Below are 57,671 nucleotides of genomic sequence, written 5' to 3' on the forward strand. Positions count from 1 at the left end.
GCCCCGGTGCCCCCCTCGCCGCCATCAACAGTGATGAAATCGGGCGCGTCATCGCTGCCGCGCGCCACGATCCGTTGAAACAGTTCGTCAAACGGGTCAATGGACCCGATGACGGTCTTGAACCCTACTGGCTTGCCCGTCACCTCGCGAATGTGCTCGATCACATCCAACAGATCATCCCAATCGTCGATTTCCAAATGCCGGTTGGGCGAGATCGACGCTACACCTTCTGTAATGCCTCGGATCGCTGCAATCTCGGCCGAGACTTTGGCGGCTGGCAGAATGCCCCCTTTCCCCGGTTTGGCCCCCTGCGCCAACTTCAACTCAAACATCTTTACTTCGGGATGCGCCGCTATTTCGCGCAGCTTTTCGTCAGACAAGTCACCTTCGGTGTTACGCACCCCATATTTCGCGGTGCCGATCTGGAACACGATGTCGCCGCCACCGCGCAGATGGTACTTTGACAAACCACCCTCGCCAGTGTTCATCCAAATGCCTGCCTTGGCTGCACCCAACGACAGCGCCTCGACCGCGGGACGTGACAATGCACCAAAGCTCATTCCGGACAGGTTGAAGATCGACTTCGCTTCAAACGGCTGTCGTGCGGTCGGTCCAATGACCAGCGGCACGGACTGGGCGTATTGATCGCTGACCGGCGGAAAAGCTGCATTCACAAATATCGGCGTTCCGGTGATCCCCAAATTTCGGGTCGACCCGAACGCGACCGTGTTTCCATGACCCGAGGCCGCCCGTTCCACCCAATCCCGCTGGGCGCGATTGAACGGCAATTCCTCGCGATCCATCGCAAAGAAGTACTGTCGGAAAAACTCGCCCAAATTGGTGAACAACGTCCGGAAGCGCCCGATCACCGGGTAATTGCGCCGGATCGCATCGTGGGTTTGAAATCGATCGATAAAAAACAGCACGACGACCACTGCCAAAGCCGCGCCGACCATAAAGATCAGCACCTGCGCCAATATCTCGACCGCCCAAAACATGGATTGCATGGAAATCCCCTTTTGATTCGAGACGAGTGTAACGACATGATCAGGGACGGAAAGGGCAAGACCATCGGCTTGCACAAACGATTCTCCGAAAATCGGAATTGGAATCAGTCACGTGATTTGATTGGCGATCAGCGCCAATTCGCGCAGGTCCAAAAAATGGCATTATCTCGGCTGGGAATCGCTCAAAACGCCCGGCGAGATAGGTGCCGTTTTGCCGTTTTTCTGCACCAATTCCGAGCTCTGCGGAAGTTCGCCTGTCGGTTGATGTTTTTCTGCAGATTAGCGCCTAAACAGAGTGGTTTTTCACAATCTGCGAGCCTCCATCCCGGTTTCGTGGTCCATATGGCTCTGCATCCAGCGTTGGATGCGAATAACAAATCTTTGGAGTATTTCTTATGAAAACCACATCTCTTGCTGCTGCCCTTCTGATTGCCGGCTCGACTGCACTGATGGCTCAAGATGCCGTTTTGGATGCGAACGAGGACGGACAAGTCACGATGGAAGAGCTGGTCGCAGTGTACCCCGATGTGACTGCTGAAGCATTCTCAGCCGCTGACGCAGATGCAAGCGGCACACTGGACGCGGACGAGATCGCTGCGGCACAAGAAGCTGGATCGATCCCAACCGAGATGTGAGGACTCCCCTCCCCACTCACGGCAAAAAGCCCCGTCGGTTCACACCGGCGGGGCTGTTTTTTTCAACGCGTGTTGGGGTTAGTGAACCACTGCGTCCTGAGGTGGGTGCTGGTTAGAGCTAGAAACCCTATCCCCAATGATCAGCCCCTCAGCGCCGGCACTGACCGTGATCGTGTCGCCCTCCATCACGTCGCCAGCCAGCAGCATTTCTGCCAACTGATCTTGCAGGGCGCGCTGGACCACACGCTTCAAGGGACGAGCCCCGAACACCGGGTCATAACCTTCGTCGGCCAACCACTTACGAGCACCATCATCAAGCTCAAGGCCGATATTGCGCCGTGCAAGGCGCTTGGCTAGACGTTCCAGCTGGATATCAACGATACCGCTCATGTCCCCACGGCTCAGGCGATCAAAGATGATCGTTTCGTCCAGACGGTTCAGGAATTCGGGGCGGAAATGAGCCCGCACCGCGTCCATCACGTCGCGCTTTGCTTCGGACGCATCTGCGCCGTCCGGCAATTGGCTCAGCGCCTGCGCACCAAGGTTAGACGTCAGAATGATCAGCGTCTGCTTGAAGTCGACCTTGCGGCCCTGCCCATCGGTCAGAACCCCATCGTCCAGCACTTGCAACAGCACGTTGAATACGTCCGGATGCGCCTTCTCGACCTCATCAAACAGCACGACCTGATAGGGCCGCCGCCGCACGGCTTCGGTCAACACCCCGCCTTCATCATATCCGACATAGCCCGGAGGCGCCCCGATCAGACGGGCGACCGCGTGCTTCTCCATAAATTCGGACATATCCACGCGAACCATCGCGTTGTCATCGTCAAAAAGGTATTCGGCTACGGCCTTGGTCAGCTCGGTTTTACCTACACCCGTTGGGCCAAGGAACAGGAACGACCCAAGCGGGCGGTTCTCGTCGTTCAGCCCAGCGCGCGCACGGCGCACGGCGTTGGCGACCGCGGTCACAGCGGACGATTGACCAATCACACGCTTATGCAATTCGTCTTCCATGCGCAGAAGCTTGTCACGCTCACCTTCCAGAATTTTCGAGGTCGGAATACCTGTCCAGCGCTCGACAACACTGGCGATCTGTTCCGGGCGCACGGCCTCTTCAACCATCATTTCGGCTTCAGTGCCTTCTGCATCCTCAAGCTTTTTCTGAAGCTCGGGGATGACGCCGTATGACAGCTCGCCTGCTTTCGCAAGATTGCCCTCACGCTTGGCGACATCAAGTTCTGCGCGCGCACGGTCCAACTGTTCCTTGAGGCCACGCGCCCCTTCCAGTTGATCACGTTCAGCCTGCCACTTGGCAGTCATGGAACCCGACTTCTCCTGAAGATCGGACAACTCGGCCTCAAGTTTTTCAAGGCGATCTTTCGACGCCTTGTCATCCTCAAGGCGCAGGGCCTCGGCCTCGATCTGCATTTGCAGGATCTGACGGTCCAGAGCGTCAAGCTCTTCGGGTTTTGAATCTACTTCCATCCGCAAGCGGCTGGCGGCTTCATCGACAAGGTCAATCGCTTTATCTGGCAGGAACCGGTCGGTGATATAGCGGTGGCTCAGCGTCGCCGCCGACACCAAGGCACTGTCGGAAATACGCACACCATGGTGTAGCTCGTACTTTTCCTTGATACCCCGCAGGATCGAGATGGTGTCTTCGACCGTCGGTTCTTCGACCATCACTGGCTGGAACCGGCGGGCCAAAGCCGCATCTTTCTCGACATACTTTCGGTATTCATCAAGCGTGGTGGCTCCCACACAGTGCAATTCACCGCGCGCCAAAGCGGGCTTGATCAGATTGGCCGCGTCCATCGCGCCATCGGCTTTACCTGCACCAACAAGCGTGTGCATTTCGTCGATGAACAGAATGATTTCGCCTGCTGCACCTGTGACTTCATTCAGCACGGCTTTCAACCGTTCCTCGAACTCACCACGGTATTTCGCACCCGCGATCAAGGCCCCCATATCCAAAGCCAACAGCTTCTTGTTGCGCAGGCTTTCCGGCACATCACCATTGATGATGCGCAGGGCAAGACCTTCTGCAATCGCGGTCTTACCCACGCCGGGTTCACCGATCAAAACCGGGTTGTTCTTGGTGCGGCGGCTGAGAACCTGCATCGTGCGGCGAATTTCTTCGTCTCGACCGATGATCGGGTCAATCTTGCCCTCTGAGGCAGCTTCAGTCAGATCGCGCGCATATTTGGACAGGGCTTCATAGCTGTCTTCCGCGCTGGCACTGTCTGCCGTGCGCCCCTGACGCACATCATTGATCGCCGCGTTCAGTTTCTTAGCATCCACAGCCCCCGCATCCAACGCGTCCCGCGCCTTGGATTTGATGACGGCCAAAGCAGTCAAAAGCCGCTCAACGGGCACAAAACTGTCACCAGCCTTTTTGGCCAGTTTCTGGGCTTCGTCCAGAACACTTGCCGTCGCGTTGTCCATATAAACTTGGGCGGCGTCGCCCGTCACTTTCGACAGCTTGCTGATCGCTGTATCGACGGCTTCGCGCACACGATCAGGCGACCCACCTGCCTTGCGGATCAGGTTAGCGCTCATCCCTTCCTCATCATCCATGAGGGCTTTCAAGATGTGCTCTGGCACCAGACGCTGGTGATTTTCGCGCATCGCGATGGTCTGAGCAGCCTGAATAAAGCCACGCGACCGTTCAGTGAACTTGTTCAAGTCCATGTCACTCTCCTTTAAAAGCGCCCATTTTTGGGTTGCCCACACTTGCGGCACATCCCATTCGGGCCTCGCAATAAAGATGGGAGCCTGTCGAAAAAATGCAAGACGGCAGGATGACACATCGACCCGAAATCAGGTTGTTTTGGCCGCGCAACGCCAGGTTTGAAACGGTGATCAATTGCGTTTGTATCGGTCTGCGGTTAGGACGAGCCAATCGCGCAAAAAAGGAGCCCCACATGTCTGATGACCGCCTGATCTTTGCCCTTGATGTCCCAAATGCACTGGAAGGTCTGCACCTCGCCGAGAGGCTGGGTGATGCGGTCAGCTTCTACAAAATCGGGCTGGGGATGCTGACAGGCGGCGGGCTGGCGCTGGCCAACGAACTGAAAAGTGAGCTTGGCAAGAAAATCTTCCTCGACATGAAGCTGTTTGACATCGGCAATACCATCGAGGCTGCTGTGCGCGGCCTGTCGCAATTCGATCTGGATTTCCTGACAGTTCATGGCGACCCACATGTCGTGCGCGCAGCACAGGAAGGTAAGGGCGGCAGCGACATGAAAATCCTTGCGGTGACCATCCTGACCTCTCTGGATCGTGACGATTTGGATGCAAGCTTGATCAAGCCCGGCAATATACAGGATTTGGTGTTGGAACGTGCAGCACGCGCATTGGATGCAGGTGCGGATGGTGTCATCGCCTCGCCTCAGGAAGCCAAGCTGATCCGCGCCCTGCCCGAGGCTGAAGGCAAGCTGATCGTCACCCCTGGCGTTCGCCCTGCTGGCGCTGATCTTGGCGATCAGAAGCGGATCGCCACCCCGGCAAAAGCAATTGCCGATGGCGTGGATCATATTGTGGTCGGTCGACCAATCCGCAACGCCCAAGACCCAAAAGCAGCGGCCGAGGCGATTGTCGCAGAGCTGAACTCGCCACAGGCGCGTCAGGCCAACTAAGACCAATTAGCTTTCCTTGCGCTTCGTGTTCACGACACGCTCTTAACAACGTGAGCCAATGAAAGCCGGTGCCGACTTGCGCGGCGCAAACAATACTTCGAACATGTGGGCCAGTGTGTTTTGTTGAAAACACACGTCGCGTCGACGCTGGTCAGATCACTGCCGAGGTCCCTAATGCCCGAAACAAACACTCACCCCGACATGTCCACCGTGTTGCGTCTTCGACGTGCGATCGGCGCGATCGGCCTGACGCTGCCGTTTGTGCTTCTTGCCAATGTATACCTTTTTGACGTTCCGATGCAGCGCTCGATCTCGGCATTCTTTTTTACCGAACTGCGCGAAGTGTTCGTCTCGGCATCAGCAGGTGTAGGATTGTTTCTGGTCGCATATGAGGGGTACTCGCGCAGGCAAAACGAAGTGCTGACGGATCGCATGGTTTCCAGCATCGCGGGTGTCGCTGTGTTCACCACCGCCTTCATTCCCACACTCTGCTTTCAAGAAGACTGTTATCAGCCCTTGGCCCTGTTTGATCAGTTGATACCGCCTGCGATGGATCAAATTCAGCAAAACATCCATTTCTTCGCTGCCGGGGTGTTCCTAATTTTCATGGCGATCACATCCATCAGGCTGTTCACCCGCTGTTCAATTGCTGAACTGGGCTTGCATAAACAACGCCGAAATCAGTGCTACCGGATCTTTGGTTGGACAATCATCGCGATGGTGCTTCTGATCGGGGCGGTCAAGATTTTCCTGCCTGAACACGGAAAGGTCTGGGATGCCACATGGTATTTCACATTCTGGGCGGAAAGCGTTGCCCTTTGGGCGCTTGGGTTAAGCTGGCTGCTTAAGGGCGGCACCATGGCGGATCAAATCCCGTTCCTGTTCGAATTCAGAACGACGCAGCCCTAAACGACCGAAGGATCAATGTTCGTTGATATCCACATCTATGCGCTTGGACTGCCCTTTGCGCACGCCGATCACCTGACGCAGGATCAACCATGTCACGAGAGAAATGGCGGCAAACAGAACCAGTACCCATGGCAGGCTTAGTGCAATGCCCAGAAACAAAAGTAACCCCACGACGGCTGCACCCACCGCGAAGCCAAGGAAGATGAAGCCGGGCGCTAGCATCTCGAATATGCCAAGGGCGATGGCCCCTGCGACCCAAACCCACCACGTTGACCACAACATCAGGGTTTCCCTTTCAACAGCTTGAAGGCGTCGCCAAACGCGTCCAGCGCATGTGCGGGCAGGATGATGGTTTGCTTGCCGTCGCCTTTGCCCACGGCAGCCAGAGCCTCAACTTGTTTCAGAGCCACCTGATACTGGGCGGCTTCAAGACCATTTTCGGCGATCGCCTTGGCCACCACTTGGGTCGCATAAGCTTCTGCATCTGCAGCAATGCGGCGCGCCTTGGCGGTTTGCTCTGCTGCATAAAGTTCGGCATCTGCGGCCAGTTCGACCGCGCGCCGCGTGCCTTCGGCTTCTGTCACTTGAGCACGGCGGGCGCGTTCGGCATTCAACTGCTGCAACATCGCCTCGCGGGTGGCATTATCCAGGTTCACATCAAGGATTTCTGCACGCGTTACCTCGATCCCCCAATCATCAACAGCATCAGCGACCTGTTGTTTGATTTTCGAGATCAGCTGTTGGCGGTTCGATTGAACTTCATCCAATTCCATCTCACCAATCCCAGAGCGGACGATACCGGCGACAGTCGTCGAAATCGCGGCATCCACGTCGCGGATCCGGTAGACTGTCTTTTCAGGCTCTAGAATTCGATAAAACACGCTTGTGTCGACCTGCACCAACACGTTGTCGGAGGTAATTGCGTCTTGGCTGGCTGTGGGCAACTGGCGTTCCAAGATTGACACTTTGTGGCGCACGCGGTCCAGAAAAGGCACGATAAAGTTGATCCCTGGCCCCAACACCGCTTGCAAGCGGCCAAAGCGCTCGACGACGAATTTCTGACTTTGCGGCACGATCTTGACGCCAAGAAAGACGACAACGATCAGGAATGCCGCAAGCAAAAGCAGCACGCTGTTTCCGCCAAGAAGCTCGGTTGGGATCTCATTCATGGAAGGCACCTTTCGCTGACCTGGACATTTTTAGAAGATGGTATCATTTTCCCGCTTGTTCAACACCATGTTGCGCAAGACCTGCAAGGGCTGCTTGCAAACGGGGCTTGAAATGCGGGATCGCTTGCGGGTCTGACAACCACGCTTCTGGATCCATCAACACCCAACGCTGCCCCTCGTTACCCAATGTAATGTCATTAACTCTGTGGATCGGCAGCGTCGCAGCAAACCACCACGACGTGGTACCCGGCACTGTCGGACTGTCCAGTTCTCGTTTCCAAAGCAGATCATCGACATGAAGCTTCAGCGAGAGCTCCTCATGGGTCTCGCGCAATACACAGGCTTGTGGCGTTTCCCCGTTTTCACGGCCACCGCCCGGGAAGTCCCACATATTCGGAAATGGAATGCCCGGAAAATTATCTCTGAGCAACGTCACCACTTGACCGCCGATCAACAAAACCAGTTTCGCACCGCTGAAATCGCTCATACTGTCCTCCTGATGCGCAGCCTAGTGTTTGTGACGCGTCATTGCATGGGATAAAATGCGCTATGCCTGCCTTATGCCGAGAATGCCTGACCCAATTTGACGAAGGCCGCCGCTGCCCCGCCTGCCGCAGCCCACGGGTCACGTCGCATCCCGAACTGTTCAAGCTGACCATCGCCCATATGGATTGCGATGCGTTCTATGCGTCTGTGGAAAAGCGCGACAATCCCGAATTGGCGGACAAGCCGGTTATCATCGGCGGCGGCAAGCGAGGCGTCGTTTCGACCGCATGCTATGTTGCACGTATCCGGGGAGTAAAATCCGCCATGCCGATGTTTCAGGCACTGAAGTTGTGCCCCGATGCGGTGGTGATCCCGCCGCGCGGCAGTCACTATGCCGCCGTGTCCAAACAAATACGCGCCATGATGGATGACCTGTCCCCGTCGATCGAGCCGTTGTCACTGGACGAAGCATTTCTGGACATGACCGGCACCGAAAAGTTGCACGGCGCGCCACCCGCCGTGATGCTGGCGGGATTGGTCAAGCGCATGCGAGACGAGTTGGGGCTGACGGGCTCTATTGGGTTAAGTCACAACAAGTTTCTGGCCAAAGTGGCCTCTGATCTGGACAAACCGCGCGGGTTCTCCGTGATCGGCAAGGCGGAAACCGCCAACTTCCTTAACGACAAACCCGTAGGCTTGATCTGGGGTGTGGGCGGCGTCACACGGGCGGCGTTGGAAAAGGCGGGCATTCGCACCTTTGCAGACCTGTTGCGTTGGGAAAAACCAGACCTTATCGCCCGCTTCGGCGGTATGGGCGAACGGCTGTGGCACTTGGCGCGGGGGGAAGACAAGCGGCGGGTGTCTGCCCACGCACCAATCAAATCAATCTCGAACGAAACCACTTTCTTCGAGGATACATCCGAAATCGATCTGCTGGATGGTCACATTTGGCGCTTGTCTGAAAAAGTATCTGACCGCGCCAAGGCCCGCGATCTGGCTGGCCAAGTGGTGACGCTGAAGCTGAAACGTGCCGACTTCCGCGCACTCAGCCGACAAAGCAACTTGGGCGACGTAACACAATCAGCGGATCGCATTTATCACACGGTCCGCGCGTTATTTGACACAGTTGCTGACAAGGGGCCATTTCGATTGATCGGTGTGGGATTAAGCCACCTTGGCTCTGCGGAGGCTGCCGATTTAAGCGACGACCTTCTGGACCCGCAAGCCGCACAACGACGCGCCGCAGAGCGTGCAACGGACACGATCCGTGCCCGTTTCGGTGACAACATCATCCTCAAGGGCCGCTCAATTCGCTAGCGTCACTCTGCCGCCAGTGCTTGCTCGGATCGACCTATCTCTGCAATCTCAGCAATGACAGAAGCCAACCGCGCTTGGACCTGTTCGAAATCCCCATTGGGCTGCACCATCTGCTCGTCCAGATAAAGAGCCCGGTCAATTTCAATCTGAACCACATGCTGCCTGCGCGATGGTCGGCCATAGTGTTGCGTCATGTAAGCACCCGCAAAAGGTGTGTTGCGCGCAGTCTGAAACCCCGCAAGGATGAAAGCTGCTTCGATACGATCGACAATTTCGGGGGATGCCGACGCGCCGAAGCGGTCGCCCAGCACGATTTCGGGGCAGCGCATTGTCCCCTTGCATAGGCTCTTCACCGCCTCATGCGGCATCGAGTGGCAGTCGATCAATATCGCCTCGCCAAAGACCGCGCGGCTACGATCCAACATTGATTGAAGCATCGTGTGATAAGGGTGCCAGTGCTCTGTCAGGCGAGCTTGAGCATCACGCAAAGACAGCTTGCCACGATAGATCGCACGACCACCGGCCACCACGCGTGGAATGACGCCCAGCCCCGAGGACACACGAGGGTTATGATCCACCCGCCTCAATCCCTTGATCAGTGCAGGGTCCAGTTCCTCTGGCCCCCGGTTCAGATCAACAAAAGCGCGCGGCGTGTTCGATACCAAAAGTGGTGCTCCATGGTCGGGGGCAACGGTAAATAGCTGGTCCACAAAGGCATCTTCTGACGACCGCACAGATTGTTCGTCAAGCACACTGTCGTTGAGGAACGTTGACGGATAATCCCGCCCGCTATGCGGCGAGGCAAAGACGACACTTGTCGTATGTGACGTCGGCATCGTCAGCGTATATGAAGGTGTCGACATCGAAGGTCCTTTGTGCCTTTGCTACAATGTATATAAAGGCAAAATTTCTCTCGTCAAAAGGCCTTGCGCGCGGCCACGACTCCTTTTATAGAACCGCGAACCGGCGCGGGTTTTCCCGCGTCGCGTTTTTTGGGCAGGTCAATATGACGGGTTCAAGAGATTTTCAGGGCGATTAGCTCAGCGGTAGAGCACTTCGTTGACATCGAAGGGGTCACTGGTTCGATCCCAGTATCGCCCACCATGAACCGCCCTATGGCCAAAAGGTCAGACGGCAAAATGTAGCTTAGGCGCAACCGCAGCGCCGCGTTGAAGGAGAAGGACCATGAAAGTTCGCAACTCGCTCCGCTCGCTGAAAAACCGCCACCGCGATTGCCGCGTGGTGCGCCGTAAAGGCCGCGTTTACGTGATTAACAAAACGCAACGCCGGTTCAAAGCCCGTCAGGGCTGAACACTTCAGCAGCGTTATCGAAAGAGCCGCCCAGAGGGCGGCTTTTTTGTTTGGGTTAGGCGGCGGGCACTTTTCATGCCAACCGCCTTGGTACCGCCGATTGAAAATTGCGGTCACCTGACCTTCGTTGAAGAACCGTTGTTAAAAGTTCACCAATAGCCGTGCCAATGTAGGTTGATCCACAATGCCTGTCGGCTTGAAACCGCGACCCTTCTGATACTGCCGTATCGCTTTTCGGGTTTGGGCATCAAATTTTCCGTCAACTTTTCCTGTGTTGAGCCCTTGCTTACTTAAGCGCTGTTCGACGATCAACCTGAGTGGACCGTTCTTCAACAGTGCTTTCTCAGCTGCCATAAGCGCTTTCCACTCAGCCTCACGTTTCTGTTGCTGCTTAAGCTCTTCGATCTTGTTTGCAGCAACATCGACAAAGCGACCGTTAGGATATTTTCGCAGGTAGGCCTGATATGACTCGACTGAGCCCAGGGAATTTGCTCTGTTCCAATCGGCCCGCTCAGCCTTGCTTAGTCTGGTGTCACCACCGCGTTGCCATTTGGCAAGAGCGGCATCCGCCTCATCAGCGTGCAAGCCATCTGGATAGCGTTTCAAATAGGCCGCCAATCCCTTGATGCTGCCGTCTTTCCCGGTCTGATTCCAGTATTCATGGTCAAGCCGGGCAAGCTCTTCTGCCCGTTTGCGGGCACGCTCTTCCAACTCTGCCGCGCGATTGGAAGCCTGCCGTTGCAAAGCCGCGATCAAGCGCTTGTTCAAGAAGCCCGTTCCTCTCAGGCCCTGATCTTCTTGCCAGTCGGCGATCGCAGCACGCGTACCGCGTCCGAATATGCCATCGATGCCACCGGGGCTGTATTCCAAGATGGTCAGATCACGTTGTATATCCCGGCGTTCGCCGCGTTTCAGACCCAACGCCTGCTCGATACGCTCAGCCTCTGACGCCACCCCTTCTGTGAAAGGTGTATTGTCAGAGAAATCCCCAAAGGCTTCGATACGAGGATGTCTGTCTCGCAGAACGCTGCTCATTTTCGCGCCAGGTGTTAAAGCTGTCTTGTCAATGAACCGGGCAAGCCCAGGCGCTGGACCAACCAGAACACCAACACCGTCTGGGGTGTCAAATTCTCCGATGCCCGCCGTCAGTCCAGCCCCTAAGGGGGTGTCATTTCCTTGCGGGGCTAACAGGATCAAAGCGCGCTCCGGGTGGTCGGCCGCGCTGTTCAGTATCGCGCTCAGCGGCACTCCAGCTCCGCCGATCGATAGGTCAGTCAAGTCTTCTGCGTAGCGGGTGATCAACCATGTTTCTTCACCGTTGTTGGCAAACCGACCAGAGATGAAGATCAACAACCGCTCTGCCTCGTCCGCCTCTACGCGAAACTCCGACACCGCTTCCCAAGCACTTTCTGCGCGCTCAGACTGGCTATCGAAAAAGGTGAACCCTTCTTTGACCAGGCGGCGTTCAAGCAGGGCAGCATCTTCAACACCCTGAACATCGTCAAGATACCGATAATCACTTTGCGTCAGCAGCAAAGCGGCGTCTTTCGCCGTTGCAAACCCCGCAAAGCAACAAAGCGCCGCAGCAGCCACAGCCGTTTGAACCCGAATAGTCATTACTCACCTCCACCGTGGAATTGTACGCCAAAGCGCAATATCTCGACCATTGTGCGAGAAAATGAGCAGCATTCAACGGGAAAAACCCGCCGGAAACGTCACCGGCGGGCTATTGCGAGTGCGATAGATGTTTGAAACGGTCCGTGCTTCGGGTCAGTCGTAGACGCGTCTGTCGTCAATGACGATCCCGTCATTGGGCAAACTGCCTGGGGCGACGACTTCGATCTTACCCTTCAATTTCAGGGTTTCCGCAACCGATTTGGCATAAATATCTGCGTTGCCGCTTTCTGCTTCGACTTGCACAGTCATCGCATCCATTTCGCCTTCGCGTGTGGCAATGACGCGGGCCTTGGCCACCTCTGAATGTTTGGCAACAAAGTCCGCAACTTGCTCTGGACGCACGAACATCCCTTTTATTTTGGCTGTCTGATCAGCACGACCCATCCAACCTTCGATGCGCATGTTTGTACGACCACAGGGGCTGGTCCCCGGCAAAACCGCCGACAAATCGCCGGTGGCAAATCTGATCAGAGGATAATCGGGATTCAGCGTTGTGACGACGACTTCGCCCACTTCACCTTCGCCGACCGGGTCACCGGTGCCGGGACGCACAATCTCGACGATCACACCTTCGTCAACGATCATGCCGTCCATCGCGCTGCTTTCATAAGCTATATTGCCCAGATCGGCAGTGGCATAACTTTGCAGGCACATGATGCCACGGTCGGCGTATTCCTGACGCAGGCTAGGGAACAGCGCGCCGCCGCCAACCGCGGCCTTGGAGATTCTAAGCGTGATGCCATCAGCATCAGCTCGATCCAGAATAATCTTAAGGTAATCGGGTGTGCCCGCATACGCCGTGGTACCAATGTCTGCGGCAGCGCGGACCTGAAGCTCTGTTTGCCCAACACCGGCTGGCACGACCGACGCGCCAACGGCCTGAGCACCGTTTTCGAAGATCATGCCCGCTGGCGTCAGATGGTAGCCGAAGCAATTCTGCACGATATCGTCTTTGCCAATTCCGCACGCATGCAGGAAACGCCCCATCCGCCACCAGTCATGGCTGATCCCGCCGGGTTCATAGATTGGGCCGGGCGACTGGAAGATATGGGCAGGCTTTTTAACTGCAAAACCCCCAAAGGGCGGGTTTTCTTTTTGCCATTTGCTAAGATCCGATTTCCGCAGAACCGGATAGGCTGCCAGATCTGAAAGCGACGAGATATCGGGGCCGTCCAACTTACAGGCGCTCTTTGCGGATCGAGCACGGGCGATTTGCGCATTCAGATCTTTGAGCAAAGCGCTTGTGCGTTCATCGTCAGAGCGGGTTTCCAGCGCGTCAAAATACATGGACATGAGCGACCTCTTGTCATCGCCGGGTAACCGCCGGCCCTAATTGATAAAACTCGGTGTGCAGCTTGGCGTTAGGCCAGCCAACGCTTGCGGCGGCGGTAAGACCGCACATCGCGGAAGCTTTTGCGCCCCTCGTCCGACATACCAAGATAGAATTCTTTCACGTCCGGGTTTTCACGAAGTTCGGCGGCAGGGCCATCCATCACAACGCGGCCGTTTTCCAGAATGTAACCATAGTGCGCATAACGCAGCGCAACGTTGGTGTTTTGTTCGGCCAACAGGAAGGTCACACCCTCCTGCTCGTTGACCTTCTTCACGATCTCAAAGATCTGCTCCACCAACTGGGGCGCCAGACCCATTGAAGGTTCATCCAGCAAAATCATTTCGGGACGAGACATCAGCGCGCGGCCCATCGCAACCATCTGTTGCTCGCCGCCTGAAGTATATCCAGCCTGACTTTTACGACGCTCTTTCAAGCGTGGGAAATAATCATAGACCATCTCAAGGTCCGCCGCGATCGCGGCCTTGCCATCGGTGCGCGTATAAGCACCGGTCAGCAGGTTTTCTTCGACGGTCAGGTGTTCAAAACAGTGACGGCCTTCCATCACCTGAATGACGCCACGTTTGACCAGCGCGGACGGGCTAAGCTCGGCCACGTTTTCATTTTTATGCAGGATCGAACCCTTGGTAACCTCACCGCGTTCAGATTGAAGCAGGTTCGAAATGGCTTTCAGCGTGGTCGTTTTGCCTGCGCCATTGCCACCCAAAATAGCAGTGATCCCGCCTTTGGGCACATTCAGGCTCACGCCCTTCAACACAAGGATCACGTGATTATAAATCACCTCGATATTGTTGACCTCCAGAAGGTTTTCACCTGCCTTCTTCGCGGCCTTGTCTGTGGTCTGTGCGGCGTCCAGCATATCGGTCGTCCTGTTCGAGTTCGTTTCCTGGGGATCGCCCGGGCCAATTGGCCCGGACGAAAAGTCTTGCACGCGGATTAGTTACAGCGTGGTTCGATGTTGTTTTCGGCGGCATAAGCTGCCGAGTCTTCGTCGATTAGGGGTTGGATAACTTCCATATCCGACGAACCGAAGTCCGAGATCAGCGACCATGTGCCAGCGGCTGCATCCCATTGTTGGATCGCGCCCGTACCTGGGCCGCCGTGGTTATCACAGCTGATGGCGAAGGACGGACCAAAGCCCGGCATGCCCAGTTCAGCCATCCGCTCTTCGGTGACTTCCAGGGCTTCCATACCGTCACGCATCATTGAAGACGTGATGTCCGGCGTGCCGTGGATTTCCTGTGCTTTCTTGGCGGACTCGGCCAGCAACATCGCAGCATAGACGCCACGGTTGTAAAGCGCCTTACCGATGTTGTCGGCGTTGCCTGCTGCTTTTCCAGCGTCCACAACGAATTTCTGGATGTCGCCAAAGACCGGGTAATCCGAACCAACACCGTGGAACGTCACAGCCTTGTAACCAGTGGCTGCGTCACCTGCGGGGGAAACGTCGTGGTCACCACCCGACCACCAGACGCCGATGAAGTTTTCCATCGGGAAGCGGATGTTGGCGGCTTCCTGAATGGCAACCTGGTTCATCACGCCCCAGCCCCACATCAGAACATTGTCAGGACGCTCGCGGCGGATCTGCAGCCATTGCGCTTTTTGCTCCTGACCGGGGTGGTCAACCGGGATGGTTACCAGCTCGAAGCCATGCTTTGCTGCCAGACCTTCCAGTGTGCGGATAGGCTCTTTGCCGTATGCAGAGTTGTGATAAATCAGCGCGATTTTCTTGCCGGAAAGATCCCCACCATTGACTTCAAGCAGGTGGTTCACAGCCAGCGAGGCCGCGTTCCAGTAGTTGGCGGGGAAGTTGAACACGTGGCTGAACACTTTGCCATTCGCAGCCGATGTACGGCCGTAACCCGGTGTGTAAAGCGGGATGTCGTCAGCTGTCACTTTCGGGATCAGCTGATAGGTAATGCCGGTCGACAGAGGGTTATAGGCCAGCGCGCCTTGGCCTTTGGTGGCCTCGTAGCACTCAACGCCTTTTTCAGTGTTATAGGCTGTTTCACATTCCGGGGCGGACGTCATCACGCCACCGATACCGCCGTCACGTTCGTTCAGCAGGGTGAAATAGTCCGCAAAACCATCCGCGTAAGGTATACCACCTGCGGCGTATGGGCCGGTCCGATAGCTGAGTGACGGGAACACAAGGTCCGCAAGAACCGGGGTCGCCACCATAAGGGCCGTAACACTGGCCGCTGCGAGTTTCGAAAATTTCATTTGCTTCCTCCCTAGATTAGCAAATTTATGTGCCCGTTATGGGTCACGTTGCTTTGCCCCCTGAACCAGCTCCTCGTTGATCCAGAGGGTTAGATAGTATGCGCGAGCCCTAGTGCGGGAAGGGCCACAAGCGCAGTTTTTCTTTCGTCAGGCGCCACAGTTGCGCCAAGCCGTGCGGTTCGACAATCAGGAAGATGACGATCAGGCCACCCACGATCATGAACTCTAGATGCGCGGCCAGATCGGTCGGCCATCCAAGGCCGCCCACCAGCACGTTCTTCAGGAACACAGGCATCAACACCATGAAGGCTGCGCCTGCAAAGCTGCCGAAGATCGACCCTAGGCCCCCAATGATGATCATGAAGAGGATCAGGAACGACTTGGCAATACCGAAGCTTTCGCCAGCTTCCGCAGCACCAAGGTAGACTGAGAAGAACAGAGCCCCTGCCACGCCAACAAAGAACGACGACACCGCAAAGGCTGACATTTTCGCCATCAGCGGGTTTACCCCAATAATCTCGGCGGCGATGTCCATATCTCGGATACCCATCCATTTACGACCCATCATGCCACGCGTCAGGTTGCGGGCAACCCATGCCAATGCCACGACGAACACGAGACAGATCATGTATTTCGCCCAAGCTTCGGTATTCGGGCCCGTCACGATGATGCCAAAAACCGAACGTTCTGGTGCGTTGATCTGCCCAGAAGCCGAATAGTTGTAAAACCACGGCACTTTATTGAACAGCCACACCAGAAAGAACTGCGCAGCCAGCGTCGCAACTGCCAGATAAAACCCTTTGATCCGCAGTGACGGAAGGCCGAACAGAACACCTACGACCGCGGTGACACCGCCGGCCAGAAGCACGTGAATAACAATGCTAACCTCAGGAAAGGCGACCATCAGCTTGTAGCAGGCATAGGCCCCTACAGCCATGAACCCCCCAGTACCCAGCGACACCTGCCCGGCGTACCCGGTCAGGATATTCAGGCCCAACGCCGCAATCGCATAGATCAGGAACGGTGCGAATACCGCGTTCACCCAGTAGTCATTGATGAAGAACGGGACCACACAAAAGGCCACGAACATAAGGATATAGTAACCCATCCGATCCAATCTGATCGGGAAGGTCTGGTTGTCGTCGCGGTAGGACGTTTTGAAGTCACCTGCTTCGCGGTAAAACATGGATCAGACCCTCTCGATGATTTTTTCACCAAACAGACCTTGAGGTCTGAAGATGAGGAAGATGAGTGCCAACACGTAGGCGAACCAGTTCTGGGTCGCGCCGCCAATCATGGGGCCGATGGCAAATTCGAACAGCTGCTCGCCCACACCGATGATCAGACCACCAATGATGGCGCCCGGGATCGAGGTGAAGCCACCCAGCATCAGAACTGGCAGAGCTTTCAGAGCAATCAGCGACAGGCTGAACTGAACACCAGACTTGGCGCCCCACATGATACCCGCGACCAAAGCCACGAAGCCCGCGATCGACCAGACCAGAACCCAGATGAAGCGCAGCGAAATGCCAACAGACAAAGCTGCCGAATGGTCATCCGCCACAGCTCGCAAAGCGCGGCCTTGTTTGGAGTACTGCGAGAAGATTGTCAGTGCCGCCACCAGAATTGCTGCAACAACTGCTGCGACAATGTCCAGATTGTCGATGAAGAAACCATAACCAAACCAGTTAAAAGTGACTTCATCAATGGTGGTGTTCATCCCCTGCGGCAAGCCCACATCAAGCTTCTTGATGTCTGACCCCCACATGATGTCGCCGAAGCCTTCCATGAAATAGGCAAGACCGATGGTCGCCATAAACAGGATGATATCGGGCTGTCCGATCAAGTGTTGAAGGATGTATTTCTCAACAATCCAGGCGAACAGGATCATCACCCCAGCAGCAAGTATGATCGCGATAATCGACGGTACATGCCACGGGAAGTGGTGAATGTCGGTCCCGAATAACGCATTGATCAGATGACTAAACGGAACCTGACCCTGTTGAATACCGACCAGTGTCAAGGCGGCAAACAGCGCCATAACACCTTGGGCATAATTAAAAATGCCAGACGCCTTGAAGATCAAGACAAAGCCCAGCGCGACAAGCGCATAAAGCACCCCGGCCATCAGGCCGTTCAGGGTGACTTCCATCGCAAAGAGAAGTTGTTCAGGCATAAGTCCCCCCTTAATCGTGTGCCACGCCAAGATAGGCGTCGATCACATCCTGGTTGTTGCGCACCTCGTCCGGTGTGCCATCCCCAATTTTTTTGCCGTAATCCATCACGACCACGCGGTCGGAGAGGTCCATGACCACCCCCATATCGTGCTCGATCAGGGCGATTGTGGTGCCAAATTCGTCGTTCATATCAAGGATGAAGCGGGACATGTCCTCTTTCTCCTCGACGTTCATGCCAGCCATGGGCTCATCGAGCAGAAGAAGCGACGGTTGCGCGGCCAGAGCACGCGCCAATTCAACCCGCTTTTTCAGACCGTATGGCAAGCGACCAACAGGCGTTTTGCGGATGTGCTGAATTTCAAGGAAGTCGATGACTTTCTCGCAGATCTCGCGGTTCGCAATCTCTTCCCGCTCGGCTTTGCCCTTCCAGATCGCCTGCTGAAGGATGTTTGCCTTCATGTGGTTCAGGCGACCGGTCATGATGTTGTCCAGCACCGTCATCCCATCAAACAGTGCGATGTTTTGAAAGGTTCGCGCCAGACCCTGACGCGCCACTTGATAGGGTCGCATCGGCGGGCGTTTTTCGCCTCGGAACCAAACTTCACCTTCCTGCGGCTTATAAAAGCCGGAAATGACGTTCAGCATCGAAGACTTGCCAGCCCCGTTTGGGCCAATGATTGCGCGGATCTCACCTTCGCGGATATCAAAACTGATGTCCTTGATCGCAACCACGCCGCCAAAGCGCAGGGTGATGCTTTTCAGGTCCATAACCACTGGACCGATGGTGCGGCCGTCTGCAGTCACGTAGCTGTCAGCGTTCATGTCGGTTGTGGTCGTCATTCTGCCGCCATCCCCTGCTTGTTGCCAACCACAGCCGCATCGCGGATTTCGAGGGTGGCGTTGATCGATCCTTTGCGACCATCCTCATAGGTGACCTCGGTTTCGATATATTGGTTGGGCTTTCCGCTATAGAGCGCGTCAATCAAAGGTGCGTATTTCTCTTCCACAATCTTGCGACGCACTTTCCGTGTCCGGGTCATTTCCCCGTCATCCGCGTCCAATTCCTTGTGCAGTATCAAGAAGCGGTGGATTTGACACCCTGACAGCATTTCATCTGCTGCAACGGATTTGTTCACGGTTTCAACATGCTCTTGAATGGTCGACAAAACATCCGGGTGCCCGGCCAGCTCTTGGTAGGAGGCATAGGCCACGTTGTTGCGTTCAGCCCAGTTACCAACAGCGGTCAAGTCGATGTTGATGAATGCCGTACACATGTCACGGTCATTGCCAAACACGACCGCCTCGAGAATGTCGGGATAGAACTTCAGCTTGTTCTCAACATATTTCGGTGCGAACAGGCGGCCATCTGCCATTTTCCCCACGTCTTTGGCGCGGTCGATAATCCGAAGGTGGCCGTTATCCTTGTCAAAGAAGCCTGCATCACCCGTTGCAACCCAGCCTTCCGCGTCTTTCGTGTCGGCGGTGCTTTCCGGGTTGTTGTAATACTCAACAAACGTGCCGGGACTGCGATAGAAAATCTCTCCGTTATCGGCCAGTTTGATCTCAACACCCGGCGCAGGCACACCAACGGTGTCGTTGCGCACTTCGCCATCCGGCTGCACCGTGATGAACACAGTGGCTTCCGTCTGGCCATACAGCTGCTTCAGGTTAATCCCCATCGAGCGATAGAACTCGAAAATTTCCGGGCCAATCGCTTCACCGGCGGTATAGCCAACACGGATACGACCAAAGCCCAGCGTGTCTTTCAGTGGACCATAAACCAACACATCACCGCAGCGATACTTGAAGTATTCCTGCGTTTTGCCGCGATACAGCTTCAGACCCAGAGGGTCTTTTGCCTTGAAATGCTTGCGCACGTCCTTGCCATGGCGAAGTTTCGCAAAACCCAACCGGATCGCGTTTTCAACGATAGTCTCGGCAGCAAAGCCAATCCCCATAGTATAACGGAAGCCATGGCGGATTTTCTGTTCCAGCGTCTTTTTCTGTGTTGTGATCTTGCGGCGCGGCATGCCGTATTTTTCACCCGCACCTTTCTTGGCAAAATCCATGAAGTGATGGAACAGAGCGTATTTCAGGTCGCCACTGTCTTCCATCCGGATCATAACATTGGTCAGCTGCGTTTCGAAAACGCGTGGCGGAGCAAAATAGTAGGTCGGCCCGATTTCGCGCAGGTCGGTCATCATCGTTTCCGCGCTTTCGGGGCAGTTCACGCAGAACCCGCACCACATTGCCTGACCAAGCGAGAAGATGAAGTCACCCACCCAAGCCATTGGCAGGTACGCCAGAATGTCTTCGTTCAGACCCAGATTGTCGAATTTTGAAGTGTTCTTCGCACTTTCAACAATGTTGCGGTTCGAAAGAACTACGCCTTTCGGGCGCCCGGTGGTGCCCGAGGTGTAAAGCATCACGCAGGTGCTGTCATATGTCAGCTCGGCCTCGCGGGCGGCCATTTCGCCTTCCAAGCGCGAATGGGCCACACGGCCTTCTTCCTGAATGTCATGATACCAGTGCAAGTGGCTGTGATCGTATTTCCGCAAACCCCGCTTGTCATAATAGATCACGTGTTCGATGTGCTTAACCTTTTCCTGCACCTCGATCACTTTATCGACTTGCTCTTGGTCACCACAGATCACGAAACGTGCGCCGCAATGGTCCAGCACATATTCCATCTCTTCGACCACAGCATCTTGATAAAGCGGAACTGGAACAGCACCAACTTTCTGCGCGGCAACCATCGCCCAGTAATGGGCCGGACGGTTGCGCCCAATAATGGCGACGTGGTCACCACGATCAATTCCAAGTGCCAAAAGGCCAAGGGCGAGGTTCTGAATTTCCTCAGCGGCCTCGGCCCAGGTCCAGCTTTGCCAGATTCCGAATTCTTTTTCACGATAGGCCGGGCGATCCCCGTACTCTTTCACGTTCCGCGCAAGAAGCGCTGGAACGGAGGCAAAGTCGCCTGCTGCGGCTAGTTCCTGTGACAAATTTTCCTCCCACCGTCGGTACGGGCGACGTTCCCGATCGCAGAGCGAATCTTGCCCTACAACCCTGACCAAAATAACTTCGCCGTCAAAGGTTTCGGCACTTTTTCCCAATCCTAACGAATTGTTACACGCGCGACCGCGCGCACTGTGCCACCTTCAACCCCCCTTTTCATGTGCCCGCTCAGGTGCTAGCGAAGATGCATTGGGGGCACACTGTTGGCACAGAATTCGACTGAAACCGCTGCACTAACTCAAGCCGGTCTAAACCTTATCCAGCAGGCTCTTTCGATCTATGATCGCCGGCTGCGGCTGGTCGTTGGCAACCGGCAATTTCAGGACATGTTCGATCTACCAGATCACCTTGCCACCCCGGGTGCGGAATTCTCGGACACCATCCGTTTTCTGGCCGAACGGGGCGATTATGGTGCGGTAGGAGACATAGAATCCTTCGTAAAGTCCCGTGTCGACCAAGCGTTGGCGTTCGAGCCGCATTACATGGAGCGCTCGCGCGCGAACGGTCGGGTGATCTCGGTTGAGGGTCATCCGCTGTCGCAAGGCGGTTGGGTGACGGTGTATACCGACATTACGCCGATCAAGCGCCAAGAGGCGCTGCTGCGAGCACGATCTGAGGAGCTGTCAGATCAGGTGCTGAACTATACAGAAGAGCTGACCCAGACAAACCGGGCTTTGGCCTCGACGAATGCCGCTTTGGAAGAAACAAAGCGCGAGCTGACCGAGATGGAAAGCCGCACCCGCCTGACCGCAGAAATGATGCCGGCCCACATCGCGCGCATTGATCGTGATCGGCACTATACATTCTCGAACCGCCGGCTTGGCTCTGTTATCACGGGCCGCCCCAGCGACCTGATCGGCTTGCATGCAATCGAGGCGCTTGGCGACGAGGCCTACGCACATATCTCGCCCTATTTCGCCCGTGCCTTTAATGGCGAGCCGAGCGTGTTCGAATTCTCACACGAAGGATCGGGCCGCCGCATTCGGGTCGCCCTGACGCCCGATCAGGAGGACGATGAAATCTCTGGCGTCTATATCCTGTCGATGGACGTCACCGAAGAAGCGCAAGCCCGCGCAGCCTTGGCCCAGACCCGCAAACGCGAGCTTGCCGCGCAACTTACGTCGGGCGTGGCGCATGATTTCTCGAACCTGCTGACCATTATTCTTGGCCTTCAAAGCCGCTTGGCGCAGATGCAGCTTGGCGATGAGGCCCAGAAGATGGTCACCGCCACGACTGCTGCCGTACGGCGTGGGGGAACGTTGTTGGATCGGATCGCATCAATCTCGGGTCGGCGCGAGTTGCATTTCGAACCGACCCTTGTGCCAGACATGTTGAAAGGTCTTGAAACCCTCGCCCGGTCGACATTGCCGAACGGCATCGACCTGAAAATCGACGTCTCCGATTTGGATGACCCGATCGTTCTGGACGCGGGCGCGGTACAGGACGGCATTCTGAACCTCATTCTGAACGCCACCCATGCAATCGGGTCGCAGTCTGGCACCATCCACCTGTCGGCCCGCCCCATCCGTGAAACATGGGTCGAGTTCCGTGTCACCGATACTGGACCCGGTTTTTCTCAGAAGGCACTGGAACACGCGCTGGATCCGTTTTTCACGACCAAGGGTGGCGAAGGGTCTGGGCTGGGGTTGTCGATGGTCTATGACCAGACCAAGGTGGCGGGTGGACAGCTGAAACTGTTCAACTCAACAGAAACCGGCGGCGCGGTCGTCTCGGTCCGCCTGCCGCTGCGCAAGCCGCTTCAGCCGATATCCCCGCGCCTTGTTCTTTTGATCGAGGATAATCAGGACATCCGCACCTCTGTCCGTGAGATGCTGACCAATATGGGCCATCAGGTGATCGAGGCAACATCCGCCGAAGAAGCGTTAGGACTGGTTGATCTGGACGGGCTTGGCCTGATCCTCAGCGACGTGATGCTTGAGGGCGCACAGACGGGCCCGGAATTCCTGAAAGGGTTGCGCGCGGCGGGCATTGATGTCCCTATGTTGGTCATGACTTCCCTACCCGCCGATGATCCGCGCCGCGCCGAGGCTGGTTTCCCGGTTTTGCCCAAACCCTTCACCAAGGGCGAACTTGCAACATTCTTGTCCGAGGAGGTCCGCGTATGACCCAACGAATGGTCGCCATTCTCGACGACGAACCCGAGATTCGCCGTATGTTGTCAGACGCACTGGAGGATGCAGGGTTTCGCACTGCCAGTTTTGCCCGCGCCACCGAGTTTGAAGCCGCATTGAACACGATGTCCCCGGACGTTTGCCTTGTTGACCTTGGATTGCCCGACCGTGACGGCCTGACACTGGTGCACCGGCTGGCACTGGAAAGCGGGGCGTCGATCATTATCATTTCTGGCCGCACACAAGTGCAGGACCGGGTCACCGGGCTGGAACTTGGGGCCGATGACTACATCATTAAGCCGTTTGAACCCGCCGAAGTCGTGGCCCGCGTCCGCGCCCGCCTGCGTAGTCCAAAAACCGGCCTCAGAACCTCGCAAACCGCACGCTTCAACGGATGGACCGCGCATTTTGATCGTTACATGCTGGAAGATGGCAGCGGCGAGGAAACAGCGTTCTCGCATGCTGAAGGCGAGGTTTTGCGCCTGTTTCTGGACGCCCCCAAACGCCTGATTTCCCGCGCCCAGATGCAGGAAACCCTCGGCGGCGTTGCCGGCGAAAGTTTCGACCGCGCGATGGATGTCCGCATCTCACGTCTGCGCACGAAACTTAAAGAAGACCCCAAAAACCCGCGCCTGATCAAAACGATCTATGGCGCTGGGTATATCTTTCTGGGCGATGTGAAGTGGGGATGATCAGTCGGCATTGGCCGCTGTATCGCCGATGTCATCAAGTCGTCGCTTCAATGCCATCCGATCAAGCGAGCTGATCGGCAGGTCAACGAAGACCGAAATACGGTTTCTCAACATCCTGTAGGTCTCGGAAAAGGCAACTCTGCGAACGGCTTCAGAACCTTCAACCTTGGCCGGATCGGGTACGCCCCAATGGGCGGTCATCGGCTGTCCTGGCCAAAATGGGCATTCTTCGGCAGCAGCCGAGTCGCAAACCGTGAAAACGAAGTCCATTTGCGGTGCGTCGGGGCCAGAAAACTCTTCCCAGCTTTTGGACCGTGCGAAATCTGTCGAATGCCCCAGACCTTTGAGCAGGTCAAGCGTATTTGGGTGCGGCGCGCCCTGTGGTTTTGATCCTGCCGAATAGGCCTTGAACCGGCCCTTGCCATCCTGATTCAGGATCGCCTCTGCGATGATTGAGCGGGCCGAGTTGCCCGTGCAGAGGAAGAGAACGTTATAGGGGGTTTCTGACATTTCAAGCTCCTAACAAGCGCAAGCAATTTCATCGATGACCGGCTGGCAAAGATCAGGATTACCGCCACAGCAGTCTTCCATCAAAAATCCGAGAAGACCGCGCATGCCATTCATGTCTGCGTAATAACGAATGTTGCGACCTTCTCGTTCGCGCCTGATCAGCCCAGATCGGGCTAGGATCAAAAGGTTCGCAGACATGGTATTTTGGCGAACACCTAAAGTGTCGCCAATTTCCCCGGCTGGTATGCCTGCCTCTCCGGCTTTGATAAGCAACCGGAACACATCCAGGCGGGTTGGCTGGCTAAGTGCGGCAAAGGCATCGATTGCATGATTCGTATCCATAAATCATGAATAGTCGATATATCATCGCCGTCAATAGTTTGCCGCGTGAAAGTTGGCCTGCGCCTAAACTGACCGTTCTACAGCATCGGCTATTCTTTCAGGGCGATGTTAAGTCGGGTTGCGATCGCGCGCCTTTTACCCAGCTTTTTTCTGATACATTGATTTCTTGCGCTGTCGGGTTTCCAACGTCGCTTCGTCACTGCCATCGTGGAAAGTTCCAAACCAACGGTCCCATGGCATTTCCTGATTGCCATAATTGCATTCGTAGTAGCGGTGATGAAGCTGGTGATAGAACGTTCCAAGCGCCAGTCGCCTTTTATCCCTGATCAACAAGTCTTCGTAGCCTGTATGGGTCATCGCAGCGCCCGGCCCAAGATAGATCACATGAAAATACAAATGTATTGGATGCGTCGGCACGATCCAATGGATCATAAGCGATGTCAGATAAAGAAAGTGTTCTACCGGGTGCATCGAGAAGCCCGACCACGGTCCGACATTGACATTCCGGTGATGTAGCGAATGCACGTGCTTGTATAAAAAAGGCACGTGAAGCAGGCGATGGACCCAATAGAAGTGGAACGCGGACCAGATCGGCAGCAAAAGCAGCCCCAGAAAAAACCAAATCGGATGTTCGGCAACCGAGATGGTTGGAATATACCCATTGGCCATCAACCACATAGTGAACACTTGAAACGCTGTCAGCTGCGCAACTCCGCTAGTTAGCGACCAGAACATATTGTCATGCACCTGATCTGCGAAGCTCCAAAGCCTGTTGCCTTTTGCCATGTCTCGACGATCAAACTTCAGTTTTCGCCCCTGCCCACGTCGCAGATAGAAATACCAGTGCAAGCCACCCGCAACCGCGATCATAACGGCCATATTGACCAGCCAAACCTGGGCAATCCAACCGACCGCGAAATGCGTCGCCTGATCAAGCGAAGGATAGGCAAATACCCAAAGCAATACCGCTAAGCCGACCATCATCACGCGCTCACTGAGCATCAGCCAATTGCGAAGAAACCAACGGGATAGAAACATTGGGTCAATGGGCAACTTAAAAACTGATGGGTCAGAAAGTGGCAAGTCAGGGTGGTAGTTCCACTCCCTGCTCATCGGCTCGTCATCAACCTGGTCTTGCATTCGCTTTGTTCCCTTGCGACTACACTTCAAGCAGGTCCCAGCTGTCTTTGATCTGGTCGGCTACCCTTGCCTAGGCCAGCTCGCGCTCCACCTTCTCAACCTTAACCGCCGCGAACTTCATCTCGGCAATCTTGCCGTAGGGGTCCAATGCCGGATTGGTCAGCGTATTGGCTGCGGCTTCGACATAGGCAAATGGCAGGAACACCATGTTTTCGGCGACACCGTAATCGGCGCGCGCCATCACCTCGATCGTGCCGCGACGGGTGGTCAGACGCACCATTTCGCCCGCCTCGACGCCCATTTCGCGCAAGGTTTTCGGGTTGAGAGAGCAATTTGCTTCCGGCTCAATTGCATCCAGAACAGTGGCGCGACGGGTCATGGATCCGGTGTGCCAATGCTCCAACTGACGTCCGGTGGTCAACACCATCGGATAGTCCTCATCTGGCAGTTCAGCGGGTGGCAAAATTGCGGCCGGGGTGAACCGGGCACGCTTGCTTGCGCGCGGAAAACCATCCCCGAACACAACAGCCTGCCCAGGATCCTCGGGTGACAAAGACGGATAGGTCACAGCATTCTGCGCCTCCAACCGATCCCATGTGATGTTATTGAGCGACGGCATCAGGCGACCCATTTCGCCAAACACTTCGCTGGGATGCTTGTATGCCCAGTTCAGCCCCAATCGTTTCGACAGCTCGACGGTAATCCACCAGTCTTCCTGCGCCTCACCCGGAGGAGCGACGGCAGGTCGACCCATCTGTACTTGCCGGTTGGTGTTGGACACCGTGCCAGTCTTTTCGGCAAAGGCCGCGGCGGGCAGGACCACGTCGGCATAGCTGGCGGTTTCGGTCAGGAAGATGTCCTGGCTGACCAAGAATTCCATCCGTTCCAGCGCTTCGCGCACATGGGTTACATCCGGGTCAGACATGGCCGGGTTTTCACCAAGTATATACATGCCCTTGATGCGGCGATCATGCACGGCGTCCATAATCTCGACCACCGTCAATCCGGGCTTTTCGGACAAGTTGTCTGTGCCCCAGACGGCATTGAACTCAGCGCGGACGGCTGGGTCTTTCACTGATTTATAATCCGGCAGGAACATCGGGATCAGACCCGCGTCAGACGCGCCCTGAACGTTGTTCTGGCCGCGCAGCGGGTGCAGACCCGTACCCGGGCGACCCACATTGCCAGTCATCAAAGCCAGCGAAATCAGACAGCGCGAATTGTCGGTGCCGTGCACGTGTTGGCTGACCCCCATGCCCCAGAAAATCATTCCTGATTTGCCAGATGCGAAGGTACGCGCCGCAGCGCGCAGCTCTTCCGCGGGAATGCCACAGATTTCAGCCATCTCTTCTGGTTTGAAAGCCTTCAGATGTTCGCGCATTGCTTCCCAATTTTCGGTATGCTTGGCGATATAGGCGTCGTCGGTCAGGCCTTCTTCCGCAATTACATGCATGATCGCGTTCAGCATCGAGACATCGCCACCGGGCTTGAACTGTAGCATATGGGTGGCGAACCGGCTGAGCGATGTGCCGCGCGGATCCATTACGATCAGCTTGCCGCCGCGCTTGGTGAACTGTTTGAAATAGGTCGCCGCAACCGGGTGGTTCTCGATCGGGTTCGAGCCGATGACGATGGCAACATCTGCATTCTCGATTTGGTTGAACGTGGCAGTCACCGCGCCCGATCCGACATTTTCCAAAAGCGCTGAGACGGACGATGCGTGGCACAGCCGCGTGCAGTGATCGACGTTGTTGTGAGCAAAGCCCTGACGAATAAACTTCTGGAACAGATAGGCTTCTTCATTGGTGCACTTGGCCGAACCGAAACCCGCAACAGCCTCGCCGCCATGCTCATCTCGCAAACGTCGCAGGCCGTTCGCGGCCGCATCCAGCGCTTCGTCCCACGTTGCCTCACGGAAGTGGGTCAGCGGATCGGCAGGATCGACGTTCAGCCCCTTGGGCGCGCCCTCCTTACGGATCAGTGGTTTGGTCAGGCGGTGATCGTGGTTGATATAGTCAAACCCGAAGCGGCCTTTCACACACAAGCGGCCTTCGTTTGCCGGGCCGTTGATACCTTCGACATAAACAACTTTGTGGTCTTTGACGCGCAGGCTGACCTGACAGCCCACGCCGCAGAACGGACAGACGCTTTCGATCTCTTTGTCGAAATCGGCGGTGTCTGCCACCTTGGCGGGCATCAATGCGCCCGTTGGGCAGGCCTGCACACATTCGCCGCAGGCCACGCAGGTCGACGCGCCCATCGGGTCCGAAATATCAAACACCGGATAGGCATCATGCCCGCGCCCTGCCATGCCGATCACGTCATTGACCTGCACTTCACGGCAAGCCCGAACGCAAAGGTTACACTGTATGCAGGCGTCCAGATTGACGCTCATCGCCACATGGCTGTCATCCAGCAGCGGAATGCGCCCTGCTTCGAGCTTCGGAAACCGGCTGGTTTCGACACCGGTCAGGCTGGCCATATCCAGAAGGTGAGATGACGCATCATGTGCCTTGGCGGGTTGGTCTGCCATCAACAGCTCGACCACCATCTTGCGCGCCGTTTTCGCACGTGCGTTGTCGGTCGTGACCACCATGCCTTGGGTCGGTTGCCGCACGCAAGATGCCGCAAGCACCCGTTCGCCTTCGATCTCAACCACGCACGCACGGCAGTTACCATCAGCGCGCAGGTCCGGAACGTCCTTGTGACACAAATGCGGAATCAGCGTGCCTGTGCGCTTCGCCACATCCCAGATGCTTTCGCCTTTGCGGGCCACAACTTCTTGCCCGTCCAGGGTAAACTTGATGCCGTCGCTCATTGAAACCTCCGCCTAATCAAAGACAGTATAAACCACGTGATACGGTCCGTCAGTCTTTCAATCCCGACACCCCGCACCGTTTTTGCGCCAGCACCCCTTTTCGAACTGGGTCCAACGCACTAGCAATAGGCGGAAAGGAATCCTCATGACCACAATCACGCTGATCCGCCACGGCCAGGCCAACAACACGGCGACGGACGAAGCAGGCTATGATCGCCTGTCCGATCTGGGTCGGCAGCAGTCACGCTGGCTGGGTGAATATATGCGGGAAACCGGGCAACGCTATAGCAAGGTTTATACCGGAACATTGACGCGTCACCAGCAAACCGCCGAGGAATGGGGGGCTGCGAAGTTCACAGCTGATGCCCGGCTGGACGAGGTCCGCTATTTCGATCTGTCCGAGCGGATGCACACTCAGTTTGGCATCCCGCATCCGCGCACCCACGAAGATTTTGTAGACCATCTGCCGTTGACCTTCTCGGCCTGGCAGGAAGGTAAAATTGACGACGTCCCCGAAACGTTCCATGATTTTCAAAGCCGCGTAAGCGACGTGATTTACGACATCGCGGAACAGGGTGAGGACGCAATCATCTTTACCTCGGGCGGATTCATCGGCATGGCCACCCGTGTCGTTATGGGTCTGGACATCGCGCCTTTCACCCGTGCGATCTTGCCGATTATGAACAGTTCAGTGCACCGGATGCGACTAACGCAGGCAGGGCTTAGTCTGATACAGTTCAACGCGGTGCCACATCTGGAACCCATCGACCGCCACCACGCGCAAACCCATTTCTAAGGAACTTTGACCATGACACATCTTTGGGTTCGGGCCGAACAACGCCCCAACGAAGACCGCGTGGGCCTGACACCCGACGGTGCCAAGACGCTGATTGCGGCGGGTCTTCGGGTCACGGTCGAGGACAGTCGCGTCCGCGCAATTGGCATCGATGGATATCGCGCCGCTGGCTGTGAGATTGCGCCAGAAAACAACTGGCCCAATGCACCGAAGGACGCCATCATTTTCGGCCTGAAAGAGCTGCCTGAAGATGGCACGCCCCTGCCCCATCGCCACATCATGTTTGGCCATGCTTTCAAAGGACAGCATTCTGGCCGCGCATTACTGGAACGGTTCAAGGCCGGGGGCGGCACGCTCTATGATTTGGAATATCTGGTGGGCGAGGACGGACGACGCATGGCAGCTTTTGGCTATTGGGCCGGGTTCGCGGGCGCCGCGGTGACGTTGAAGGCCTGGGCAGCACAGCAGCATGGTGAACTTTGTGGACCTGTCGGCGCTTATAAGAACAAAGACGCCCTTCTGGACGAACTGCGAGCCGAACTGGATGCCACTGGCGCGCCACGGCCAAACGCCATCGTCATTGGTGCGCTTGGCCGGGTTGGCACAGGTGCCTCAAACCTGATGGAGGCATTAGGCGTCGCGGTTACCAAATGGGACATGGCCGAAACCGCCAGCGGCGGGCCATTCCCCGAAATTCTTGACCACAATCTGTTCATCAACTGCATTCTTGCCGGGCCGCAAACGCCTGTATTTGTGCCACGCGAGGCGTTAGCTGCAGATCGCAAGCTGACCGCTATCGGCGACGTGGCCTGCGACCCGGACAGCGACTACAATCCGGTGCCAGTTTACGACAAAGCCACCAGTTGGGCCGCCCCGGCACTGCGCGTGGCGCATATCCCGGTGCTCGATGTGATGGCAATCGACAATCTGCCGTCTATGCTACCCTTGGAAAGTTCTATCGACTATGCTGGGCAACTGCTTCCCTCGCTTCTGACTCTAACTGATCCGGAGACCGGCGTCTGGGCACGGGCCGAGGCGACGTTCAGAACCCACATGAAGGATATCTGAGATGGAAACCCTGATCGGCAGCGCGGCGGGCGTGATCAGCACCATTTGCTGGCTGCCACAGACAGTCCGGGCTTGGCGAACGCGCCATACCGCTGACCTGTCCCTGCCGACGAACCTAATGGTCTTTGCCTCGATTGCGTTGTGGTTGGTTTATGGCCTTATGCTTGATGCATGGCCAATGGTCATCGCAAACGCAATTGCTTTGGTGATGGTTGGCTCGATCATCACGGCAAAACTGAAATTTGGCTGAAAGGAACACGTGATATGACAATCCATTGGTGTGGCACCGGCCTCTCAGCTATCCCTGGCCTGCGGCGGCTGATCGAAAATGACCGCAATGTTGTGGTCTGGAACAGAACAGTCGACAAAGCGCGTGACGCCGTCGGGGATCTGACCAACGACATCCGCACTTTCAATCTGGATGCCGTCACGACAGCGCTCGCCCCTGGCGACATCGCGGTTTCGATGTTGCCCGGCGATCTGCACGTGCCCCTTGCACAACGCTGCCTTCAGAAAGGCGCGCATTTTGTTTCCTCAAGCTATATCACACCAGAAATGCGCGCGCTTGATGAAGACTTCCGCGATGCGGGGCTGGCCTGCGTGAACGAGATCGGGCTGGACCCGGGCATCGACCACCTGATGGCCCACTGGCTGGTGGCTGACTATCGCGCGTCGGACGCTTATGACGTGGGCAACAAGCTCAGCTTCATATCCTATTGCGGTGGCGTACCAAAAGCGCCGAACCCGTTTCGGTACAAATTCAGCTGGTCGCCTTTGGGAGTTCTAAAAGCGCTCCGCTCGCCCTCGCGGTCGATCAAGGATGGCAAAGCCTTTGACGTGGACCGCCCCTGGGACGCGATCAGCAGCTACGACGCTCCATTGCCTGATGCTGAAAGCTTCGAGGTCTACCCGAACCGCGACTCGATCCCATTCATAGAAGAATACAACTTTGACCCCGCTTGGAATATCGACCTGTTCGTGCGCGGCACCCTACGCCTGAACGGATGGGCCGAGGCGTGGAAAGATGTTTTTTCCGAGGTTGAAACGCTGCAAGGCGAAGAAGGCGATGCACGTTTGAAAGAGATGTCCGACCAGTTTTGGGACGAAAACTCATACGACCAAGGCGAGCCAGACCGCGTGATCATGTGCGTGGCGCTGAAGGCGGAAAAGGACGGGGCCGAGGTCTATCACAAGACTTATGTGATGGATGCCTGGGGCGACGCGCGCGGCACTGCCATGGCGCGGCTTGTCTCGACCCCGGTTTCGTTGGCAATCGACATGATCCTTGAAGGCAGCGCACCAGCCGGTGTGTCTGCAGCCACCGCCGATCCTGAAATGATTGAGGCTTGGATGGGGCATGTGAAGGAACTGGCTCAGCATGTCGAGGTGGTGGATCACTGATAAGGCTGCGTAAACCCGCGCATTGTTGCCTGCTTAAGCTCTGTTCCCATCTGAATAACCGATCAGGACCTTAAGCTCTTCAAGCTGATAGCTGAGACGTTGTTATCAGACTGAATGGGCAAAAAAGGGTCACAGAGTGAGGTAGCGCAGGATTGTTTCGACATCGGTGGATACACCTGCCGCAACCACTTTTCGTTACCTGACAGCCCTGCCCAGCATTCTGCTTTTGAGTTTGCGAGATGCAAATTCTAAGATGGGAGCATGAAACGCATATTCAAACTTCTGGTATTGGTGGTGCTTGCGGCAACATTGTACGTCGGCATCGCACGGATGTTGTTTCCCTTGCCGGACATCTCTGATCGGGCTGCACAGTTTGCGATCCCAACCAGTTCTGCAACAACCATCGGGTCCATCGTCAGCGAGGAAAGCGCCGCCTATCCCGGACTGACCGGGGTGCTTCCGTTGAGGGGCGGTCCGGAAGCCCTCTATGAACGGTTGTTGCTCATCGGCGCATCCGAGCAATCAATCGACGCGCAATATTACATCTGGCACGATGACATCTCAGGTATCTTGTTGCTCGACGCCCTGCTCAAAGCTGCCCAAAGAGGGGTGAAGGTGCGGTTGCTGCTGGATGACAATGGTGTGCCCGGCCTCGACGACATCATGGCCACCTTGAACACACACGAAAATATCGAGATTCGACTGTTCAATCCATCAACCGTACGCACGCCAAAATATGCCGGCTATACCTTTGATTTCCTGAGAATGAACCGACGTATGCATAACAAGTCCTTCATTGTCGACGGCGCTGTTGCGATTGTTGGCGGACGCAACATCGGCGACGAATACTTCAGGGTAGGCGAGGACAGTTTCTATGTTGACCTAGATGTGTCGGTCGCGGGTGCTGTCGTGGCCGAAACAGTGGACATGTTTGATCAGTATTGGAACAGTCAATCCGTGTTCGCTGTCGAGTCAATCGTTCGCAAAGCAGGTGACGTTGACGCGTTTAATGCCCGGGTCGCTGAGGTCTCTGCCAGTTCTGACGCAGTAGAGATTTTGGCGGCCGTTCTCGATCGTGCCGCCGGATACTCAACCCGAAAAAAGCTGTACGAATGGACCGATGTTCAATTGATTGCCGATGATCCGATCAAAGGCCAAGGCATCGCAACACGCGAGCAATTGATGATCACAAGGCTTGGCAACATCTTGGGCGCTATCGAGGCACGCTTGGATCTTGTTTCTGCATACTTCGTACCCGGGGAACGTGGCACAGACTGGATTTCCAGTATTGCGTTGTCGGGCAAGGATGTCCGAATTGTAACCAACGCCATGAATACCACAGACGTTCTTTTGGTGCACGCTGGATACACGAAATATCGCCGTGAATTGCTAGAGGCCGGTGTGGGCCTTTACGAGCTCAAACTGCGCGGTGGGGCTGAGAGCCCGGATGTGCTGAAGCAACCTTTCGGACTGTCAGGTGCCAGCCTGCATGCAAAAACATTTGCAGTTGACGGAGCACGCGTATTCATCGGGTCCTTCAACTTCGATCCGCGCTCAGCACTTTTAAATTGCGAGATGGGATACCTGATCGAAAGCCCGCGACTGGCCCGCCATGTAAGCGATGGCGTTGATGGGCAGTTGTTGCTGGCAAGTTATCAGCCGGGCTTAACCCCCGAGGATAAGATGATCTGGCGGGAACCGCTGAATGACGGCTCAACGGTCATTTATCAAGAAGAACCCGGGGCAACTTGGCTCGAACAGATCGCAATTACAATTATTGGCTTGCTACCGATCGAATGGATGTTGTGATGGCGCGTTCAGAAAAACGATGCGCGAAAGACCTGAAGTATTGGGTTATTCAGTTGGCGGCTGTCATTTTCTGTTCCTTCTCTGCGACTCCGTCTGCCTCGATTGCGCAACCTACAGATATGGAAGAGGTCGTTCCCTTTTTGACACTTAGAAATGACACCGGCTCTGATGTTCCCGAAGAATCCTTTGGCGATGAGCGCAGCAACCCGAAGGCTGGATGGTGCAAAGTCCGGGAATTGGACCTCGATCTGCTATCACCGCTCGCTGAAGCTTCACCTGCCTATATCCGGGAAGAACTCCTCAAGGTTGATTGGGTTCAAAAAGCAAGACGCGATGCGGTGTTTGATGCATTGGAAATTTCGGCGGGGGGCGGCATGCCTCTGCTTTACGTTCATGGCTATAATATCAGTTTCGAGAAAGGCTGTCGGCGCGCTTCCACTTTGCAAAAGAATGCTGGCCTTACGGGGCGCTTGCTTTGGTTCAGCTGGCCGTCAGATGGTGCACTAACCAATTACACGCATGACGAAGCTGACCTTTATTGGAGCATCCCGGATTTGGCAGATGCGATCGAGGAGATGGAAGGAAGATTTGGCGGCAACCGTACAAGTATTGCCGGGCACAGCCTTGGTGCACGCGGAGTCGTTCTGGCTCTTTATGAAGTTGCGAGCAGAAATCCTGACATCCGGATTGATGAGGTGGTCTTGCTCGCGCCCGATATGGATTTCCAAATATTCGAACGGATACTGCCCCGTATCCGACCGATTGTAGGCAACATAACGATATACATCACATCAGGGGACCGACCGCTTGCGCTTTCCGCTCAACTACATGGCTATCCACGGCTGGGTGAGACAGGGAACGATGTGTCCAACCTTTCTGCCGTGGAAATAATCGATCTCAGCGACCTTCCGGCCGAAAGTCCGACCGGTCACCTTTACCATATATACAGTGAAGAAGTTGGCGCAGACCTGAGCCAGCTTCTGAACGAAGGAAAGCCTGCGAATAAGCGACGCAATCTGGTTCGGACCGGCAAAAACCTGTGGATACTTCACCAAGACGACGGCGTTGCGGATGAGTAACGCCGATCGAATCAGCGAATACTGTTTGGACCAAGCCAAGTGCGACCTGCGGACAACTCACAGCACCCCATGCGATGGGCTGCGGCCCAAGTGCTGGCCACCGTGATACATTCGACCCCCTTCTGGAGGCGGTCGAATGTGACATAGCTTATCGCGCCATCAGGTGATCCGCCACGGCCTGATATGCTGGCAGCGACGTCGGATCGATAAACCCGTTCTGCGCTTGCGGGAAAGACGACAAGCGCACCAGCACCATCTTCGCTGTCGGATCAACATAGATTGTTTGACCGTGCACGCCGCGGGCAGCAAACGCGCCGTTGTCGTTATGGAATGACCACCACTGGCTTGTGTAGCTACCACCTGGCATTGTGGGGAAGCCAGCGAACTTAGACGGATCTCCGCCTGCACTGATCTTTTCGACCACAGAGGCTGGGAACAGCCGATCGCCGTTTACGACACCGGCATTCAACACGAGCAACCCAAGCCGCCCTAGATCACGGAGCCCGGCAGTTATCCCGCCGCCCGCGAAAGGCACGCCCTTTCCGTCAACAGTCTGGTATGCGTCCTGCTCGGCACCCATAGGTCGCCAGAGCCGCTCTGAGGCGAGCTCGGTCACGGACTTACCGGTCACACGGCTGATCATCCATCCCAGCATATCCGAATTGATTGTCTTGTAGTGAAACTGAGCGCCATGCTCGCCGTCGGGCTTCACTTGTTGGAGATACTCCCAGTATCCGTTCGGGCCCTCATACCCTTCTGCTTTGGGCAGCGGACTGGCGGCGGCGGAATAGACCCAGATATCGGCGTTCGGATCCGAGTAGTCTTCCGAATACTGAACACCCGTAGTCATATCCATGACTTCGCGGACTGTGGCCGTTGCAAAGGCACTGTCGCCGATATCAGGTATGATATCGCGAACCAGAAGCGTATCATCAAGGACACCTTCCTCGACCAGTATTTGGGCCAAAAGACCGGTAACCGATTTTGTCATCGACATAATGGCGTGCTTGCCGGCTTCCTCAAGGCATCCAAAATAACGTTCATAGACCACGCGACCTTCATGAATGATCAACATCCCGTCAGTGTAGTTCGCGTAAAGAGACGCTTCCCAAGACATCGCTTCGTCGCTGTTTATTGGCTTGAAGGTCAATGCATCGATTTCCTGACGCATGTCGGCAAATTCTGACGGCGGCAGATAATCCAGCGGCACCGGCGCATCTAGCCCTCGGCTGATCTCCTCTGTGGGTAAAAACTCCCGCAAATGACAGACGGACCAGCGCAGTCTGGGAAAGCTGAAATACACAGAATCCGGCTGCGTGATGATCTTGTCCTCAGCAGGTGGGAAGCCCTGCATCCAGCCCATAACGCGGGGGTCGGATTCCTGGGCTGAAAGCGGCGCAGATTGGGCAAGAGCGCCGGAGGTAGAGCTGAGTGTGATGGCAAGGCCCATGGCGCCTGCAAAAAGGCTAGAAGTTAACAACGACATTAATGAATCCTCCGGTCCAATTTGGAACATCCCCTACAACGGTGTCTCGGATCCCCTTTCCAGGGAATGAGATGCTGACACCAGCTGTCAGGAACGTGTTTCGGTTGATGATACGATTGTATTCCAGAAAAAGATCATCCGACAAATGTGCATTGGTGACGCCTGAAATCACGTTCGCTGTCCCACCCGTCGTGTCAACCCGTGTGGCTTGCCCAAACTGGATGGGACTCAGAAGCTCGTTCGCTCGAATATGTGCATAGCGCAGGGTCAGAGTATCTTTCTTTGTGGGCTGCATTCTCAAGGCAAGTCCGTGCGACTGCACGTTCGAATTGATGAAGACCATCGATGATTTCGATCCTGTCGCCCACGCGCTAGGTGAGCCTTCATAGAAAAGGGGGTCGAACCGTTCGAGCGTCGTCGTGTTCGGATCATCCCCGGAAAAGGTCTGGTAGGAATAAGTCAGCGTTGGCGACCACGACAGTCCTGCGAATGTGTAGCCGACTTGCACCCGCCCGGCCCACGCCTCAAGGTCGATGGCTTCGTTCCATTCATAGGCGAAATCGCCTGCAAAGACCCAGTTTTCAAGCGCGCCGGAAAGCGGGCTGGTCTTGGCATACAGGCTGAGTGCGTTTGTTCCATCACGCGCACCCGGCAAAACTGTTGGCGCACCCGCCCCTCCCGCAGCCGCGCGGATATATGGCGACTCCGAGTTCAGGACTTTGACATAAGTCGCGCCAAGAAAACCGCTCTCTGGCGCATCATAGCGGACATCCAACCCCGCAAGCTCGTTTTTGCCGTCACTGGCAGGGCGTTCATTGGGATCGATATAGAATGCCGTCCCAGTCCAACCACCACCCGAGACACGCCCGATCGCTGCCATTTCCCACGCTTTGCGGGGCCCGAATTTCAGCGCGCCGCGCTCAAAGCCGCTGGACCCACCATTCGCGATCAACATACCAGTGCCAAGTTTCAGCTCGCGCGGGCCAAGCGAAACGTCAAAAGAGAGGCCGTTCGAGATCGTGGTCCGAAATCCAAGGTAGGCCTCTTCCAACGTGGCACGGCCTGTGTTTTCGAAGTCGTAAGCGTCCGTGCTCAAAGTGTAAGAAGCGACTGCCGAGGCCTTGCCGTAGAGCACCGAACCGCTGTCGAGCGTTTTCTCAAAGCTCAAACCGGGCTTAACTTAGACCTCAAGCCAATCAGCATCTGGATCAAAACCTGATCCGGGCGCGACGGTGTCGGAAAAATTCCAGAACAGATTTTGTTCGCTGACCGCGTTCAACCCGAACTGAAGATGCCCACGCACCGTGATCCCATTCGCATCATACAAAAGCATAGGGTCGCGATCTTGCGCATGAGAAGCCGTCGAGACCAACGAAATGAAAGTCCCACACGTCGCAGCAAGCAATGCACGATTGCAAACGGCGTGGCAGTAAAAGAACGGCTTCGTTGATAACATCGGTAGTCCCCCCAAAGCTGAACAAAGGCCATCGAATGTTCTTTGGTCGTAATTTTAGAAAACTGCTCGTGATGTTTGGAACGCTAACAAGGATCCAAGCTCATTTCAACCACTGCGTGCAGTGCGATTATGTCCCTATTTGAAAGGCGCGTTCACCGCACCAATGCGGTCGGGTCGCGAGGGGAACGACATAAGAACCGTCCCGGATTGGGGTCGTGGTGAATCAATTCACCTGACACAAACACAAATTTCTACCACCATCGCGGCAATCTCTTGTTAAGGTTCAAGAAAGGGAGGCCGCCATGCTGGACAAATCAAAACCGACTTGGACAAGTTTCGAGAACGCCACCAAGGAAGATTTCCTTGCCGTCATGGAATATGACGAGGCTTATGCAAACGCCGTCGCCGACCGTCTTCTTGATGCCCTGAAAGAGCTGGACGAGGAAGACACGCCCTACCCGATCAACCGCTACCAACACTCATTGCAATCGGCCACGCGCGCCCATGAAGCAGGCGAGCCGGAAGACCTTGTCATCGCCGCCCTTCTGCACGATCTGGGCGACACACTTTCGCCCTTCAACCACGGCGAATTGGCCGCCGCCATCGTAAAACCCTATGTGTCCGAACGCACCCACTGGATCTTGCAACACCACTGCGTTTTCCAAGGCTACTACTACAACCACCACCTTGGCGGAGACCGCTTTGCGCGCGAAAAATACAAAGACAGCCCGCACTATGACGCCTGCGTGAAATTCTGCCACGAGTACGACCAGAACTCGTTTGACCCAAACTATCCGACGAAGCCCTTGGAGTTCTTCGAGCCGATACTCCGCCGTGTGTTTGGCCGTTCAGAGGGGCATATGGAACTGAATGAGGTGCGGGAAGGGTGAGCGTGTTTAGCTCGACAACCTATGTGTCCCTAACGTCGACATTGCGGGACAAACCGGACTTGTGCAGTCGCAGCTTTCGCTCACGCAGAAACCATTCGCAAATGCAGCACGGCTTGTTCTGCGGTGCAGCTAAGTTCGCCAATCTGGCCATTGACCAGGTTGTAGACCGCGAAATTCAAACCGTTTATCCGCTGCGTTTGACATCAACAATCGAGAAGCGGGTTTTTCTGCTGCTCGCTTCCTGCGAAGAAGATGTGGCGGGGCCGCATAGTGGTTATACCTTCCGTCGCCCGGATATTTGAGCAGCCCATTGGTAGCGTGGCACATATTGTCGAGGACCGCTCAAGAGGATTGATTGCCCCTCGCCTCAGGTGACCTGAGCCTGCCTGATATGCCGCCAGGCGATAACCGATATGCCCGCCCAAACCCCCGTGCGCAGGATCATCGCGCCAACGGTGCGCATCTCGAAAGCGCCGCCTTGCATCATGTGGACCGCGAACGCCAACGCTACCAGAGCGGTGCTCGCGAAAATGCCGATCGAAATCCAGACGGCAGGCGAGTGCCGTAAAAACAGCCCGATGCCTGCGAGGATATAGGCAAACCCGGCCAGAAAGTTGAACCACAGCACAAAGGGTACCGCATTGCCCACTGCGGCCTGTGCCTCGGCGCTACCGAACAAGGCACGACCGCCCGAAAGCACTGTGAGCGCACCAAATGCAAGCGCCACGATCGCAGCGACCATAAGGCTGGTATTTCGCTTTGAAGCCATTTTCCTATCCTTTGTTCAAATACGGGCATTGCCCGCTGGGGTCACTTTTGAAAGACATATGTGCCTGGTGCATCGGTGAGGACGGGATAGCCCGTTTTTGCATTTCCCATATCCGGCGGCGCTATTCGCTTGCCCGAACTTGATCCAAGCCATTGATCCCAAGCCTCCCACCAGGATCCGTCCTGTGCCTCTGTTTCCGTTTGCCATGCTTCTGGGTCGACATAGCGATCCATCGCGTCTTTGCTGCCGATCCGATAGCTGCGGCGCGGGTGGCCCGGCTCCGAGACGATACCCGCATTATGCCCGCCACTGGTCAGCACGAACGTCACGTCGGTATCGGTGAGTGCGTGTATCTTGTAGACTGAATGCCAAGGCGCGACGTGATCCTTCACCGTTCCGACCGCAAAGATCGGGGCGCGGATATCGGAAAGTGCGACCGGGCGGTCCTCGACCTGAAACCGCCCTTCGGACAGATCATTGTTCAGGTACAGTTTGCGCAGGTATTCCGAATGCATCGCATAGGGCATGCGTGTACCATCCGCATTCCACGCCATAAGATCGTTCATCGGCTGACGCTCGCCCATCAGGTATTCCCGAACCGCGCGCGACCAGATCAGATCATTTGAACGGAGCATCTGGAAAGCACCACCCATCTGGGTCGTGTCGAGATAGCCCTGTTTCCACATAACACTGTCGAGAAAGGCAAGCTGGCTTTCGTTGATAAAAAGCTGCAACTCGCCGGGTTCGGTGAAATCGACCTGACTGGCGAGCAGTGTCAACGACGCAAAAGGGTCGTTTTTTCCGCGCGCAATTGCCGCAGCAGCAATGGCCAACAGGGTGCCGCCAAGGCAATAGCCGGTTGCGTGGATCTTCTGATCCGGCACGATCGCCTGAATGGCCTCGATCGCCGCCATCACGCCCAGTTGACGGTAGTCCTCCATCGTCAGTTCGCGATCATCTTCGTCGAGGTTTTTCCACGAGATCATGAAGACCGTGTAGCCTTGCTCCACGAGATACCGCACCATCGAGTTTTGCTGTGACAGATCAAGGATATAGTATTTCATGATCCAGGCTGGAACGATGAGGATCGGCTCGGGGCGCACTGTGTCCGTGAGTGGGGCGTATTGGATCAGCTCGATCAACCGGTTGCGGTAAACCACCTTGCCCGGTGTCACCGCAACGTCCCGACCCGGCTGAAAATCCTCTGCGCCTGTCGCGTATGCGCCGGTCATGACGCTTTGTGCGTCCTCGACGAGGTTCTGCATGCCCCGGATCAGGTTTAGACCAGCTTCTTCACGGGTCTTGCGCAAAACCTCGGGGTTGGTTGGCAGGAAATTGGATGGCGAATACATATCGAGCAGCTGCCGCGTCAGGAATTGTAACTCGCGCTCGTGCTGGCCCGTGACACCGGGAACGTCCGTAACAACGTTATGCCACCATTGCTGTTGCAGCAGGAAGCCCTGATAGATCATGTTGAACGGCTTCATTTGCCAAGCGTCGTCGCTGAAACGGTTATCCTGTGGCAAAGGCGTGATGCAGGGGGCCGAATTGTGGGGTTTTGTCGCGCAATTGATTGCGAAACGGGTTTGGCGGCGGACCTTGTCAGCGGCCTTTTCGACCAGTTGCAATTGCTTGCCAGGGGCGGCGGCGATGTGGGTGGCCCAATCGAACCACGCCCCCATAAGCGCAGCGGGTGACAGCCCGTGGGTGACGCGTGAAATGGCGCTTTGAGCGGTGTGGTTCATCGCGTCGTGCAATGAGGTGGTCGGACCATTTTCATGTGGTTTCCGACCTGACGCTCCAGTCGATTTCGCGGGAGAAGGAGCGTCACCATCGGGCGCTGAAATGGGCCTTACCATCGCAATTGGTTTGCGAATGTTGCCCTTTGCCACTGCCTTTGAAGAGCGACTGCCTTTGCCATCCGCGTGCAATTGGGTGACCTGATGCTCGCCGTTTCTGTCCATGGTTGCTGTCCCTTTCTGACCACCCGATCGGCAGGATGAAGGCTCGACCTGCGTATCATCTGTTGTCGTGTCTGCGCGACTCACCAGAAGATAGTAATTGATTACTATCAAATTTCAAGACATACTCCGGCTATCGGCGGGGATTGGTCCGCATTCAGAATTCGGAGATCGTGATGCACACTGGAAAATCCAACATTGTCACAGGGTTTCTGTTTCTGACCCTCTTCATGCTTTATGGGTTCGTGTTGATCTTCCTGCGCGATTTTGCGCCGGGGAAAGAGCAGTGGATCGCTGATTACGGCGTCGGGGTGCATTTCGAATCGCGCTTGGCGCACGCGCATGGCAACCTTTTTGCGCTTCTCAACATCGCGGTCGGTCTGGTGCTTTTGCGCCTGCCGCTGCCCGCTGCATCTGGCCGATGGATTTCTTGGTTGGCGCTGGCAGGTATGCTCATGCCTCTCGGGATACTGGCAGAAGTGCTGATCGGCGCACCGCCGCTCTTTGTCATTGTTGGCGGGGCTTCCATGGTCGTCGCAATGGGCTGGCTTGCACTTGCAGTCTGGCGGGTGGAGTTGCCGTAATGACAGCACACACCAAGTCAAAGAACCTGCCCGCCGAAGAGCGCCGCAATGTCACCGTCGAAGCAGTGATCGAACTTGCAGCGACGACCAACCCGGGCGACATCACCACGGCGGCCATCGCCAAACACATGCACCTCACGCAAGGTGCCCTGTTTCGCCACTTCCCCAACAAGGAGGCGATCTGGCAGGCGGTGATGAAGTGGGTGGCCAATCGCCTGATGGCAAGGATCGACAAGGCGGCCGAAGGAATTGAGTCGCCGCTGGCAGCGATGCGCTCGATGTTTTTGGCCCACGTTGCCTTTGTGTCAGAACACCCCGGAGCACCGCGCATGTTGTTCGGTGAGCTTCAGGGGGCGAAACCGACGCCAGCGAAACGCTTGGCGCGCGCGATGATGAAGCAATATGGGGTGCGCCTGAACCACCTGATCGAGGCCGGAAAGGCGTGCGGCGAACTGGCCGAGGATCTGGATAGTCAGGCTGCAGCCACACTGTTCATTGGCACCATTCAGGGGCTGGTCATGCAATCCCTTATGTCGGGGGATATGGAAAGGATGCGCGCCGACGCGCCGCGCGTGTTCGCCATCTATCAGCGCGGTATAGCGACCAAGCAGGACATGGCGGAGACAGGAAGGACTACGTCATGAATTTGCATTTTATGGGCGCAGCACAGGAAGTGACCGGATCCTGCTATCTCATGGAAACGAAGGGCCTGCGATTCCTGGTGGATTGTGGCATGGTGCAAGGCGGGCGCGAAGCTCCGGCGCGCAACCGCCAGCCGTTCGGTTTTGATGCCAAAAAGATCGATTTCGTGCTTCTAACCCATGCCCACATTGATCATAGCGGTCTGCTTCCCAAACTGACCCGCGCGGGCTTCAAAGGTCCGATCTATACGACGTCGGCCACCGCAGATTTGCTTGGGGTCATGTTGCCAGACAGCGCTCATATTCAGGAAGCTGACGCTGAGAGGGCCAAACGCAGGTCCCGTCGCGGCAAGACGACAGCAGCATCTGCGCCGATCTACACGATGCAAGACACGCGGGAATGCCTGCGCCAGGTTCAGGCGGTTGGTTATGACGACAAGCATGATCCGCACCCTGCGGTGCGCTGCCGTTTCCGGGATGCCGGACATATTCTGGGCTCCGCCATTATCGAGGTCTGGATCACTGAAAGCGGTAAGACCACAAAGATCGTGTTCAGCGGGGATCTGGGCCAGCCAGGGCGACCAATCCTGCGCGATCCGACCATCATCGAGGAGGCCGACTTTCTGTTGATCGAATCCACTTACGGAAATCGCGATCACAAGGATCAAACTTCGACAGTTGAGGAGTTGATCGACATCGTTGAGCACACGCGCCATGCCGGAGGAGGCAACATCATCGTGCCCGCCTTCGCGGTTGGTCGAACTCAGGAGGTTCTTTACCATCTACACCGGCTAACATGCGAGGGACGGTTGCATGACTTGATGGTTTTTGTGGACTCGCCCATGGCCACAGAAGCCACCCGGATCACGCGCCAGCATCTGGAATTGTTCGACGAGCAGGCAACAAAACTGGCTGGGTGGCACAGGATTGGTTCCGATTTGCCATATCTGAAGTTCACGGCCAGCGTCGAGGAATCCAAAGCGCTCAACCAGATTCGCTCTGGTGCGATCATTATTTCCGCAAGCGGCATGTGCACTGCCGGGCGTATCCGCCATCATCTGCGTGAAAACCTTCCCCGACGCGAAAGCGTGATCCTGATCACGGGATTTCAGGCAAAGGGTACATTGGGACGACGTCTTGTGGATGGTGCAAGACAGGTGCGCATGTTTGGCAAAGACGTACCAGTGCGAGCCGCTGTTCACACTCTGAACGGGTTTTCGGCCCATGCTGATCGCACCGCATTGCTTGCTTGGGCAGATGGTTTCAAGACGTCTCCCAAACAGACATTTGTGGTGCATGGCGAGGCCGATACAGCACAGGAATTCGCCGAGAAACTGCGTACGGACAAGGGCTGGAAAGTTTCGGTGCCGGAGCTTGGATCGAAAGTCGACCTCCTCAGAGGTCAACAATGATCAGCGAAGACGAACGCAAGGTATTGGCCGAAGCCATCCAGAAAAATCCGGCATATCGCCTCGCCTACGAGGACGCCGACCTTATGGAACAGGATGACCTACGGGCCATGCGCTTGCAGCTCGAACTGATCAAACCCGAGCGCGCTTTGCGTCGCCATGACGTCCGCTCAACGGTTGTCGTAATGGGGAGCGCGCGCATCGTCTCACCGGACACCGCGCAAAGGCAGCTAAAGGACGCGCAGGCGCAAGGCGACCCCGCGAGCCCGAAAGGCCAGCGGGAGGTTGCCCAAGCCGAACGTCAGGTGCGGCTGTCGCGCTACTACGTCGAGGCCCGGCGCTTTGCCGAATTGGTATCGTTGCGTTTTCAACAAGAAGATCGGCGTGATTTTGTAGTCGTGACCGGCGGAGGCCCGGGGATCATGGAGGCGGCAAACCTTGGTGCATACGACGTGGGCGCGCGTTCGGCCGGGCTGAATATCACGTTGCCACACGAACAGACGCCAAATCCATTTATAACCCCTGATCTTGCTTTCCGCTTCCGCTACTTCGCCTTGCGCAAGATGCATTTCCTGATGCGGGCAAAGGCGCTTGTGGCGTTTCCGGGCGGCTTTGGCACCATGGATGAGGTGTTCGAAGTTCTGACCCTTGTGCAGACTGGCAAGGTGCCAAAGCTGCCAATCGTTCTGTTCGGTCTGGAATTCTGGAACCGGGCGGTGGATTTCGACTACCTCGTCGCCGAGGGTATGATTTCTCCGCAGGATCGCCAGTTGTTCACCTTAGTCGAAACGGCAGATCAGGCGATAGCGGCGTTACTTGATTTCTATCATGGCCAGCCGCCGGACGCACCGCAAAATGACCCCGAAGGAGTTGCCTAAGTTATGTCACGTAAGATTTCCATTATTCTCGTGTTCGCCGTGCTGGCGGCTTTTCTGGGCTACGCCGGTTGGAAGGTCTTGTTGGAACCCAGCGATCTGCCGCCTGAAGGGTTTGCCCGTGGCAATGGACGGATCGAAGCCGATCTGGTCGACATTTCCACCCGTCTGGCCGGGCGGGTTTCGGAAATCACCGTGCGCGAGGGTGATTTGGTGCAACCCGGCAATGTGCTGGCAGTAATGGATACAACCGAGTTGGAGGCGCAAAAAATGCGGGCCGAGGCAGCAGTTGCCAGCGCCGAGGCGGCTGTGGCCGTCGCGCAGGCCGGGGTGACCGAAGCCGAGGCACGGCTAGCGTTGTCGCAAAGCGAGCTTACCCGCGCCGAAACGCTGAATGAACGCGGCGTGGTCAGCGGCGAAGAGTTGGATATCCGCCGCACCGAGGCGCAACTGGCCGAGGCAGGCCGCACCGCCGCACAGGCTGGCGTCGTGGCCAAGCAACGGGCTGTTGACGCCGAAACCGCTGCCCTGCGTGAAATCGAGGCGCGCATTGCCGACAGCACGCTTTATGCGTCTCAGGCGGGGCGTGTTCTCTATCGTCTTGCGCAGCCGGGCGAAGTTCTGGGCGGGGGTGGCAAGGTGCTGACACTGGTCAGCCTTGGCGATGTCTATATGGAGTTCTTCCTGCCCGCCAGCGCCGCCCCGAGGGTGCGTTTGGGTGACGAGGCGCGGATCGTGGTCGACGTCATGCCCGATATCGCAGTACCAGCTTTGGTCAGTTTCGTCGCCCCGCAGGCGCAATTCACCCCGAAACAGGTCGAAACCGTTGAAGAACGCGAAAGCCTGATGTTCCGCATCCGTGTGCGCATTCCGCAAGAGCTGGTGGCCGAACGCCTCGCGCAGGTCAAAACCGGGGTGCGTGGTGTGGCTTGGGTGCGCCTGGCAGGGCCCGACGGCTCTGTTCCCGATTGGCCCGAAGGGCTGACGCCACCGGTCGCAACAGTCCTGCCAGCGCTGCAGGATGGCGCGGATGGCGGGAACTGACCGATGACTACGGCTGACGCCCCAATTCTGATAGCCGCAAGGCTGGCGGGGGTGAAACACCACTACGGCAAGGTGCTGGCGCTGCGCGATGTGACGCTCGACCTCCCCGCAGGGCAAATGGTCGGGCTGATCGGGCCGGATGGGGTGGGAAAATCAACCCTTATGGGGCTGATCGCCGGGGCCAAAAAGTTACAGGCCGGCCGCGTTGAGACTTTGGGTGGCGACATGGCCAGTGCCGCTCACCGGGCCGATGTCGGGCGGCGGATCGCATTCATGCCGCAGGGGCTGGGGCGCAATCTTTATCACGACCTCAGCCTTCAGGAGAACTTGGATTTCTTCGGCAAGTTGTTCGGGCTGGGCAAGGCCGAACGCGCAGCACAGATTTCGCGGTTGACCCGCGCCACCGGTCTTGCGCCGTTCATGGACCGGCCCGCAGGCAAGCTCTCGGGCGGGATGAAACAAAAGCTGGGCCTGTGTGCATCCCTGATCCACGATCCCGATTTCCTGTTGCTGGATGAACCGACGACTGGCGTTGACCCGTTGTCGCGTCGCCAGTTCTGGGATTTGATCGACACGATCCGCGCCGACCGCCCCGACATGAGCGTGCTGGTGTCCACTGCTTATATGGAAGAGGCCGCGCGCTTTGGTCATCTGGTGGCGATGGATGCGGGCAATATCCTGGCGACTGGCAGCCCCGCCGAACTTATGGAGCGCACTGGAACCGGAACTGTCGAGGCCGCCTATGTGGCGTTGCTTGGCGGCGAGAGCAAGGGGCCAGGAGTAACCCCTCAGCCTGCCCCTACAACCGCAACCGAGACGGGCCCTCCTGCCATTCGCGCCGAAAATCTGACCAAACGATTTGGCGATTTCACTGCTGTCGATTCTGTCAGCTTCGAGATCGCGCGCGGCGAGATTTTCGGCTTTCTCGGCTCTAACGGCTGCGGCAAGACCACGACCATGAAGATGCTGACCGGGCTCACACCCGCCACGACAGGAGAGGCGTGGATCTTTGGCAAACCCGTGGACGCGCAGAACCTCGATGCGCGTCGGCGCGTCGGCTTCATGTCGCAATCCTTCTCGCTTTATGGCGAGTTGACGGTGCGCGAAAATCTGCTCTTGCACGCGCGGCTGTTTCACCTCGGCAGTGAGCTCACCGCGCAGAGGATGGGTGAATTGGTCCCACGCTTCGGGCTTGAGCCCTATCTCGATCAGGGCGCCGCATCGCTGCCGCTGGGTGTGCGACAGCGCCTGTCGTTGGCGGTCGCGGTGATCCACGGTCCCGATATCCTGATCCTTGACGAGCCGACATCAGGCGTCGATCCGCAGGCCCGCGACGCCTTCTGGGAGATGCTGCTGGAACTGGCGCACCGCGACGGGGTGACGATCTTTATTTCGACCCATTTCATGGACGAAGGCATGCGCTGCGACCGCATTTCCCTGATGCATGCCGGCAAGGTTCTGGTGTCGGATGCTCCCAAGGCGCTGATTGCGGGACGTGGCGTCGAGACGCTGGAGGATGCCTTCATTGCTTACATGCTAGACGCTCAACCAGCTGAGGCCCCGGCAGATGAGGGCCTGTTAACCGTGAGCAATGATCAAAAGCATGACACACCCGCGTCGCGGTTCAGCATCCAGCGTATGCTGGCATTCACCACCCGCGAAGCGATGCAGGTGCGGCGTGATCCGGTGCGACTGGTGTTTTCTTTTGTCGGCTCTGCGCTTTTGCTGCTGATCATGTCCTTCGGCATCTCGCAAGAGGTGCGCAATATCCCCTTCGCGGCCTTCGATCTTGACCGAAGCCCCGAAAGCCGCGCCTATTTGTCGGGTTTTCAGGACTCTGCCTGGTTTTCCGAACGCCCGCCGATTTCAGACAACGACGAGCTGAACCGCCGCATGGCGAGTGGAGAACTGGCGCTTGCGCTGCAAATCCCGCCGGATTTCGGCAGGATGGTGCGGCGGGGCGAGTCGCCCGAAATTGCTGCCCTGATCGACGGGTCCGACACCAACCGTGCAGGCACGGTGGAAAGCTATGTCGAAGGCGCACAAGCAAGTATCCTGTCCAGCGATGCGCAATCGACCCCGGCGCTGAACGTGCTGGCCATGTCCCAATCGCAAGCGGCGGCTGCGCCCGCGCAACTGATCCCGCGCTTTCAGTACAATCCGGCGATGGAAAGCCTGCCCGCAATCGGCCCGTCGATCCCGCCGCTATTGCTGCTGCTGTTCCCAGCGATCCTGATGGCGGTCAGCGTGGCGCGTGAAAAAGAAATCGGCACAATCACCAACTTTTATGTCACGCCGACCACCCGCGCCGAATTCCTGATCGGCAAGCAACTGGTCTATATCGGCATCACGCTGCTCAATTTCGTGATCCTAACTGCGCTTGTGGTGACCGTGCTGGGTGTGCCGCTCAAGGGTGATCCTGCGGCGCTGGTGCTGGGCGCATTGCTCTATGCGGTGGCGGCGACAGGTTACGGTCTTGTCGTATCGATGTTGACCAGCACGCAGGTGACGGCGGTCTTCGCGGCGGCGATCCTTTCGGTAATGCCAACGCTGCAATTCTCCGGCATGATCACGCCCGTTTCCTCGCTTGAAGGTGCGGCGCGGATCATGGGCACGTTCTGGCCGACCACTTGGTATATGGGCATCAGCGTCGGCACCTTTACCAAGGGGCTCGGCCTGTCTGAACTGTCGGGGCACCTGCTGCGTCTGGCCGCCTTTGGACCGGTCCTGACCTTGTTGGCCGTTCTGGCCCTGCGCAAGCAGGAGAAGTGATCATGCGAAGGCTGACAAATATCTTCTGGCTCGCAGGTAAAGAGCTGAAAAGTGTGCTCGGCGATCCGGTGATGGTGATCCTGATCATGTGGTCGTTTGTTGTCGCCGTGATGCTCGAGGCCAGCGGGGCCGGAGACACGGTTTATAACGCAGCCATCGCCATTCTTGACGAGGACAGCTCTGCGTTGACCCGGCAACTCACCGACGCACTTGGCCCCCCGTGGTTCCAACCGCCGGTGATGATAACACCTGATCAGGTAAGGCCTGAAATGGACGCGGGGCAGATCATGTTTGTCCTCAGCTTTCCGCCTGGTTTTGAGGCGGATGTGATCGCGGGTCTGATGCCCGCCGCGCAGCTTGAGGTTGACGCGACGGCGGTCAGCCAGGCGCAACTTGGCACCGACTACATCGCCAACATCCTGCTGTCGGAAACTCGCGCCTTTCTCTCCGGCAGCCCAGACGCGCCAGAGGCAGCCTTGCAGTTGGAACTGCGCCGCGCCTTCAACGTCAATGGCAACCCGGTCTGGTTCAAGGCGGTGTCCTCGCTCCTGAACCAGCTCTCGCTATTGACCATTGCGCTGACCGGGGCCGCAATGCTGCGCGAACGCGAGCAGGGCACCATCGAGCATTTGATGGTGATGCCGTTGACGCCCTTCGAGATCGCGTTATCGAAGGTGCTGGCCAATGTCGTCGTGGTGCTGGCGGCCTTCACGCTGTCGCTGTTCTTCGTTGTTCAGCAGGTGTTGCAGGTGCCGGTGGCGGGATCGATTCCTTTGCTTCTGACCGGAACTGCGATTTATCTGGCCGCCGCTGCCGCAATCGGAATGTTTCTGGGCACTTTGGCGCGTAGCATGGCGCAATTCGCACTTTTGGTGATTATGGTCGTGATCCCGATCATCATGCTGTCGGGCGGCATGGGCGCGGTCGAAAGCCAGCCAGACATCGTGCAACGACTGACCATGGTCTTGCCGTCACGGCACTTTCTGGCATTCGCTAAGGCGGTTGTGTTCAGGGGGGCCGGTCCAAGTGCAGTCTGGTTCGAATTGTCGTTGATGGCCGGATTGGGCACCGGGTTTTTCCTCGCGAGCCTCGCGCTGTTTCGTCGTTCAATGAGTTTGTCCGGATGACCATTACAGATGTGTGGAGTGCGCCAGCAAACAACGTTCTCACAGTGTCAGGGCATCCATGTAGAATACGGAACGTGACGGATAGACCTTAAATTTTACAGCACGAGGAATACACTGAGTGATCCTTCCCCAACGCAATGATTTCAACCCTTTGACCCGGTTGCTTCCTATTTTGCTGTTCCTTGCGGCGGCTGGTTGTGCACTACGACTCGGACCAGAGACGCTGTCAGTTGTCGCTGAAGACGACACTACGGCTCAAAGCGTGAGCCTTCTCGTTGCCACGACACGCGCACGAGATATCAGCACAGGCAGCTACTCCGACGTTCGAGCACCCGCGCTCAACTATGAAGCGTTCACGATCTCCATCCCACCAATTCACAATGTCACACAGATTGAATGGCCAGTGTCCCAACCGGACCTACAGACTAGCTTTGCCGTGACAAATCGAACGGTTCTGCCAGAATTTACGTTGGATGTTGGCTTATTGCGATCCAGTCGAGGTACCAACGTCACAGGCAAGCGCGATGTCTTGATCTTTGTTCATGGCTATAACTATAACTTCGCGGAATCCCTGTTCCGGCTGGCGCAAATTTCTGTCGACGGAAACCTAGAGGAATTGCCCATCCTCTTTGCCTGGCCGTCTGCCGCATCCATGACGGGCTATGTCGCCGATAAGGATGCTGTCACCTATTCGCGGGACGATCTGGTTGAACTGCTGACGATTGCCGCTGCCGACCCGGCAGTCGGAAACATCACCTTGTTTGGGCACAGCATGGGCGGCTTTCTTGTCGCCGAGGCTCTACGCCAGCTCAGGCTAAGCGGCCAGGACAGGGTAATCGAACGTTTGGAAAATGTGGTACTGGCCGCGCCGGATATCGACATAGATGTCTTTCGCCGTCAGATACAAACCATTGGCGAGCTGAACCCGCCGATGACTCTGCTCGTTTCTCCAGATGATCGCGTTTTGCGGCTTTCGGAACGGCTGGCGGGATCACGTCGCAGAGTGGGAACAACAGATATAAACGATCCCCGAGTTCAATCTCTTGCGGCAGCAAACGGTGTCCGAGTGGTAGACATATCAAAAGTGGATACATTGGATGGAACTACGCACACTAAGTTCGCCGCATTGATGAGTGTCATTCCGCACGAGACGCTGACCACATTTGCATCACTGGCTCACGCGGATACATTTGTCCTGGAGCCTATAAGCGCCACTCTTGTGGCGACCCGTCAATGAGCACCTATCAGTTCGCCCCCAAATTGTGGTCTCGTAGATATGCCGTTAATGACTTCCGAAACATAGCTTCAACCCTTTCCAGATCTATTGTAAGCGCAGATTAGACCCCACCTTTCAGTGATGACTTTATTCTGCGATTCCGACCCTTCATAGATTTGAAGGGAGTATCTCTATGGATGCTACAAATGAGTTCCTCGCAAGAATACCGCGTAGTTCTGACGGCTAATGCCGTTGAACGCAACATCCGCCCGATTGCCTTACAAAGAAAAAACGCGATCTTCGCGGGCCACGATGCAGGCGCGCAGAATTGAGCCATGTCCGCAGTGTGTTAATTGGCCATTTCATGCTCGCGGCGGTTCGTATGACTGACCGGTTTCTTTGCTGCATCGCGACACCGGCAACTGAGCAGATGCAGCATTATTTGTGCTGCGAGCGCTCGCAACACAAAGTTCGAATTCACAGTGTGGGCTCAATGCGGACATTCAGAACCAACACAAGATACACTCACCCCTTCCCAATCGGCACCACATTCTCGGCCCCGTCAGACAGTTCCTCAAAATCAAAGTTATCCAACCGTGCCGCACGCTTCCCCGCCCGCTCTGCAGCCGTCGTAATCCCCTCAACATCCCGCCGGGCCTGATCGAAGTGGCTCTCTAACTTGCCCGCGCGTTCGACCACCAGCTCGACGTCTCGGTGTAGGTTCTTTAGCATCTTTCGGATCTCACCCGCTTGTTCGCGCATCCGCGCGTCTTTCAGGATCGCGCGCATAGTGTTCAGGGTCGCCATACAAGTGGTGGGCGAGACAATCCAGACGCGCGCCTCGAACCCTTCGCGGACCAGTTCGGGGAAGTTGGCGTGAAGCTCGGCATAGACGGCCTCGGACGGCAGGAACATCAACGCGCCGTCTGCGGTTTCGCCTTCAAGGATATACTTCTCGGAAATCGCTTTGATGTGGGCTTTCACCGCGACCTTCATCGCCTTGGCGGCCTCGTTCAGCTCGTATTGCGTGTCGGCTTTGCGCAGCGCCTCATAGGCCTCCAGCGGAAACTTGGAGTCGATCACGATTGGCCCCGGAGGGTTCGGCAGGTGGATCAGACAATCCGCGCGCTTCCCGTTCGAAAGTGTCTGTTGCAGGTCATAGCTGTCTTTCGGCAGCGCCTTGGACACAATGTCGGTCAGCTGGATTTCCCCAAATGCGCCGCGGGTCTGCTTGTTCGACAGAATATCTTGAAGGCTCAGCACGTCGCCAGACAGCCGTGTGATATTGTCCTGCGCCTTGTCGATTACCGCCAGCCGTTCCTGCAACTGCGTCAGGCTTTGGGTCGTTTTCACCGTGTTGCCCTGAAGGCTTTCCTTCATGCGATCTTGCAGTTCGGACATGGCGCGCGCGGATTTCATTGCGTTGTCGTGCAGGCGGTCGTTCATCTGCTGCTGAACATGGGCTAGACGGCTTTCCATCGCCTGCAAAACCTGTGTTTGTCCGGTCGCCTGCGCATCCGACACGGTGCGCAATCCACCGGAAAGCTGATCCTGCCCAGCGCCCAACACCTGCACCGCCTGCCCCAGACCACCCATCTGGCGCGCCATATCTTCGGCCACACGCGCAGACCGGCCTGCGCGGCGCACCACGACAATCAGCAGGATGAACATAAGAACAGCCAAAGCCGCCCCGCCGATGGTCACCAAAACCAACGGGTCAGAAAGGTCATATATGGTGTCACCAATCTGGATCATGTGCGTCCAAACAGCCTTTCGATATCTGCAAGTTTAAGCTCGACGTAAGTGGGGCGCCCGTGGTTGCACTGGCCCGAATGGGGCGTCGCCTCCATCTCGCGCAACAGCGCATTCATTTCTTCAGGTCGCATCCAGCGGCCAGAACGGATCGAGCCATGGCAGGCGACGCGGGACAGGACCGCCTCGATCTTGGCCTGCACTTTATTGCTATCGCCAAGGTCCGCCAGTTCGTCCAGCACGTCCTTGATCATCGCCGTCGCGTTGATTTCGCCCAGAATGGCGGGGGTTTCGCGCACGGCAATCGCGTCACCACCGAAGGGTTCAATAACCAGCCCCATGGCGGCGAGGTTTTCCGCCACCTCCAACAGCCGCGCCACATCGCCGGACGACAGCTCGACAATCTCAGGGATCAGCAGCGCCTGCCGGGCCACGCCGTTCTCCGCCATCTGTCGTTTGAGCTTCTCGTAAACCAGCCGTTCATGCGCCGCGTGCTGGTCGACGATCACCATCCCGGTCTCGGTCTGCGCAATGATGTAGTTCTCATGCACCTGCGCGCGGGCCGCCCCAAGGGGCAGCGCCTCTTGCGGCGTATCAGCAAGGGCATCGACAACCGGGTCGTAGCGCGCCGAGGGCGTGGACATCTCGGCAAAGCCGCGCATGTCAGTGGCAGGCGCTTGCGAAGCATAGGCTTCACGGATTGCGCCCGTGCCCGGCCGATCCATCTGATAGACGCGGGGCTGGGTCTGTTCGGGGCGCATCGCACCCAATGTTGCCCCCGCGACGGTCGTCGAGGCGCGGTGTCCAGCACTCGCCAGTGCATGGCGCAGGCCAGACACAATTAACCCACGCGCTATGCCGGGTTCGCGGAACCGGACTTCGGATTTTGCGGGGTGCACATTTACATCCACCAGATGAGGATCACACGAAATGAACAACGCAGCCGCCGGATGTCGGTCGCGGCTGAGAAAATCAAAATAAGCAGCTCGCAGCGCACCAGTCAGCAACTTATCCTTTACAGGACGACCGTTGACGAACAGAAACTGCGCCACAGCAGCCCCGCGTGAATAGGTCGGCAGCGCCGCGTATCCAGTCAATCGCAACCCGCCACGCTCGGCGTCGATCTGAATGGCATTCTCGCTGAACTCGCGGCCAAGGATTGTTGCAAGTCGCCCGCCAAGCGCATCGAACATATCGCCGGTTTCGGGGTCAGCCCGGAAGGTCACACGGCCATCGCCGCCGCCCGATACATCGCGCAAAGTGAACCCCACATGTGGTTCAGCCATCGCAAGGCGCTTGATCACGTCGGTGATCGCCTGTGCCTCGGCCCGGTCGGTGCGCATGAATTTCAACCGCGCGGGCGTCGCAAAGAAAAGGTCACGCAGTTCGACCACCGTGCCGCCGGACAAGGCTGCTGGCTTCACAGCGCTAACATCACCGCCAGCAACGCGGATCGTTGCGGCATCGAACTCATCGGCCCGCGACGTGATGGTCAACCGACCAACCGAACCAAGCGACGGCAGCGCTTCGCCGCGAAACCCGAACGTGTGAATATCCAGCAAATCCGAGCCGTCAATTTTCGACGTGGCATGGCGTGACATCGCCAGTGGCAAATCATCTGGGGCAATTCCGCAGCCGTCGTCGGTGACGCGGATCATGGTCTTGCCGCCATCCGCATAGGTCACGTCAATCCGCGTGGCACCTGCATCCAGCGCGTTTTCCACCAGCTCTTTCACGGCGGAAGCCGGGCGCTCCACAACCTCGCCCGCCGCAATCCGGTTGATCGCGGCATCATCCAGTTGGCGGATGACAGGGAGAACGCCCGAACGGCGGTCAGGGAGCCGCACCGGGCTTATTTGGGGGTTATCCACGGACATGCCACAAAACCTAGCATGTACAGCGCCGATTCGACCATTGTGAATTCGCTCCTCACGGGGCAATCCATGTTAATTTGATACAACGCCATCAGGTTGGCCGACGACCACAAAATGCAGTGCGTTCGGGTCATACAATCTCGCTGCCACACGCTTTGTATCGTCCAACGTGACAGCCATCACCTGATCGTTTCGCGTGGCGATGTAATCGGTCGGCAGGTCTTCCATCTGCATCGATACCATGATGTTCGCGATCGTGGCATTGCCATCGAACCGCAGCGGATACGACCCGGTCAAATAGGTTTGGGCGGCTGTCAGCTCGTCCTGCGTGATGCCGTCTTCGGCTATCTTGGCCCATTCTGCCCGCACGACCTGAATGGCTTCAGCCATCGACCCGTTTTGGCTGGAAAAATGCCCCATAATCGTTTCGGAAAGATCAGCGTCGGCCAGATATGTCCCGATGCCATAAGTCAGGCCGCGTTTCTCGCGCACCTCGTTCATCAGGCGCGAGTTCGAACTGCGCCCGCCCAAAACTTCGTTCAGCACAAAGGCCGCAAAGAAGTCGGGGTCTTCACGCGTAATACCAACCTGCCCGAACATGGCGACGGACTGCGGCGTGTCAAATGGCACCACGGTGGTCCCACCTGTCAAAGAAAATTCTGCGCGCTCTGGCAGCGGTGCCCCCTTGGCAGGCAATCCGTCGAAAAGCCTATCTAATAGCTGGCTAAGATCACCCGCCGAAATGTCGCCAACAGCAGCGACATATATCCGATCCAACGCAATCGCGTCCGCCAAAGCAGTCTCAAGGTCATCACGCGTCAAGGACGCCACACTTTCAGGTGTTCCGGACTGATAGGTGCCATAGGGATGGTCGCCATAGGCCATCTTGTCCCACGCCTCTCCTGCTATAGCGTTGGGGTCCGTGACCCGGGCCGAAAGATGCGACATCACTTGCGCCCGCACCCGGTCTATCGCCGATTGATCAAACCGAGGTTCAGTCAGTGCTGCATGCAAAAGATCTGTCGCGGCGTCGCGGTTTTCGGTCAAGAACTGCGCGGAGACCGTCACCACGTCATCGTAAGCCCCGAAGCTGAACGACACTGCCAGCGTTTCGCGCGCTTCGGCAAAGGCGCGGGCGTCCAGATCACCAGATCCTTCTTCCAGCAAGCCAACCATCAGATTGACCGCGCCGCGCTTGTCAGGACGGTCAAGCGAGGTGCCGCCACGAAACCGAATTTCCAAGGCGGTGAACGGCAGAGTGTTTTCCTCAACCAGCCAAACATTAATACCAGCCGGTGTCGTTAGTTCCTGAATTGTAATCTCTGCACGGGCGGGGAATGTTATGACCACCAAAGTGGCAAGGGCATAAACCAGTCGTATCATTACATTTCCTCTCCGCCTTCGGGCACAAGCCAGCCAGTAACTGACTTGCGTTCATCAAAGACAGCCCGTGCCGCGTCCATCACCTGCTCAGGTGTGACGGCCTCTAGCGTGTCGGGCCAGGATTGCACATCCTCGATCGTCAGACCTGAGGTCAAGGCGCGCCCATATTGCTGTGCCCGCGACATCGCATTATCGAGCGAATAGACCTGATCTGCGCGGATTTGAAATTTGATCCGTTCAAACTGCTCTGTGTCTATCCCGACCTCAAGAAATTCGGCAATCTCGCGGTCCAATGCGGCTTCGGCGTCGGCAAGACTGGTGCCGGGCGTTGGGTAAACAACGAGTGAAAACTCGCTGCCATCCAGCATCACCGAGCCATAGCCTGCACCCGCGTAAACGGCGATTGGCTCTTCGAACTGAAGCGCGCGCCCCAGAACCGAGGTGGCACCGCTGCCGCCAAGAATTTCCGCCAGATAGACCAACGCGGCTGCCTGCTCCTGCGACCCCGCATTGCGCTCTGGCGCTTGGTATTGCCGGAATACATAGGGCTGCGAGACGCGGGGATCCTCAAACCGCAAACGACGCGCGGCCAACTGGGGCGGTTCGGTCAGGCGTTTGCGCTCGGCAAGGTCCGGCGTGGGCGCCAAGGGGCCATAATGTTCCTGAGCCAAGGCTTTGACGTCATCAGGTGTTACGTCACCCGCCACTATCAGAATGGCATTATTGGGTGCATAGAACCTTTCATAGAAGGCCAACGCATCAGCCCGCGTCAGTTGTGCCGCTTCGTGGCGCCACCCGATTACGGGCGTGCCATAGGGATGGTTCATGTAAGCCGCCGCATTCATCTGTTCGTGAAACAGCGCTGACGGATCGCTATCGGTGCGTTGCGCGCGCTCTTCCAATATGACGTTTCTTTCGGTCGCAATGTCATCTTCGGCCAGCCGCAAATTACGCATCCGGTCCGCTTCCATTTGCATCATTAAACCAAGGCGGTCCGCTGCGATGCGCTGGAAATAAGCCGTGTAGTCTTGCGAGGTGAACGCATTGTCGGATCCGCCATTTTCGGCAACGATCCGGCTCAACTCACCCGCCTCCATCGTGTCGGTCGCCTTGAAAAGTAGATGTTCAAGGAAATGCGCAATGCCTGAGACGCCGGGTGTCTCATCCGCGGCCCCTGCGCGATACCATAGCATATGCACGACAACCGGTGCGCGGTGATCCTCGATCACGACGACTTCTAGCCCGTTGTCTAGGGTGAAATCCGAAACACCATCTTTGGCATCTGCAGGCGTGCCCAGCCCGATGGCAAGAAAAGCAGCAAGTATGAACCGCATCCGTAACTCCCGTCTGTTCGTGATCAAGTTACGCGTGATGGCGCGGGCTTCAAGGTGTGAAAACAGAGATGTGATCACCGTCAGACCCAACGGCCATCGCAAAACGAAAAGGGGCCGTTGGCCCCCAACGTTATTGTGAAACCACCGGGTTGGGTGGGGCAGCAGGCGTCCAAATCCCTCGGCGGCGCATGCGTTCAAGTTCACGATGCTGGTCAAGTTCTTGCGCCTCATAGGCGCTGTAATAGACATTTACGTTGAACAACCGCTCAAGAAGTTTACCGCGGTTCTCCTGACGCCACTTCAGATCCTCTGCAGCAAGCTGGCTGCGAATGCTCGGTGAAACGCCGTATCGGCTGGCGGCGGTGACAAGCGCGCCCTCTCCGCCACGGAGCC

The 57,671-nt window shown here is 56.7% G+C and carries 51 protein-coding genes, 1 tRNA gene and 1 pseudogene (2 of these 53 cut by a window edge); 25 read left to right on the forward strand and 28 right to left on the reverse strand.

The features are described 5' to 3' along the window. Positions 1 to 998, reverse strand: the 5' portion of a protein-coding gene (locus K3556_RS14195; protein ID WP_409557779.1) for an FMN-binding glutamate synthase family protein. It extends 481 nt beyond the left edge of the window; only the first 998 of its 1,479 coding nucleotides appear in the window; it begins with the start codon at positions 996 to 998; its stop codon lies beyond the left edge, outside the window. A 404-nt stretch (positions 999 to 1,402) separates the two neighbouring features. Between K3556_RS14195 and K3556_RS14200 the strand changes: the two genes are divergently transcribed. After that, complete coding sequence (locus K3556_RS14200; RefSeq protein ID WP_260517415.1) at positions 1,403 to 1,642, forward strand: hypothetical protein; 240 nt, start codon at positions 1,403 to 1,405, stop codon at positions 1,640 to 1,642. Positions 1,643 to 1,720: 78 nt separating this feature from the next. Here the strand turns inward: K3556_RS14200 and clpB are convergent, their stop codons facing one another. Then, the gene (clpB, locus tag K3556_RS14205; RefSeq protein ID WP_260517416.1) at positions 1,721 to 4,336 is read right to left on the reverse strand and encodes an ATP-dependent chaperone ClpB; all 2,616 of its coding nucleotides are present in this window, start codon (positions 4,334 to 4,336) and stop codon (positions 1,721 to 1,723) included. A gap of 233 nt (positions 4,337 to 4,569) precedes the next feature. On the opposite strand from clpB, the gene pyrF reads away from it, so the two are divergent. Together pyrF and K3556_RS14215 are read left to right on the forward strand one after the other, a co-directional pair. Then, the gene (gene pyrF, locus K3556_RS14210) at positions 4,570 to 5,283 is read left to right on the forward strand and encodes an orotidine-5'-phosphate decarboxylase (RefSeq protein WP_260517417.1); all 714 of its coding nucleotides are present in this window, start codon (positions 4,570 to 4,572) and stop codon (positions 5,281 to 5,283) included. Between the two features lie 174 nt (positions 5,284 to 5,457). Continuing rightward, positions 5,458 to 6,192 (forward strand): hypothetical protein, encoded by a 735-nt coding sequence (locus K3556_RS14215; protein ID WP_260517418.1) that lies wholly within the window; start codon positions 5,458 to 5,460, stop codon positions 6,190 to 6,192. Between the two features lie 12 nt (positions 6,193 to 6,204). Here the strand turns inward: K3556_RS14215 and K3556_RS14220 are convergent, their stop codons facing one another. The 3 genes from K3556_RS14220 to K3556_RS14230 are packed head-to-tail and all read right to left on the reverse strand — an operon-like array spanning position 6,205 to position 7,848. After that, on the reverse strand, positions 6,205 to 6,474 hold the full coding sequence (locus K3556_RS14220) for an NfeD family protein (protein WP_260517419.1): 270 nt from the start codon (positions 6,472 to 6,474) through the stop codon (positions 6,205 to 6,207). Beyond that, on the reverse strand, positions 6,474 to 7,361 hold the full coding sequence (locus K3556_RS14225; RefSeq protein ID WP_260517420.1) for an SPFH domain-containing protein: 888 nt from the start codon (positions 7,359 to 7,361) through the stop codon (positions 6,474 to 6,476). Before K3556_RS14225 ends, K3556_RS14220 begins: the two co-directional genes overlap by 1 nt. Before the next feature lie 43 nt (positions 7,362 to 7,404). After that, positions 7,405 to 7,848 (reverse strand): NUDIX hydrolase, encoded by a 444-nt coding sequence (locus K3556_RS14230; protein ID WP_260517421.1) that lies wholly within the window; start codon positions 7,846 to 7,848, stop codon positions 7,405 to 7,407. A 62-nt stretch (positions 7,849 to 7,910) separates the two neighbouring features. On the opposite strand from K3556_RS14230, the gene K3556_RS14235 reads away from it, so the two are divergent. Continuing rightward, positions 7,911 to 9,164: a DNA polymerase IV gene (locus tag K3556_RS14235; protein WP_260517422.1), complete on the forward strand. Its 1,254-nt coding sequence runs from the start codon at positions 7,911 to 7,913 to the stop codon at positions 9,162 to 9,164. A gap of 2 nt (positions 9,165 to 9,166) precedes the next feature. On the opposite strand, the gene K3556_RS14240 is transcribed toward K3556_RS14235, so the two are convergent. Next, positions 9,167 to 10,027 carry an N-formylglutamate amidohydrolase gene (locus K3556_RS14240; protein WP_260517423.1) on the reverse strand — a complete coding sequence of 287 codons (861 nt, stop codon included), beginning with the start codon at positions 10,025 to 10,027 and terminating at the stop codon, positions 9,167 to 9,169. Between the two features lie 166 nt (positions 10,028 to 10,193). Here K3556_RS14240 and K3556_RS14245 point away from each other — a divergent pair. Together K3556_RS14245 and ykgO are read left to right on the forward strand one after the other, a co-directional pair. Next, positions 10,194 to 10,268: transfer RNA gene (locus tag K3556_RS14245), tRNA-Val, on the forward strand. 81 nt (positions 10,269 to 10,349) lie between these two features. Beyond that, entirely contained in the window at positions 10,350 to 10,475 is a 126-nt protein-coding gene (ykgO, locus tag K3556_RS14250; RefSeq protein WP_005850168.1) for a type B 50S ribosomal protein L36, read from the forward strand. Positions 10,476 to 10,616: 141 nt separating this feature from the next. Here the strand turns inward: ykgO and K3556_RS14255 are convergent, their stop codons facing one another. The 8 genes from K3556_RS14255 to K3556_RS14290 all read right to left on the reverse strand — a co-directional run bounded on the left by K3556_RS14255 (position 10,617) and on the right by K3556_RS14290 (position 20,905). Beyond that, complete coding sequence (locus K3556_RS14255; RefSeq protein WP_260517424.1) at positions 10,617 to 12,092, reverse strand: peptidoglycan-binding protein; 1,476 nt, start codon at positions 12,090 to 12,092, stop codon at positions 10,617 to 10,619. Positions 12,093 to 12,245: 153 nt separating this feature from the next. Then, positions 12,246 to 13,445: a phenylacetate--CoA ligase family protein gene (locus K3556_RS14260; RefSeq protein ID WP_260517425.1), complete on the reverse strand. Its 1,200-nt coding sequence runs from the start codon at positions 13,443 to 13,445 to the stop codon at positions 12,246 to 12,248. A gap of 68 nt (positions 13,446 to 13,513) precedes the next feature. Next, on the reverse strand, positions 13,514 to 14,362 hold the full coding sequence (locus K3556_RS14265) for an ABC transporter ATP-binding protein (protein WP_260517426.1): 849 nt from the start codon (positions 14,360 to 14,362) through the stop codon (positions 13,514 to 13,516). Between the two features lie 77 nt (positions 14,363 to 14,439). Further along, positions 14,440 to 15,726 (reverse strand): ABC transporter substrate-binding protein, encoded by a 1,287-nt coding sequence (locus K3556_RS14270; RefSeq protein WP_260517427.1) that lies wholly within the window; start codon positions 15,724 to 15,726, stop codon positions 14,440 to 14,442. 109 nt (positions 15,727 to 15,835) lie between these two features. Then, positions 15,836 to 16,912, reverse strand: a complete 1,077-nt coding sequence (locus tag K3556_RS14275) for a branched-chain amino acid ABC transporter permease (protein ID WP_260517428.1) — start codon at positions 16,910 to 16,912, stop codon at positions 15,836 to 15,838. Between the two features lie 3 nt (positions 16,913 to 16,915). After that, entirely contained in the window at positions 16,916 to 17,902 is a 987-nt protein-coding gene (locus tag K3556_RS14280; protein ID WP_260517429.1) for a branched-chain amino acid ABC transporter permease, read from the reverse strand. A 10-nt stretch (positions 17,903 to 17,912) separates the two neighbouring features. After that, positions 17,913 to 18,743, reverse strand: a complete 831-nt coding sequence (locus tag K3556_RS14285) for an ABC transporter ATP-binding protein (RefSeq protein ID WP_260517430.1) — start codon at positions 18,741 to 18,743, stop codon at positions 17,913 to 17,915. Then, positions 18,740 to 20,905, reverse strand: a complete 2,166-nt coding sequence (locus K3556_RS14290) for an AMP-binding protein (protein ID WP_260517431.1) — start codon at positions 20,903 to 20,905, stop codon at positions 18,740 to 18,742. The genes K3556_RS14285 and K3556_RS14290 overlap by 4 nt, the downstream gene beginning before the upstream one ends. A 216-nt stretch (positions 20,906 to 21,121) precedes the next feature. Between K3556_RS14290 and K3556_RS14295 the strand changes: the two genes are divergently transcribed. Continuing rightward, the gene (locus K3556_RS14295; protein ID WP_260517432.1) at positions 21,122 to 23,044 is read left to right on the forward strand and encodes a PAS-domain containing protein; all 1,923 of its coding nucleotides are present in this window, start codon (positions 21,122 to 21,124) and stop codon (positions 23,042 to 23,044) included. Beyond that, positions 23,041 to 23,742 carry a response regulator transcription factor gene (locus tag K3556_RS14300; protein ID WP_260517433.1) on the forward strand — a complete coding sequence of 234 codons (702 nt, stop codon included), beginning with the start codon at positions 23,041 to 23,043 and terminating at the stop codon, positions 23,740 to 23,742. Before K3556_RS14295 ends, K3556_RS14300 begins: the two co-directional genes overlap by 4 nt. Here the strand turns inward: K3556_RS14300 and K3556_RS14305 are convergent, their stop codons facing one another. From K3556_RS14305 to fdhF, 4 genes are all read right to left on the reverse strand, one after another. Further along, a complete protein-coding gene (locus tag K3556_RS14305) occupies positions 23,743 to 24,252 on the reverse strand; it encodes an arsenate reductase ArsC (protein WP_260517434.1) in 510 nt (169 codons plus the stop codon). A gap of 9 nt (positions 24,253 to 24,261) precedes the next feature. After that, positions 24,262 to 24,594 carry an ArsR/SmtB family transcription factor gene (locus K3556_RS14310; protein ID WP_260517435.1) on the reverse strand — a complete coding sequence of 111 codons (333 nt, stop codon included), beginning with the start codon at positions 24,592 to 24,594 and terminating at the stop codon, positions 24,262 to 24,264. Positions 24,595 to 24,729: 135 nt separating this feature from the next. Beyond that, positions 24,730 to 25,734, reverse strand: a complete 1,005-nt coding sequence (locus K3556_RS14315) for a sterol desaturase family protein (protein WP_260517436.1) — start codon at positions 25,732 to 25,734, stop codon at positions 24,730 to 24,732. Positions 25,735 to 25,804: 70 nt separating this feature from the next. Continuing rightward, a complete protein-coding gene (gene fdhF / locus K3556_RS14320; protein WP_260517437.1) occupies positions 25,805 to 28,552 on the reverse strand; it encodes a formate dehydrogenase subunit alpha in 2,748 nt (915 codons plus the stop codon). 145 nt (positions 28,553 to 28,697) lie between these two features. On the opposite strand from fdhF, the gene K3556_RS14325 reads away from it, so the two are divergent. The 6 genes from K3556_RS14325 to K3556_RS14350 all read left to right on the forward strand — a co-directional run bounded on the left by K3556_RS14325 (position 28,698) and on the right by K3556_RS14350 (position 34,705). Further along, positions 28,698 to 29,348 (forward strand): histidine phosphatase family protein, encoded by a 651-nt coding sequence (locus K3556_RS14325; RefSeq protein WP_260517438.1) that lies wholly within the window; start codon positions 28,698 to 28,700, stop codon positions 29,346 to 29,348. A gap of 12 nt (positions 29,349 to 29,360) precedes the next feature. Beyond that, a complete protein-coding gene (locus K3556_RS14330) occupies positions 29,361 to 30,416 on the forward strand; it encodes a saccharopine dehydrogenase (protein ID WP_260517439.1) in 1,056 nt (351 codons plus the stop codon). 1 nt (position 30,417) lies between these two features. After that, entirely contained in the window at positions 30,418 to 30,666 is a 249-nt protein-coding gene (locus K3556_RS14335; protein WP_260517440.1) for a SemiSWEET family sugar transporter, read from the forward strand. Positions 30,667 to 30,680: 14 nt separating this feature from the next. Then, a complete protein-coding gene (locus K3556_RS14340; RefSeq protein WP_260517441.1) occupies positions 30,681 to 31,817 on the forward strand; it encodes a saccharopine dehydrogenase family protein in 1,137 nt (378 codons plus the stop codon). Positions 31,818 to 32,078: 261 nt separating this feature from the next. Further along, positions 32,079 to 33,626, forward strand: coding sequence for a phospholipase D family protein (locus K3556_RS14345; protein ID WP_260517442.1), 1,548 nt, complete (start codon positions 32,079 to 32,081; stop codon positions 33,624 to 33,626). Next, positions 33,626 to 34,705: an alpha/beta hydrolase gene (locus tag K3556_RS14350; protein ID WP_260517443.1), complete on the forward strand. Its 1,080-nt coding sequence runs from the start codon at positions 33,626 to 33,628 to the stop codon at positions 34,703 to 34,705. Before K3556_RS14345 ends, K3556_RS14350 begins: the two co-directional genes overlap by 1 nt. Before the next feature lie 148 nt (positions 34,706 to 34,853). Here K3556_RS14350 and K3556_RS14355 read toward each other — a convergent pair whose 3' ends face one another. From K3556_RS14355 to K3556_RS14365, 3 genes are read right to left on the reverse strand one after another with little or no spacing between them, the layout of a single operon-like run. Beyond that, complete coding sequence (locus K3556_RS14355) at positions 34,854 to 36,155, reverse strand: serine hydrolase (RefSeq protein WP_260517444.1); 1,302 nt, start codon at positions 36,153 to 36,155, stop codon at positions 34,854 to 34,856. 16 nt (positions 36,156 to 36,171) lie between these two features. Next, complete coding sequence (locus tag K3556_RS14360) at positions 36,172 to 37,359, reverse strand: alginate export family protein (RefSeq protein ID WP_260517445.1); 1,188 nt, start codon at positions 37,357 to 37,359, stop codon at positions 36,172 to 36,174. Positions 37,360 to 37,371: 12 nt separating this feature from the next. Then, positions 37,372 to 37,524 (reverse strand): hypothetical protein, encoded by a 153-nt coding sequence (locus K3556_RS14365; protein WP_260517446.1) that lies wholly within the window; start codon positions 37,522 to 37,524, stop codon positions 37,372 to 37,374. Positions 37,525 to 37,949: 425 nt separating this feature from the next. Here K3556_RS14365 and K3556_RS14370 point away from each other — a divergent pair, with 425 nt between their 5' ends. Continuing rightward, positions 37,950 to 38,537 (forward strand): HD domain-containing protein, encoded by a 588-nt coding sequence (locus K3556_RS14370; protein WP_260517447.1) that lies wholly within the window; start codon positions 37,950 to 37,952, stop codon positions 38,535 to 38,537. A gap of 101 nt (positions 38,538 to 38,638) precedes the next feature. Further along, on the forward strand, positions 38,639 to 38,839 hold the full coding sequence (locus K3556_RS14375) for a hypothetical protein (RefSeq protein WP_260517448.1): 201 nt from the start codon (positions 38,639 to 38,641) through the stop codon (positions 38,837 to 38,839). A 65-nt stretch (positions 38,840 to 38,904) separates the two neighbouring features. Here K3556_RS14375 and K3556_RS14380 read toward each other — a convergent pair whose 3' ends face one another. Together K3556_RS14380 and K3556_RS14385 are read right to left on the reverse strand one after the other, a co-directional pair. Beyond that, positions 38,905 to 39,306, reverse strand: a complete 402-nt coding sequence (locus tag K3556_RS14380) for a hypothetical protein (RefSeq protein WP_067552193.1) — start codon at positions 39,304 to 39,306, stop codon at positions 38,905 to 38,907. Between the two features lie 41 nt (positions 39,307 to 39,347). Next, the gene (locus K3556_RS14385) at positions 39,348 to 41,165 is read right to left on the reverse strand and encodes a PHA/PHB synthase family protein (RefSeq protein ID WP_082959475.1); all 1,818 of its coding nucleotides are present in this window, start codon (positions 41,163 to 41,165) and stop codon (positions 39,348 to 39,350) included. A gap of 278 nt (positions 41,166 to 41,443) precedes the next feature. On the opposite strand from K3556_RS14385, the gene K3556_RS14390 reads away from it, so the two are divergent. From K3556_RS14390 to K3556_RS14430, 9 genes and pseudogenes are all read left to right on the forward strand, one after another. Then, a complete protein-coding gene (locus K3556_RS14390) occupies positions 41,444 to 41,851 on the forward strand; it encodes a hypothetical protein (protein WP_067552190.1) in 408 nt (135 codons plus the stop codon). Next, positions 41,851 to 42,495: a TetR/AcrR family transcriptional regulator gene (locus K3556_RS14395; protein WP_173488136.1), complete on the forward strand. Its 645-nt coding sequence runs from the start codon at positions 41,851 to 41,853 to the stop codon at positions 42,493 to 42,495. Before K3556_RS14390 ends, K3556_RS14395 begins: the two co-directional genes overlap by 1 nt. Continuing rightward, positions 42,492 to 43,904 carry an MBL fold metallo-hydrolase RNA specificity domain-containing protein gene (locus K3556_RS14400; RefSeq protein WP_260517449.1) on the forward strand — a complete coding sequence of 471 codons (1,413 nt, stop codon included), beginning with the start codon at positions 42,492 to 42,494 and terminating at the stop codon, positions 43,902 to 43,904. Before K3556_RS14395 ends, K3556_RS14400 begins: the two co-directional genes overlap by 4 nt. Further along, complete coding sequence (locus K3556_RS14405) at positions 43,901 to 44,779, forward strand: LOG family protein (protein WP_074038926.1); 879 nt, start codon at positions 43,901 to 43,903, stop codon at positions 44,777 to 44,779. Before K3556_RS14400 ends, K3556_RS14405 begins: the two co-directional genes overlap by 4 nt. A 3-nt stretch (positions 44,780 to 44,782) precedes the next feature. Continuing rightward, complete coding sequence (locus K3556_RS14410) at positions 44,783 to 45,820, forward strand: HlyD family secretion protein (RefSeq protein ID WP_173488135.1); 1,038 nt, start codon at positions 44,783 to 44,785, stop codon at positions 45,818 to 45,820. A gap of 3 nt (positions 45,821 to 45,823) precedes the next feature. Next, positions 45,824 to 48,592, forward strand: a complete 2,769-nt coding sequence (gene rbbA, locus K3556_RS14415; RefSeq protein ID WP_067552178.1) for a ribosome-associated ATPase/putative transporter RbbA — start codon at positions 45,824 to 45,826, stop codon at positions 48,590 to 48,592. Positions 48,593 to 48,594: 2 nt separating this feature from the next. Next, the gene (locus K3556_RS14420) at positions 48,595 to 49,719 is read left to right on the forward strand and encodes an ABC transporter permease (RefSeq protein ID WP_173508457.1); all 1,125 of its coding nucleotides are present in this window, start codon (positions 48,595 to 48,597) and stop codon (positions 49,717 to 49,719) included. A gap of 118 nt (positions 49,720 to 49,837) precedes the next feature. Next, positions 49,838 to 50,956 (forward strand): alpha/beta hydrolase, encoded by a 1,119-nt coding sequence (locus K3556_RS14425; protein WP_260517450.1) that lies wholly within the window; start codon positions 49,838 to 49,840, stop codon positions 50,954 to 50,956. Positions 50,957 to 51,177: 221 nt separating this feature from the next. Further along, a pseudogene (locus tag K3556_RS14430) lies at positions 51,178 to 51,264 on the forward strand (transposase); the annotation flags it as partial. Between the two features lie 196 nt (positions 51,265 to 51,460). Here K3556_RS14430 and K3556_RS14435 read toward each other — a convergent pair. From K3556_RS14435 to K3556_RS14455, 5 genes are all read right to left on the reverse strand, one after another. Then, the gene (locus K3556_RS14435; RefSeq protein WP_260517451.1) at positions 51,461 to 52,690 is read right to left on the reverse strand and encodes a DNA recombination protein RmuC; all 1,230 of its coding nucleotides are present in this window, start codon (positions 52,688 to 52,690) and stop codon (positions 51,461 to 51,463) included. After that, a complete protein-coding gene (gene mutL, locus K3556_RS14440) occupies positions 52,687 to 54,564 on the reverse strand; it encodes a DNA mismatch repair endonuclease MutL (protein WP_260517452.1) in 1,878 nt (625 codons plus the stop codon). The genes K3556_RS14435 and mutL overlap by 4 nt, the downstream gene beginning before the upstream one ends. Before the next feature lie 69 nt (positions 54,565 to 54,633). Then, positions 54,634 to 55,944: a pitrilysin family protein gene (locus tag K3556_RS14445; RefSeq protein WP_260517453.1), complete on the reverse strand. Its 1,311-nt coding sequence runs from the start codon at positions 55,942 to 55,944 to the stop codon at positions 54,634 to 54,636. Then, positions 55,944 to 57,278, reverse strand: a complete 1,335-nt coding sequence (locus K3556_RS14450) for a M16 family metallopeptidase (RefSeq protein WP_260517454.1) — start codon at positions 57,276 to 57,278, stop codon at positions 55,944 to 55,946. The genes K3556_RS14445 and K3556_RS14450 overlap by 1 nt, the downstream gene beginning before the upstream one ends. Positions 57,279 to 57,408: 130 nt before the next feature. Continuing rightward, positions 57,409 to 57,671, reverse strand: the end of a protein-coding gene (locus K3556_RS14455; protein WP_260517455.1) for a DUF3035 domain-containing protein. It continues 268 nt past the right edge of the window; 263 of the gene's 531 nt are visible here — the last part of the coding sequence; its start codon lies beyond the right edge, outside the window; its stop codon occupies positions 57,409 to 57,411.

It is taken from the genome of Aliiroseovarius sp. M344 (assembly GCF_025140835.1).
In the GTDB taxonomy this organism is placed as follows: Bacteria; Pseudomonadota; Alphaproteobacteria; order Rhodobacterales; family Rhodobacteraceae; genus Aliiroseovarius.

Bases quoted from the DNA above. Each gene is read 5' to 3' on its own strand.
- K3556_RS14200 (WP_260517415.1), top strand. From the start codon at position 1,403: ATGAAAACCACATCTCTTGCTGCTGCCCTTCTGATTGCCGGCTCGACT.
- clpB (WP_260517416.1), bottom strand. From the start codon at position 4,336: ATGGACTTGAACAAGTTCACTGAACGGTCGCGTGGCTTTATTCAGGCT.
- pyrF (WP_260517417.1), top strand. From the start codon at position 4,570: ATGTCTGATGACCGCCTGATCTTTGCCCTTGATGTCCCAAATGCACTG.
- K3556_RS14215 (WP_260517418.1), top strand. From the start codon at position 5,458: ATGCCCGAAACAAACACTCACCCCGACATGTCCACCGTGTTGCGTCTT.
- K3556_RS14220 (WP_260517419.1), bottom strand. From the start codon at position 6,474: ATGTTGTGGTCAACGTGGTGGGTTTGGGTCGCAGGGGCCATCGCCCTT.
- K3556_RS14225 (WP_260517420.1), bottom strand. From the start codon at position 7,361: ATGAATGAGATCCCAACCGAGCTTCTTGGCGGAAACAGCGTGCTGCTT.
- K3556_RS14230 (WP_260517421.1), bottom strand. From the start codon at position 7,848: ATGAGCGATTTCAGCGGTGCGAAACTGGTTTTGTTGATCGGCGGTCAA.
- K3556_RS14235 (WP_260517422.1), top strand. From the start codon at position 7,911: ATGCCTGCCTTATGCCGAGAATGCCTGACCCAATTTGACGAAGGCCGC.
- K3556_RS14240 (WP_260517423.1), bottom strand. From the start codon at position 10,027: ATGTCGACACCTTCATATACGCTGACGATGCCGACGTCACATACGACA.
- ykgO (WP_005850168.1), top strand. From the start codon at position 10,350: ATGAAAGTTCGCAACTCGCTCCGCTCGCTGAAAAACCGCCACCGCGAT.
- K3556_RS14255 (WP_260517424.1), bottom strand. From the start codon at position 12,092: ATGACTATTCGGGTTCAAACGGCTGTGGCTGCTGCGGCGCTTTGTTGC.
- K3556_RS14260 (WP_260517425.1), bottom strand. From the start codon at position 13,445: ATGTCCATGTATTTTGACGCGCTGGAAACCCGCTCTGACGATGAACGC.
- K3556_RS14265 (WP_260517426.1), bottom strand. From the start codon at position 14,362: ATGCTGGACGCCGCACAGACCACAGACAAGGCCGCGAAGAAGGCAGGT.
- K3556_RS14270 (WP_260517427.1), bottom strand. From the start codon at position 15,726: ATGAAATTTTCGAAACTCGCAGCGGCCAGTGTTACGGCCCTTATGGTG.
- K3556_RS14275 (WP_260517428.1), bottom strand. From the start codon at position 16,912: ATGTTTTACCGCGAAGCAGGTGACTTCAAAACGTCCTACCGCGACGAC.
- K3556_RS14280 (WP_260517429.1), bottom strand. From the start codon at position 17,902: ATGCCTGAACAACTTCTCTTTGCGATGGAAGTCACCCTGAACGGCCTG.
- K3556_RS14285 (WP_260517430.1), bottom strand. From the start codon at position 18,743: ATGACGACCACAACCGACATGAACGCTGACAGCTACGTGACTGCAGAC.
- K3556_RS14300 (WP_260517433.1), top strand. From the start codon at position 23,041: ATGACCCAACGAATGGTCGCCATTCTCGACGACGAACCCGAGATTCGC.
- K3556_RS14305 (WP_260517434.1), bottom strand. From the start codon at position 24,252: ATGTCAGAAACCCCCTATAACGTTCTCTTCCTCTGCACGGGCAACTCG.
- K3556_RS14310 (WP_260517435.1), bottom strand. From the start codon at position 24,594: ATGGATACGAATCATGCAATCGATGCCTTTGCCGCACTTAGCCAGCCA.
- K3556_RS14315 (WP_260517436.1), bottom strand. From the start codon at position 25,734: ATGCAAGACCAGGTTGATGACGAGCCGATGAGCAGGGAGTGGAACTAC.
- fdhF (WP_260517437.1), bottom strand. From the start codon at position 28,552: ATGAGCGACGGCATCAAGTTTACCCTGGACGGGCAAGAAGTTGTGGCC.
- K3556_RS14325 (WP_260517438.1), top strand. From the start codon at position 28,698: ATGACCACAATCACGCTGATCCGCCACGGCCAGGCCAACAACACGGCG.
- K3556_RS14330 (WP_260517439.1), top strand. From the start codon at position 29,361: ATGACACATCTTTGGGTTCGGGCCGAACAACGCCCCAACGAAGACCGC.
- K3556_RS14335 (WP_260517440.1), top strand. From the start codon at position 30,418: ATGGAAACCCTGATCGGCAGCGCGGCGGGCGTGATCAGCACCATTTGC.
- K3556_RS14340 (WP_260517441.1), top strand. From the start codon at position 30,681: ATGACAATCCATTGGTGTGGCACCGGCCTCTCAGCTATCCCTGGCCTG.
- K3556_RS14345 (WP_260517442.1), top strand. From the start codon at position 32,079: ATGAAACGCATATTCAAACTTCTGGTATTGGTGGTGCTTGCGGCAACA.
- K3556_RS14350 (WP_260517443.1), top strand. From the start codon at position 33,626: ATGGCGCGTTCAGAAAAACGATGCGCGAAAGACCTGAAGTATTGGGTT.
- K3556_RS14355 (WP_260517444.1), bottom strand. From the start codon at position 36,155: ATGGGCCTTGCCATCACACTCAGCTCTACCTCCGGCGCTCTTGCCCAA.
- K3556_RS14365 (WP_260517446.1), bottom strand. From the start codon at position 37,524: ATGCTTTTGTATGATGCGAATGGGATCACGGTGCGTGGGCATCTTCAG.
- K3556_RS14370 (WP_260517447.1), top strand. From the start codon at position 37,950: ATGCTGGACAAATCAAAACCGACTTGGACAAGTTTCGAGAACGCCACC.
- K3556_RS14375 (WP_260517448.1), top strand. From the start codon at position 38,639: ATGCAGCACGGCTTGTTCTGCGGTGCAGCTAAGTTCGCCAATCTGGCC.
- K3556_RS14380 (WP_067552193.1), bottom strand. From the start codon at position 39,306: ATGGCTTCAAAGCGAAATACCAGCCTTATGGTCGCTGCGATCGTGGCG.
- K3556_RS14385 (WP_082959475.1), bottom strand. From the start codon at position 41,165: ATGGTAAGGCCCATTTCAGCGCCCGATGGTGACGCTCCTTCTCCCGCG.
- K3556_RS14390 (WP_067552190.1), top strand. From the start codon at position 41,444: ATGCACACTGGAAAATCCAACATTGTCACAGGGTTTCTGTTTCTGACC.
- K3556_RS14395 (WP_173488136.1), top strand. From the start codon at position 41,851: ATGACAGCACACACCAAGTCAAAGAACCTGCCCGCCGAAGAGCGCCGC.
- K3556_RS14400 (WP_260517449.1), top strand. From the start codon at position 42,492: ATGAATTTGCATTTTATGGGCGCAGCACAGGAAGTGACCGGATCCTGC.
- K3556_RS14405 (WP_074038926.1), top strand. From the start codon at position 43,901: ATGATCAGCGAAGACGAACGCAAGGTATTGGCCGAAGCCATCCAGAAA.
- K3556_RS14410 (WP_173488135.1), top strand. From the start codon at position 44,783: ATGTCACGTAAGATTTCCATTATTCTCGTGTTCGCCGTGCTGGCGGCT.
- rbbA (WP_067552178.1), top strand. From the start codon at position 45,824: ATGACTACGGCTGACGCCCCAATTCTGATAGCCGCAAGGCTGGCGGGG.
- K3556_RS14420 (WP_173508457.1), top strand. From the start codon at position 48,595: ATGCGAAGGCTGACAAATATCTTCTGGCTCGCAGGTAAAGAGCTGAAA.
- K3556_RS14435 (WP_260517451.1), bottom strand. From the start codon at position 52,690: ATGATCCAGATTGGTGACACCATATATGACCTTTCTGACCCGTTGGTT.
- mutL (WP_260517452.1), bottom strand. From the start codon at position 54,564: ATGTCCGTGGATAACCCCCAAATAAGCCCGGTGCGGCTCCCTGACCGC.
- K3556_RS14445 (WP_260517453.1), bottom strand. From the start codon at position 55,944: ATGATACGACTGGTTTATGCCCTTGCCACTTTGGTGGTCATAACATTC.
- K3556_RS14450 (WP_260517454.1), bottom strand. From the start codon at position 57,278: ATGCGGTTCATACTTGCTGCTTTTCTTGCCATCGGGCTGGGCACGCCT.